Here is a 57,671-nt window from a genome sequence, read left to right as displayed (position 1 = left end):
TTTGAAAAATTATAGATCTTGATGCTCGCACAGGCCGCGAGCCCCTCGATGCCAAATTCCACCCCCATGCTCGAATAGCGCGCGACGCCGAAGGGAATATGCGGCGCCACTTCGCCATGCTTGTTGAGGTAGACCGTCCCGGCGACCAGTCGCTCGGCAACCGCGCGGCCCTTTCGGCGCCCTTGGTCCAGACCGAAGCCGCAAGATCGACATCGAGGCTGTTCGCCTGCCGGATCGCATCGTCGACATCGGTAAAGCGGATGATCGGCAAGAGCGGGCCGAACTGCTCCTCCTTGACGCAAGCCATGCCTTCCTTCGCATCTGCGACCAGCGTGATCGGGAAGAAGAACCCTGCCCCGCCCCGTGCGGAGCCGCCTGTCAGCACCCGGCCGCCTTCCTCAGGAGCCGACGCCGCGAGCCGTGAAACTTTCTCGAACTGCATCGCGTTCTGCACCGGGCCGAGCACGTTGGTCTCATCAAGGCCCTCGCCCATCGGGACCGCATTGGCGAGTTCGGTCAGCGCCGCGCAAACCTCGTCGTAGACATCGTCGTGGACGTAAAGCCGCTTGAGGGCGGCGCAGGTCTGGCCGTTGTTGAGGAAAGCGCCCCAAAAGATTCCCTCCGCCACGGCCTTGGCATCGACATCTGGCAGAACGATACCAGCGTCGTTGCCGCCCATTTCGAGCGTCAGCTTCTTCAGCGTGGGGGCTGCTGCGGCCATGATCTTCTTGCCGGTCGCGGTGGAGCCGGTGAACATGATCTTGTCGATATCGGGGTGGGTCGTCATCGCTTCGCCAACGCCCGCGCCATCGGCCACCACGCTGAGCAAACCGTCCGGCAATTCGCGCGCCAGCAGCTCTACCATCCGCAGCGTGGAGAGCGTGGTATAGGGCGAAGGCTTGATGACCACGGCATTGCCCGCCCGGATCGCGGGGGCGATGTACCAGATCGCGATCAGGAGAGGCTAGTTCCACGGAGTGATGGAGCCAACCACACCGACTGGCACATAGTGCTGCTCCACACGTGCTGCTTCGTCATCCTGAATCACCTTCACCGGCAGCGACATGTCGGCGGTCGCACCCATCCATGCCGCGCATCCGCCCAGCTCGAATTCGGAGCCGATACCCTTCAGCGGCTTGCCCTGCTCACGGGTCAACAGACGGGCAAGTTCGCCACTGTTCTGGGTGATGACGGCGGCCAGCTTGCGGCACGCTTCGGCATGCACCTCATCGGGCTGGCTGCCCCAATCAGCTTGTGCCCGTTTTGCAGCGGCGACGGCGCGATCCACATCGGCTGCCGTGCCCACCGGCGCCAAGCCGATCAGATCGCCGGTTGCGGGATTTCCCGTCTACTGTATCGTCAATTCAATCTGGTCAATCTGGGCCATCTGGCAGCATGGCAGACACCTAAGGGTATCTATCGCCGCATCGGAAGGATGGCAGAACAGCTCAATCATTCCTCTGCCAAAAGATCCATGGCTTCGATCTTACGCAGGAGTCCGAGCAACTCCTCAACTCTATCGCTCCCTATTTCGCGGATAATCGCCGCGTTGTGACGCTCGGCGCGCGCGCTCAACTCCGCCAGGATCTCCTCGCCCTCAACCGTCAGCTGAAGGGCTTTGCGCCGACGATCCACTTTATCGCCGTCCCGTGTCAGCCAGCCGCGCACGACCAGTTTCTGCACCGCACGCGAGACCTTGCTCTTATCGAGCACAGTGCGCTCCACGATCTCCTGCGAGTTGATCGGCCCATAGAGCCCGACATTGAACAGGACGCGCCATTCCACCCGCGTGATATCATATTTGGCAGTATAGATTTCAGGGAACTTCTGGGAACTTCGCTCTGTCGCTTGGTAGAGGCGATAGGGCAGGAACTCTTCGAGATTGAACATGGTAGCGTCCTCATTGATCTGGCTGATCCGCTCTGGCTTTCCGGCAAGGAAGTCGAGAGGGTGACGCTCTTGGCGTAGTTCCTCTTGCAACTCTGCTTGCCATCTCGTCAACACGATCAGCCTACTCCTGCGGCCCATTTCTACACTCTGAATATACAGACTGGGACAGACCTCAGCGCAACCATGGCAGCACCTGTAGAACATCCCGCAAGCGCATTCCTGAGCGGCGCTAAATTTTCCGTGATGCATCGCTCAAGAGTCGATTAATCTAATCTATTCTCTTCTCTTCTGTAACTGTTGCAATCGCGACTATTGCAAGATGCGGTAGTTTTCGCAAAGCAGCTGATGAGCTGAATATTAGCGAAGCGCCGGTCAGCAAGCAGATGAAGGCATTGGAAACCGCTTGCGGTTATCTCTTATTCGAGAGGAAACGGGGCCGATCTGTCGAACCTTCAGCTCAGGGAAACAGCATCCTGAACGTGGCGAAACAGACGTTGTCATTGCAGGAAAAGTTGCAGGCTGACCTTGAATCCGCCGCCCTGCCCCGCCGCCAAAATTGGTCATTCGCTCTTTCCTGATGGAATCTTTCATCCGCCCCAATCTGGCAAGATTGCAAGAAGCGGGCTGGCCCAAGGCAGCATCCTTCACCACCGTCGAAACGGCCAGTGAGATCTTTTCTCTCCTGGAGCGCGATGCCAATACCTTTGCCTTCTTGCGAGGAGGGGCCCAAGAACGCAAAGGCCTGACTTTTTCCTATCTCAAGGAAAGCAACGCTTCGATCTTTGCTCCCAAAGAAGTGGGCCAAAAGATCCGGTTGAGCTTATTGAAAGAGGATGAAATTCCTTTCATCACCCCTCAGTCCAATCTTGAAGTAAACGGATTTTCGATCAAAGCTTTACAGGAAACTGAGAACGACGCGCCACTCATCATCCTAACCCCTGTTTTTATCGACCAGCTCATCGATGAATCGATCAGGCGGCAGGCAAAAATATTTATATTCGATGATCACGTTGCAGAGGCCGTGCCGGAGGGGCGCCTCGAAGTGATCAAACCGAAGGCCAAAGCGTATTGGCTCATCCTTGCCTCTCGCAGCGACGCCGAGCCAGAGCTTCGCGACATGCTGGTCAATGCTTTCAAAGCGGTTATCTGATAAAATGAACAGGCCATCAGCAGCTTGCCAACTTCAGGCTGTTTCTGGCAGGTGCGTTATCCGCGATTGAGCGGAAGCCGCGCGGCTAGCGCTTCGGAATGGATTGGCTCCACTCACCATAGATCGGAGAAAAAGGAAGTTCCGTGGCAAAAACCTCCCATCGCTCACGTGCATCAGACCTGCCAGCGGGCATGATCTGCATTCCTGCGGGTACTTTCACAATGGGTTCAGAGCGCTTCTACCCTGAGGAAAAACCGCTGCGGCGGGTTTCAGTGAGTGCCTTTGCAATCGACGAGACACCGGTCACCAACCGTGCCTTCGCGGCGTTTGTTGAAGCGACCGGTCATATGACCTTTGCTGAGATTGCCCCGGATCCGAGAGATTACCCCGGCATGTCGCCCGATATGGCGATCCCCGGATCGCTTGTGTTCAAGAAAACTGAAACACCAGTCGATACATCGAACCCCTATCTGTGGTGGGAATTCCGCTTCGGGGCGAATTGGCGTTATCCGTTAGGCCCTGAGCAAACAATTGAGGATCTCGACTTGTGGGATCACCCAGTCGTCCACGTGACCTATTCCGATGCTCTCGCCTATGCCAAATGGGTAAAAAAAGACCTCCCCACCGAAGCAGAGTATGAATATGCGGCGCGCGGTGGCCTGGAGGGCGCCGAATATGCTTGGGGCGATGAACTCCAGCCCGACGGCAAGATGCTGGCCAACTACTGGCAGGGCGTGTTCCCTTATTCCAATACGCTGGACGACGGGTGGGAGCGGACCTCTCCGGTCGGCACTTATGACGCCAATGGTTATGGCGTTTATGATATGATCGGCAACACATGGGAGTGGACCAAGGACTGGTGGACAGAAAATCCACGCCCGATGACCAAAAAGAAGGCAGGGGCCTGCTGTACGATCAAAGACCCACGCGGCGGCCTGATGAAGGAAAGCTTCGATTCTGCCCAACCAGAGGTAAAAATCGGCCGCAGGGTTCTCAAAGGCGGCTCGCACCTGTGTGCAGCCAATTATTGCCAACGTTACCGCCCGGCTGCACGCCATGCCCAGATGGTCGACAGCTCAACCTCGCACATCGGTTTCCGCTGCGTGGTGAGATAAGCGAGTGCTGTCAGTCTCACCGCCACTCGTCTCCGACCAACGAATCGTGTCGGCTCTTTCGCAAACCCTTCGAAAATCTGGAAAAACGGCGGCATAACAGGCTGCGAAACACCTACTCTCCTGCTGTTCTCAGAGTATGTCATCTATGGCCGGAACGACGGATTTCCAACACCGAAAACACTACGGCTTTCAATTCACTGGAGGATATGAAGGTCAGAAATCTTAAAGTGGCGGAGCGGGTGGGATTCGAACCCACGATAGGCTTTTGACCTATACACACTTTCCAGGCGTGCGCCTTCGACCACTCGGCCACCGCTCCGCAAACCCTCGGGATGAGGGGTGGCCACTAGCGGGAGCGGAGGAGAACCGCAAGCCATGCTGAACACTTTCTCGCAAGTTTTGTGAAATTTTTATTGGCCGCACTCGGCAATTGCCGCTTTCTCATTCGGATGACATGATGACAGCCATGACTATTCTTAACCCGGCGCGCTTGCGCATTTTTACTTCCGCTGCCATGAGTGCGGCCCTGTGCCTCACCACTGCAGGCCCGGTTTTCGCACAAATCAGCACTGATGTGACCCCGGATGAAATCATAGAAGAAGCGCCGGTCAATGTCTGGCGGCCGATACCAGCCGATCAATTGCTGGTGATGAAATTGGCACCAGATGCCAATGGTGCCAACCGTGACATCATCATTCAGCTTGTTCCTCAGCCTTATTCGGCCGGTTGGGTCCGCAATATTCGCAAGCTCGCCCATGCCCATTGGTGGGATGGCACCAGCGTAAACCGTGTGGTCGATAATTGGGTGACTCAATGGGGTGATGCCTCTGAAGCCAAGCCTCTTCCTGCTACGCTCGAAACCGTGCCGGAAAGCGATTATGCTGCTATGTTGAAGGCGTCAGATGAGCCCAATGCTCCGGCCAATTGCACGGATAGTTCACCGCAAGCCATGTGCGATAATTATGCTCCGGTAGCGCAGATCATTGATGGCTGGCCATTGGCAAGCGATGGCACAACCCGCTGGCCGGTTCATTGCTATGCCTCTGTCGGTGTCGGGCGCGAAAATCTGCCGGATACAGGTTCAGGTGCAGAATTATATGCAGCCATTGGGCACGCCCCTCGCCAGCTTGACCGCAACACTGCGGTTGTCGGGCGCGTGATTGAAGGAATTGAATATCTCTCCGCCCTGCCCCGTGGCACGGGTGAGATGGGGTTTTACGCTGAGGGGCAGAACAAAGTGCCGATTGTGTCGATCCGTCTCGCCTCGGATTTGCCCGCTACTGAACAGCCGCATTTTGAATATATGGCCAGCGATAGCGACAATTTTGCCCGATATTACGCTTCTCGTGCCAACCGAAAGGACAGCTTTTATCGCGCTTCTGCTGGCGGTGTGGATGTGTGCAATGTGAAAGTGCCGATCCGCCACGCGCCACCATCTGGCGCAGGCAAAAAATAGAATAGATATGGAAACGAGCCTGCCTTTGGAATCTGATGATTGGCGCGCCCTTCTGTCCGAAGGGCGTGATCGGAAAGCGCGAGGCGATACGGAAGCAGCACTGGCGCTCTATCACAAGGCTGCCGCCCTCGCCCCGCAAGAGGCCCTGCCCGCACATAGTCTGGCTGCTTTGCTGGGTGACCTGTCGCGCTTTAGCGAGGCCGAGGATTGGGCCGCAAAAGCAGTGACAAAGGGAGGCAAAGCACCTGAAAGCCTGCTAGTTCTGGGCAGGGCGCAGCAAGGCAATGCGCGGTTTGATGCGGCGGAACGAAGCTTCGAACAGGCTATTACGGCACGGCCTGACTACTTTGACGCCCATCACGATTTGGCACAATTGCGCTGGATGCGGACCAATGATGTCGCCGCAGCGTCATCTGCACTGGAGCGGCAAATCAGCGCTGAACCTGCCAATGCGAAACTACTGGAGTTGAAAGCGCGGATATTGCTGTCCGCCGACAAAGTGGACGATGCTGGCCACTTTATCCAACAGGCCATCATCGCCGCACCCGATCAACCAGCACTACATATATTCCATTCACACATTGCCGCGCGGCAAAAAAGACCCGAGGCCCAATTGGCTGCCGCGACACAGGCCTTGCAACTCAACCGATCATCGCAAGAGGCGGCTAAGGCTGCGCTCGAAGCGCTGCTTCATTGTGGGCGTGCAGAGGAAGCCGAACAGCTCGCCATCCGCATTCTGCAAGCTCACCCCGGCGATCAGGGAATTGTGGCATTGCTCACCACCGCATGGCGCATCATGGGCGACACGCGCTATGAAACCTTCTGCACGTCACCGGGGCTGATCTCTGCTCAAATGATGGATGCTCCCGCAAGTGCGCATGATTTGCCGTCCTATCTGGCGGATCTCAAAACTGCTTTGCTGAAGCGCCACCCTTGGAAAAGCCACCCGCTCGATCAATCTCTGCGCCATGGTAGCCAGACGCAGGAGGATTTGACTCAAAGCTCTGATCCAGTGATCGCCACTTTGTTTCAAGGCCTCAAACCGCTGATTGCACAGCATATTGCACAACTTGGAACTGGGCCAGACCCAGTGCGGATGAGGTCGAACGGACGCTTTAGACTGGGGCCAGCATGGTCTGTGGCACTGTCACCCGGTGGTTTTCATACTGACCATGTCCATCCGCAAGGGTGGATGTCCTGCGCTTTTTATGTCGATCTGCCGCAAACCATTCAGCAGGGCCGCGAAGGCTGGCTGGCGTTCGGGCGGCCTGGCATTCCGACCCAACCATCTCTTCAACCGTTCCAGCATATCAAGCCGGAACCAGGAATGCTGGCCATATTTCCAAGCTACATGTGGCATGGGACCGAAGTATTTTCCGGCGATCAGAAACGGCTGACAGTGGCATTTGATATATTGCCGGGCCTTTAATTTTACTTTTATTTCAAAGCAGGGTGAGGTCGTGTGTGTTCAGCACGTCTATTCACCGTGGCCGCAAAATGGCCGGACTGTTTTAAACGTGAGGGGCATCAATGAAACCATTCCTGTTTTGCAGCGCGGCCATGGCGGCCATGGCTCTCCAACCCATCAGCGCTATAGCGCAGGAAGAGCGGATTTCCGGTGGCAATGATCTGGGAATCACCGCCCCTGCCGATGCCTTTCCAGAGGAACCCGGCAGCGATTATTTCCTCGCCAATTACACGCAATATGTCGCCTATCTGAATTTGCTGGAGAAGCAGTCTGATCGGATCAAGCTGGTCAATATCGGCAAGACTGCCGAGGGTCGCGATCAATGGATGGCGATTGTTTCATCGCCAGAAAATCTCGCCCGCCTGGATGAATATCGCGATATTGCCCGGCGGCTTGCCAAAGCTGATGATCTGGATGCAGATGAAGCCAAGGCACTGGCAGCCAAAGGCAAGGCCGTAGTCTGGATTGATGCCGGGCTCCACGCTACCGAAACAGTCACCACGCAGAGCCAGATTCACGTGCTCTATCGCCTGCTCAGCCAGAACGATCCTGAAACCCTGCGCGAGTTGGATGATGTCATTATGCTGTTCCCGCAGGATAATCCTGACGGGCTGGAACTGGTGGCTGACTGGTATATGCGCAAGGCCAAACCGGAAGAGCGCGAGTTTGGCTCCCTTCCCCGGCTTTATCAAAAATATGTCGGCCACGACAATAATCGTGACAGCTTCATGTCACAGATGCCCGAGACGGAAAACGCCAATCGGGTGATGTTCCGCGAATGGTTTCCGCAGATCATCTTCAACCAGCATCAGACCGGGCCTGCGGGCATGGTGGTTTTCGTTCCGCCGTTCCGCGATCCATTCAATTATAATTATAACCCGCTGGTAATGACCACGCTCAGTGAAGTCGGCTCTACCATGCACAGCCGCCTTGTCTCTGAGGATAAGCCGGGATCAGGAATGCGCAGCGTGGCGCCTTATTCCACCTGGCACAACGGCATGTTCCGTTCGATCGCTTACTTCCACAATGCCGTGGGCCTTTTGACGGAAATCATCGGTGGCCCGACGCCGGAACGTATCCCGCTGGTGCCTGAGACGCAGCTTGCCCGCAATGATGAGCCAATGCCCATCGCGCCGCAGGAATGGCACTTGAAAGACAGCCTGGAATATCAGTGGTTCCTCAACCGGGCCGTACTCGATTATGCATCTCGCAATCGGGAGCGGCTGCTGCTCAACATCTATAAGATGGGCGCAACCAATATTGCCAAGGGCGCCAAGGATAGCTGGACGATCACCCCGAAAGATGTCGATGCGCTGGAGGCGGCGGCAGGGGATGCACCGCCTCCACCCGAAGATGGCATCAACCCATGGCGCGCACGGGATCGGGTGGCATCGAGCCTGTATTCGGAGCTGCAAAAGCCTGAAAATCGCGATCCGCGTGGCTATATCATCCCATCAGGGCAAGCCGATATGCCCACCGTGACAGCCTTCATCAACGCACTCATCAAAAATGGCGTAGACGTGGAACAAGCCACGAATGCGTTTAGTGTGGAAGGCAAGAATTACCCTGCCGGTTCTTATGTGGTGAAGACCGGCCAGGCCTATCGCCCGCATGTGCTCGACATGTTTGAACCTCAGGATCATCCGCATGATGTCGAATATCCCGGTGGCCCGCCCAAGGCCCCTTATGACATCACCGGCTACACGCTGGCCTTCCAGATGGGCATCGGTTTTGACCGTATCCTTGAAGGGTTCGATGGCCCCTTCACGGCCGTTGCCGATCTGGTCGAGCCGCCAGCCGGGAAAATCGCCGGAACAGCAAGTGCTGGCTGGCTGGTGCCGCACACCACCAACAACAGCTTTATCCTGACCAATCGCCTGCAAAAAGCCGGCGTGCCTGTATCCTGGGTGATGCAGCCGGTGGAAGCGGCTGGACGCGAATTTCAGGCTGGTGCCATCTGGGTACCCGCTTCTTCCAAGGCACAGGCGATCATGGCGGCAAGCACGGCTGAGCTTGGCGTGGATGCCTTTGGTGTCAGTGCTGCCCCGGCGGCCGAAACACTATCTCTCAAGCGCCCACGCATTGGCCTGATCGACAAATATGGCGGCAATATGCCATCTGGTTGGACCCGCTGGCTGCTGGAACAATACGAATTCCCCTTCTCGGTCGTCTATCCGCAGGAGCTTGATAAGGGGAATCTCAACAACAAATATGATGTGCTGATCTTTGCCGATGGAACGGTGCCTGGCGATGAGGACAGCCTCTATCGTGCACCGCGTGAGGGTGAGCAGCCCGACCCGAAGGATATTCCGGCGCAATATCGTGGCTGGCTGGGAGAGATCACCCAAAGCAAAACCGTGCCCGCGATTGCCCAATTTACCCAGAGCGGCGGCACGCTCATCACCGTGGGCAGTGCCAACCGCCTCGCCGAACTTGTGGGTGCGCCAGTGGAGGCTGCACTTTACAAGCAGGACGGCAATCAGCGCAAAATGCTCGACCGGCGGGAGTTCTTCATTCCCGGCTCTTTGGTGACAGCACGGGTAGATAACACCCAACCACTCGCCTTTGGAATGCCGCAACAGGTCGATCTATTCTTTGCCAACAGCCAGTCATTCAAGGCCAAGGGCAATGGCGCGACACCTGTTTCATGGTTTGACAATGCCACTCCGCTGCACAGTGGCTGGGCCTTGGGTCAGGACAAATTGAAAGATACTGTGGCGGTGTTCGACACTAATCTGGGGGCAGGCAAAATCTTCATGATGGGGCCTGAAGTCACCCAGCGCGCCCAGCCTTACGCAACCTTCAAATTCCTGTTCAACGGCATGTTATACGGGCCGGCAACCGCCAAAAAATAAGCGCACGCCCCTCAAGCGTTGCGATGGGGCCGGGCAGCGATGTCCGGCCCTTTTCTGTTTTGTGAAATAAAAATGTCATTCCGGGGTGAGGTACTTTCGTTACGCTGCGTCATTTCTTTGGATTGCGAAATATTCCTAGCAACAAGGGGGATTTGGGAATGAATCGTTTTAATGGGACACGGCGCACAATGTTGCTTTGTGGGAGCGCCTTTGCTGCGCTCTTTGCACAAGTTGCCCACGCACAGATTGAAGCACCTGACACAGAAGAAATGCCAGATGCAGGCACGCCAAAATCTGAAATCGTCGTAACCGGGTCGCGCATTGTGCGCCCGGATTATCAGGCTAACAGCCCAATCGTTTCTGTGGGGGCAGAAGCTATTGAAAATAGCGGCCAGGTCACGGTGGAGCGAACACTGGCCCAATTGCCGCAGTTCACCGGCTCTTTCGGACAGTCCAACACCCGCAGCACCAGCACCGGCCTTAATGGCGGGCAGGCCTATGCCAGCCTTCGTGGGCTTGGTTCCAAGCGTACGCTGCTGCTGCTGGATGGGCGGCGGATGCAGCCATCCAACCCGGATGGTTCTGTCGATTTGAACATCATTCCCGAAGCTCTGATCGAAAATGTTGAAGTCATCACCGGGGGCGCGTCCACTACCTATGGTTCGGATGCGACCGCCGGGGTGGTGAACTTCCGCCTGAAGCGCGATTTCACCGGTCTCACAACCAATGTCCAATATGGCATCAGCGATTATGGCGATGGTGAAAGCTTCCGCATCAATGGCACGCTGGGCGGAAATTTTGCCGATGGGCGCGGCAATGCGGTTCTGTCGGTCGATTACACCAAGCGCTGGAAAGCGATGGAGCGGGACCGTGACTATTACTATTTCCGCCGCACCACACCCGGCCTTGCCACCATCCCGCAGGGCAACACGATCTTTGGCGCCAACCGTCCAACAATCGACGCGGTGAACTCGGTATTCTCCCAATATGACGTGGGCACACTATCCGGGAGCGACGGGTTTTACACCGGACAAATCGGCTTTAATACTGACCAGACATTGTTCTCGACTTCCGGCGTCCCGGTTCTCAATTTCCGCGATCCTGAAACCGACGAAGCCTATATTGTGGACAGCGGCCCCAACAGCCAGCAGATCAATTTCGGTTATGGCGATGGCGCATTGCAAGGCGACCTTGAACGCTACACCGTGTTTGGTAAGGTCGATTATGAACTGACCGATAGCATCCGCTCTTTCGTGCAGTTCAGCTATGTGAATTATGAAAGTGTTGCGGCAGGCAACCCGACATTGGCATCCAATGTCTATGGATTGCACATCCCTTCCAGCAATCCCTTCATCAGCGATGATTTCGCGACCATTCTGGCGTCACGTCCAAACCCTGATGCTGATTTTACTTTCTACAAGGCCTTCAACATTCTTGGGCCGCGTATCCAGCGTTATAGCTACGATGTTTATCAGATCACGGGCGGGTTTTCCGGCGATCTTGGCATCGGAGACGTGACCTGGGATGTCTACGGTAGTGTCAGCCGTGCCAAGTTTGAGAATGAACAGTTTGGTGGTGCCAGCAGTTCTGCCCTTACCCGCCTGCTCTACAGCCCAACCGGCGGCACAGAATATTGCGATGGCGGCTTCAATCCATTCGGCAATGTCACACCATCAGAAGCATGCATCGATTATATCAGACGCCGCACGCTCAACACCAACGAGCTGAAGCAGCGCATTGTCGAAGGCAGCTTCCAGGGCGGGTTGTTCGACCTGCCGGCCGGTCAGGTGCGCTTCGCGCTGGGCGCAGATTACCGTTACAACAGCTACAATTTTGAACCCGATGCGCAATTGAACCAGCCTGATGGAACCAGCGATGTATTGGGCTTCAGCGTGCTTCGTGCGGCAGGTGGCTCGGTCAACACCAAGGAGTTGTTCGCTGAATTGCTGGTCCCTGTACTTGAAGACCTGCCTTTCATTCAGCGTTTCGATCTGGATCTGGGCTATCGCTATTCGGACTATAGTTCGGTTGGCGGGGTGCATACTTACAAAGCCGATATCGACTGGCAGGCGACTGACTGGCTGCGTTTCCGTGGCGGCTATAACCGCGCCATTCGTGCACCAAGTGTAGGCGAGCTCTACGCACCGGTTTCCACCGGAAGCGTCAGCATTGGCAACCCCACGCCGACAGGTTCACAAGGCGATCCATGCGATGTCCGCTCTTCCTACCGGCTTGGCCCGGATGGCGATAAGGTGGCAGCCCTGTGCCTTGCGCAAGGTGTGCCTGAAGCCCTCATCAATTCCTATCAACTCGGCACAGCACAGGTTTTCGCTCTCACCGGCGGCAACCCCGATCTGCAAGAAGAAAAGGCTGACACCTACTCATTCGGTGGTGTCATCCGGTCACCTTTCTACTCACCTCTCCTCAGCGGATTGTCGCTCTCGGTCGATTGGTACAAGATCAAGGTGAAGGATGCGGTTGGCCCTCTGTCCATCGCACAAGGCTTCCAATTCTGCTTCAACCAGGGTGGCAACAACCCGAACTATGATCCGAACAATTACTATTGCTCGCTGATCGACAGGAACCCGGAAAGTGGCGTGCCGCTCAATCCGCGCCAGCCGCTTCTCAACCTCGGCCAATATACTGTGAGTGGGATCGACATTCAGCTCGACTGGAGGCTCAATCTGGAAGATCTGGGTGTTGGAGCCAACAGCGGGCGGTTCGATATCAATACGGCGGTCAGCTATCTCGACAATTTCGAGATTCAGGATCTGCCGGGTGCGACCACTTATGATTATGCGGGCAGCATCGGCAAAGCGATTGAAAGCAATGCCGGGACCGCCCACCCCCGCTGGAAATCAGCCACCTCCTTTACCTATTCACTGGGTCAAGCGAGCCTTGGTTTGCGCTGGCGCTATATCGACAGCATGAAATCTTCGGCTCAAGTGGTGAACCCCAACAGCAGCACGCGCGGTGTGGAAGCCTACAATATCTTCGACCTCAATGGCCGCGTAATGCTGCCAGCAGAAGTCGAGGCACGGGTTGGCATCACCAATCTGTTCAATCGCAAACCTCCACAGGTGGGCGATAATCAGGGCAATTACGATGCACAGAATTACGACGTCCTTGGCCGCTATTTCTTTGTCGGCCTGAAGAAGTCGTTCTGATCCACCCCCTGGCCCGGCGGCAAATTGTCGCCGGGCCCTTTTTGGTTACACTTTGCCAAAACGCTATGCCCAAGATTTGGAAAAGAGGCAGGAATGAAACGCTTGATCATCGCGGCCCTTGCCGCATCCACCATTTTTAGCCAGCCGGCTTATGCCGAACTGAGCTCATCCGACGAAAGCCAAATTCTCAAAACAGTGAACAGCGACGCCAAGCCCATTGAGGACACAGCGCTTGCTATCTGGGGATTTGCAGAACTCGGTTATAAGGAAACGAAAAGCTCTGGCCTGTTACAGGAAAAACTGAAAGCCGCCGGCTTCACCGTAACGCCTGGTATCGCAGGCGAACCCACCGCATTCCTGGCCAGTTTCAAGAATGGCGATGGCCCGGTCATCGCGCTGCTGGCGGAATTTGACGCCCTGCCCGGCCTTTCTCAAAAAGCCGGTGTTGGAACGCAGGAATCGCTTGGTGGCATTTCCGGCCATGGCTGCGGGCACAATTTGTTTGGCACCGCATCCACCTATGCCGGGATTGCGGTGAAAGAATGGATGAAGGCCAATAATGTCAAAGGCGAAGTCCGCGTCTATGGCACGCCGGCCGAAGAAGGCGGATCGGGCAAAGCCTTCATGGTGCGCGATGGCTATTTTGATGATGTGGACATTGCGGTACATTGGCACCCTGGCAATGTGAACTCAGCATCGCAGGGCCCCACACTCGCCAATATCAGTGGCAAGTTCCGTTTTCACGGGGTCTCCGCCCATGCCGCTGGCAATCCCGATAAGGGCCGTTCTGCGCTCGATGGAGTGGAAGCCATGGATGACATGGTCAACATGCTGCGCGAACATGTCCCTGACAAAACCCGTATCCATTATGTCATCACCGATGGTGGCAAAGCGCCCAATGTCGTGCCCAATTTCGCTGAAGTCTATTATTACGTCCGCCACCAAGACCCGGAGATTGTCCGCAATGTGATGGCCTGGGTAAAACAGGCAGCACAGGGAGCTGCTATGGGCACCCAGACAACAGTGGATTTTGAACAGACCGGCGGGGTCTATTCAATGATGCCGAATGAAACGCTGATGCATGTGATGGACAGTAATCTTCACAAGGTTGGCGGGATCACATGGACCGACGAAGAAAAAGCTTTCGGCGCTGAAATCCAGAAGAGCTTTGGCCGTAGCGCCCCTTCGCTCGACACTGTTGGCGAGGTACAGGAAGCGCAGCTTTATGATGAAGCAGAAGGCGGCTCCACCGATGTTTCGGATATTAGCTGGGTTGTCCCGACAGTGGGTCTTTCTACCGCCACCTTCGTGCCCGGATCACCAGGGCATAGCTGGCAGAATGTCGCTGCGTCCGGCTCCAGTGTGGGGGTCAAGGGGGCCATGATTGCCGCCAAGACTCTAGCCCTCACCACGGCAGAATTGTTCCGCAGCCCCGATGTGATTGCCGAGGCAAAGGAAGAACTGAAAAGCCGCGTCGGACCAGATTTCGAATATAGCGCATTGGTCGGTGATCGTGCCCCGCCGCTCGACTATCGCGACAGCAAATAAGCCCTGAGGGAAGCACAGAAAAGGCTGGTTCGGCAACCCCGAGCCAGCCTTTTCATATTCTTATGTGGTCACGGCACTTAATTCGCTTTGAGCACCAATTTCTGATCGTCCGACATGGCCACATGGGCGATGCCATAAGCGCTCAAGGCCTGCACCAATTCATCGCTACCATTGGAGCGGAAAGTGCCGCTGAAAGGTTTGGTTTGAAGCGCAGTCCCCTGCAATACAATCTTGCGGGCAGAATAACGGTTCATTTCTTCGACAATCTGCCCCAGCGGCATCGCATCAAATGTCAGCCGCCCATCAATCCAATCTGCTGCCTTGTCTGCATATTTATGCCGAATGGCAATTGTTTTCCCGCTCAGCGAAAGCGTATCCCCAGCATTGAGAATGGTATCGCGTGCTCCCGCCATGCCGAGATTCACTTTCACCCGGCCTTCAAGCAAAGCAACATCGTAATTGTCCAAGCCAGCGCGCACAGTGAAGGCTGTCCCCAATGCTTCGACCGATTTGCCCTCACTCTTCACCACAAAGGGATGCAGCTTATCCTTGGCGACTTCGAAATAGGCTTGCCCCTTGGTTAAATAGACAACCCGTTGTTTGCCCCAATGAGGCACTTCAATCGCGCTATTGGTATCGAGAGTGACTTTGGAACCATCAGCCAGTGTGATCGACCGGCTTTCACCAACAGCGGTTGCATAGTGCGCATTCTCGGCAAGCCGGACTTGCTCAGGTGCCTGCTGTTCCATGGATTTCCAAACGGTAGCCGCGCCAAGTCCCATAGTCAGAACAAAAGCCGCAGCCATAGCATAGCGCAGCAACGGCTTGGGCGGTGCAAGACTCTCTTCTTCTTCTTCATTCGAACCACGCTCATCATGTGAATCAAACTGCTGCTCCAAGCTGGAAACAGGCGGCATGGAGTGTGCTTCGCGAATCATTTGGGCAATCACGGAATTGTTCGCCAGATCTTCAAGCCCATCGCTAGCCGAAGCGATGCTTTGCCAGGCGCGATCATTGCGTGGGTCGGTGTTGCGCCACATCATGAAGTCACGACGATCGGCATCCGAACAATCGGAAGCGTTCAGCCGCGCATACCATGATGCAGCCTCATCCATCCTGTCGGACGGCCTAACAGTGTCAACCTTCGTCAATCGCCGCACTCAGCTTCCGGATCGCTCTCATGATATGTTTTTCGACTGCGCTCACAGATATCTCCATCTGCAGAGCGATGTCGCTATAACTTAAATGTTCGAACCTGTGTAGGACAAAGGCTTGGCGCGTTCGAACAGGTAATAACTGCAAGGCGTTAAGGACATGTTGCAATTCATCTGTACCAGCCAGAATGCGCTCCGGGGATAGCTCTTCCACTGGATGATGCCAATCTTCCAGCGTTTCATGCTGCCCGCTCATGCGGCTGACATTCTTTCGGTGATGATCCACCAACACGCTGCGAGCGACCTGAAAAACGTAACGTTCCGGGTTATCAATCCGTTCAGCAGCAAGATGAGTTTGTATACGCAAAGCTACGTTCTGAACCATATCATCGACGTCTGAAGCCTGCACACGCTTCATGAAAAAGCCGCGTACCGCACGCAAGCACTGCTGCAAGATCTGCCCGGATTCCAACCGCTGCCTAGAGCAGGCTGGCTGATCGGCCGTTGCGACACTACCCCTGATCATATTTCCCCCGCCGCATAGTTCAAAAAGAAACATGCGTCAGAGCCTATCGTGCTTCGTTGCCAAACGCGCGTCAAGTATGCATATTGCACTTTAATTGGCTTATCGAGTTTGATTTACGGGAACGGCTCCTGAGCAATCATCAAAACCGTCTTGCTACCTTGATAGTAGATTGGCTGACAGTAAAGGCTATGCCAGCGCGCTGCCTTGCATGCGCTTTGCTGACACTTGCCTGTTGGGTGGGGCCGTTGGCTGTCGAGCCTGCTCTGGCACAATCTACCATAGCAATTCCTGAAGGCTCATTAAGCAAGGCATTACAATTTTATGCCGCCCGGACAGGCCATCAGATTTTGTTCGACCCAGCGCTTGTTCAAGGCAAGCGAGTCTCAGCGATTCAAGTTTCCCGGCAAGAGCGAACCGGCTTGAGGCAGATTTTGCGGGGCACGGGTTTGCAAGCCCGGATCATTGCCGGTGGGGTTATCATTATCAGCCGGTCAAAGAAGACCCGCCGGAAAACCATGCCCTCCCCTGAAACGCCAAACCAAGTCCAGCCCCCGTCGGACCCAACACCGCAAAACATCGTCGTCACGGCGATGAAGCGCCCCAGCCTGGTCCTGCAAACCCCTGGGACAATCAATGTCGTGACACGGGATCAGATTGCCACCCGCAACCTCACCGAACTGCGTGATCTAGCGCGGGTCAGCCCCAGCCTAGCCGTGGTGGACTCCCGCAATGGAGAACAGCGCATCGCCATCCGTGGCATCTATGGCACCGGTGAAGCGACGGTGGGCGTCTATTTCGGGGAAACCCATGTCAGCGGCCCATCGGGCACCACATTAGATCCCAGCGGGACGACACCAGACATTGAACTGGCAGATATTGACCGTGTGGAATTGCTCAGTGGACCGCAAGGCACTTTATATGGCGCAAGCTCCATGGGTGGCACTTTGCGGCTGCTGCTTCATCAGCCGGAAATGTCCGAACCATCCGCCAGCATCACCACAGGCGCCGTCATCGCAAAAGGCGGTGATCCCGGAGGTAACATCACAGGCATCATCAACGCCCCTCTTGTCAGGGATAAGCTTGCCTTACGCACGGTCATCTACCGCCGCGCCTCATCAAGCTATATCGACAAGCCCGCGCTCGGGCTCACCAATGTGGGCCGGGTGGAGCGGAAAGGAGAACGAGCTATCCTGACTTGGTCCCCTTCTGATTTGACCAAGGTTACCGGCACATTCTTCTCTCACCGCCTCGCTCTCAATGATAGCCTCAGTTGGGAAATGGGAAGCAGGCGCTATCAGAATGATGCTCCTGTCAGAACACCCTATTCCAGCAAATTGCGTCTTGGCAATGTGACAGTGGAAAGCCAGCTTGGAAATGTCGATCTGCTGGCCACGGGATCGCACTATCAGTGGGACTTGCTACGGCAGAATAATTTCACCTCAGTCTTGGCCCAGCAACGCGACAATCCGGATGGCTGCGCCAGATTATTTGGCCTGTCCAAAGGGGCCATATGCGACACCCAATCCATGAGCGATTACGCGGCATTCGTCGATAGTCGACTACCCGGTATGCTCTATCAGCCGATGGGCGTGCGCAGCACAAGCGGAGAGGTGCGCTTACAATCAAGTAATGGCAACGCTTCGCAATGGAGCATAGGCGCATTTTTCGAAAACCGGTCTGACAGTGCTGAAAGCTATACCGTCCGCGCAGATAAAGACACCGGCCGACCCGTTTTCCCACTCGACATTACCGGTCTGCGCTTCATCCGGACGAGCCTCGAGCAACGCGCGTTGTTTGGCGAATATCAGCTATCCCTGTCGGACAGGTTGAAGTTTTCAGCCGGAATGCGGCATTTCTTCTACAAACGTACCGCCTTTGGCAATGTCGCCGAACCCAATGTGATCACCGGAACTGGCGATATTGCCGAAGGTGTATTTTCCACCCATCAGAACGGCACATCACTGAAATTCGAACTCACCTGGGATAATGATCGCAATCTGTTTACCTATCTGCGCGCATCGCAGGGGTTTAGACCAGGCGGGGTCAATATAACCCCGGGGTTGCCACCCGGCGAGCAGGTTTATCATTCCGATAGTCTGTGGAGCTACGAAGCAGGAGCCAAACTTCGGACATCCAACGGTAGTGATGTGGAGGCCGCGATATATCACGTCGATTGGGCTAATATGATTTATTATACAGGCAGCCCCAATCGCGCCTTTTTCTATAATGCCAATGTCGGCAGTGTGGACGTCAACGGGTTTGAGACACGTTTTCACCTCGTTGTGGCCCCTTTGTGGTCCTTTCAAGGTCGTTTGAGTTACACATCCGCCCGACTGACCGATTCAGGCGCGACAGCGCTTGGTGCGCAGCCGGGGGATCGTTTACCCGACGTCACCCCCTTCAGCTTTTCACTGGGAACTGTCTGGAAAAATCAAATAAGCAACGGAATTTACGGTATTTTCCAGCTTAACGCCAATGGCATCACCGGCAGCCGCTCGCAGTTCAACAGCAGTTTTGATTATTACGAGAAGCTCAGAGGGCATGTGCTTTTCGATGCTTCTGCCACATTCGAACATCGCCATTGGAATCTGGGTATTGGCGTACAAAATATCTTCAACGCCATCGGTGCAACGCGGATCAGTTCCACACCATCATCAAGCCGCCAAGTCTATGGTGGAAGGCCGCGTTCATATTACCTGCAAGTCACCCGAAACTTCTGATTATAAGGGCATTAACCCCTTAAATTCGTTCAGCTTCTGCCACAGCATCGCTCGCTCGGATAGCGCTGATAATCCGTGTCAGATGGGCCAGATCCTGCACTTCAAGATCGACATCATAGGTATGGAAAGGGCCATCCCTATCCGACATTCCAAGGTTCAGCACATTGGCATTATTATTGGCAAAAATGCCCGCCATCTCAGCCAAAGTGCCCGGCCGGTTATACAGTACAACCTTGAGCCGCCCAACAGCCCCTTGCGATTGCTCACCCCATGACAAATCCAGCCAATCCGCATCTGCATCATTAGCCAGTTCAAGACAGTCAATCGCGTGAACTTCGACACCCTGCCCCAAATGGCGCAGACCTACGATCCTGTCTCCTGGAACCGGATGGCAACAGTTTGCCAACTGATACCCCATTCCCGGAGTAAGCCCCTTGATGGAAATAGTTTTTTCCTGCCTCGGAGGTTCAGGAAGGTCCGCCGTACTTCCCGGAACCAACGCCTCCATAACGGCTCTGTCAGAGAGCTTGGCCGCCCCCATTTCGAACATCATCTCATCCTGATCTTCCAGCTCAAGCCGCTCCAGCGCAGCAGCTATGGCCTTCTTACCGATCTTGGTCGGAAGCCGTTCGCAAATATCATCAAACAGCATTTTGCCAATCGCGGACACTTCCGAACGTTCTTTCAAGCGAACCGACCGCCGTATCGCCGCTCGTGCTTTGCCAGTGACCACGAAACCAAGCCATGAGAGCTGCGGTTCAGCATTAGCTCCTTTAATAATTTCGACCACATCGCCATTTTGGAGCGGCGTCCGCAATGGCATGTGCCGCGCGTTTATCTTGGCTCCTACAGCATGGGCACCGATATCTGTGTGCACTGCAAAGGCAAAATCCACCGGTGTTGCACCTTTAGGAAGCTGAAAGAGTGCACCTTTTGGCGTAAAGGCGAAAATACGATCCTGATAAATCGCCATTTTGGTATGCTCGAGCATTTCCTCGGCATCCTGACTGGAATCGATAATCTCGATCAGATCCCGCAGCCAGCCAACCTGACCATCCGGGCTTTTTCCACCCTGTTTGTAAGCCCAATGCGCTGCCAGACCAAATTCGTTCAGGCGGTGCATTTCGCGTGTCCGGATTTGCACTTCCACCCGCATAGAGCCTGAATAAATCAAGGATGTATGGAGGCTACGATAGCCATTGGCCTTGGGTGTAGAGATGTAATCCTTGAAACGCCCTGGTACCATTTGCCAGTTGGTATGAAGAATACCCAGCGCACGGTAACAGTCTTCAATATTATCGGTCAGTACACGGAACGCCATGATATCAGTGATCTGTTCGAAATTCACATGGCGCTCAGCCATTTTCTTCCAGATCGAATAAGGATGCTTTTCACGGCCCTTAATTTCAACACTGACATCCCCTTCAGCCAAGGCCTGCTTGATTTTCAGAGCGATGTCATCAACCTGCCCACCAGCCTGACTGCGGATCTGTTCCAGCCGGCCGGTAATCGTCGCATAGCCTTCCGGTTCCAATTGCTCAAATGCCAGCAATTGCATCTCGCGCATATATTCATACATCCCCACCCGCTGTGCGAGGGGGGCATAGATATCCATGGTTTCGCGGGCGATACGGCGGCGCTTTTCCGGCTTCCTGATAAAGTGCAGCGTCCGCATGTTATGCAGCCTATCGGCAAGCTTTACGAGCAGGACGCGTAAGTCCTCACTCATAGCCAGTAAAAACTTACGCAGATTTTCGGCCGCGCGCTCATTCTCCGGCATTTGTTCGATTTTGGAAAGCTTGGTCACGCCATCGACCAGCCGTGCCACGTCAGGTCCGAAATTCTTCTCAATATCCTCGATCGTCGCCAGCGTATCCTCCACAGTGTCGTGGAGCAAAGCAGTTATGATGGTTTCCTGATCGAGCTTGAGGTCGGTCATCAATCCAGCCACTTCAACCGGATGGCTGAAATAGGGATCGCCGCTCGCACGCTTTTGCGAGCCGTGTTTCTGCACCGTGTACACATAGGCACGGTTAAGCAGCGCCTCATCGGCATCCGGGTCGTATTCCTTGACCCTCTCTACAAGTTCATATTGGCGCAGCATGTCAGTGCCGATAATTTGGGGATTTCTGGGACTTTGGCAATGCCATAGCGAAGTTAATGAGGTCTAACTCGAAAAATGCGGGTTGCCGCAGAGTTAGCTCCACGTGACATCGGGCGGCAAGCTCATCAAAATCGCGTCAATGTTTCCGCCGGTTTTAAGACCAAACAAAGTGCCTCGGTCATAAACGAGATTAAACTCAACATAGCGCCCGCGCCATTCGCGCTGCTGAGTTTTTTCCGCCTCACTGAACGGCATATGCATCCGCTTGCGCACCAGCTTGGGGAAAATATCGAGAAAAGTTGAACCAACATCCTGCGTGAATGCAAAATTGCGATCCCAGGCATCCTCATCATCGCATTCCAGGTGATCGTAAAAAATCCCTCCCACACCGCGTGCGACATTGCGATGCGGAATGAAAAAATACTCGTCCGCCCATTTGCTGAATCGATCATAATATGTCGGATTATGCTTAGAGCAGGTTGCTCTGAAAGCTGCATGAAATGCTTGAGTATCTTCCTCATAGGGAAGCGGGGGGTTGAGATCAGCGCCGCCGCCAAACCACGCCTTGCCAGTCGTTAGGAATCGCGTGTTCATATGGACCGCTGGCACATGAGGATTGGCCATATGTGCAACAAGACTGATCCCAGTAGCGGTAAATGTCGGATCTTCATCCGCACCATGGATCGTTTTGGCAAATTCGGGAGAGAAAGCCCCTGAGACAGTGGAGACATTCACCCCCACCTTTTCAAACACTTTACCCTTCATCGCGCCACGAACACCACCTCCTCCATCAGAAGCGTCATCCGTATCACGATCCCATTCGATATAATCGAAACGGGCATTGCTGCCGGCTTCAGCTTCAATAGCCTCAAACTCTGCACAAATATTGTCACGCAGGGTTTCAAACCAATTGCGAGCACGGGCGGTATGGGAGGTCCAGTCGGTCATCGTTATGATGGCTTGCCATTTGCTGAGACCTTGGGCAAGAGAATGAAATGGTTCCCTTTTCGTTCTCTGGTAAGGAATTCGCGCTGGCTAGCAGCAATGCTATTTACTGGCCACGAGAATCCGCCTTGCTGGTCGCTGACCTTCACCTCGAGAAAGCAAGCTTTTATGCCAAACACGGCCAGATGCTGCCGCCTTACGATAGTCGGGAAACATTAGAGCGCATCGCCTTTGCAATACGTCAAACCGGCGCAAGACGCGTTTATAGTTTGGGAGATAATTTCCACGACAATGCTGGTGCGTCCAGATTGGAGCCATATGCCGCAGGAATGCTCAGAACGCTGACGAAAGTCGTCGATTGGGTCTGGATCACCGGGAATCACGACTCGGAACTAAGCTCGGTCGAAGGCGGATCAGTGGTCCCGGAACTTGACATTGCAGACGTAATTTTGCGGCATGAAGCCAAAACAGGGGAAACACGGCCAGAATTGTCCGGCCATTTTCATCCCCGCATTCAACTCACGATCAACGCTCGACGCATTCGTCGGCCATGTGCAGTTATCGCTCAACTGAAAGATGGGGCTAATCGCATGATTCTCCCGGCTTTTGGCGCATTTACAGGCGGTATGAACGCTGCTGACCCAATTATCCGCGATGCTCTGCAACCTTCACATAGCATCAATGCAGTCTTAGCGGCCGGGACGAAATTGTTGCAATTTCCCCTCTGGCAAGAGGCTGCGTAAGGTTCATTGCGCGGAACCCCTTTTACTATTCAACGATTGCCCTTAAATATCAAAAAGCATTCAAGGCAATTACAGGAGACCACACAATAGCTCGTCCACCCCGGCGCTCATTAGCGCCCCCAACCAAAAGCGGCCCCCGGTTTGACCGCTTCATCCAAGTTGACAAAGTTCGCGTCATTGATGGCGAGGGCGAAAATCTCGGCGTCATGTATACGCGCGAGGCGATTGAACAAGCGGCTGAAGTCGGCCTCAATCTGGTAGAAGTTTCTCCCAACGCTGATCCGCCGGTCTGCAAATTTCTCGATGTCGGTAAGTATCGCTACGAGGCGCAGAAGAAAGCAAACGCAGCGCGTAAGACGCAAAAGACCCAAGATATCAAAGAGGTCAAGATGCGCCCGAATATCGACACGCATGATTATGACGTAAAGATGCGCAATGTGGTCAAGTTCATCGAGAACGGCGATAAGGTTAAAGTCACGCTGCGTTTCCGCGGCCGTGAAATGGCTCATCAGCAACTCGGTATGGATCTCTTGCGGCGCGTTCAGGAAGAAGCGTCCGAGATCGCCAAGGTCGAAGCATTCCCACGGCTCGAAGGCCGTCAGATGCTGATGGTTCTGTCACCAAAATAAGCCTCACTTTCCAGTGAAACTGCTCCGAATCAGTCGGATATAAATTCGGGTATCTGAGGCTCTGGAATTCCTCTCCCCAGCGGGGAGAGGAATGGTCCTCTTGTGCTTTACAGCACTACAATGTCAGCCGTGCCAAACGCGGCGCTCTTCAGCCTGACGCAGGACATCATAGGCAAGCTGATAGGCTTGAAAACGCTTGGCAGCCTCTTCATCTCCTGGCCTCACATCGGGATGAACTTCTTTAGCACGATTACGCCACGCCTTCTTCACACTTTCGAAATCTGCATCCGGGTCCAACCCAAGCAAATCAAGCGCGCGCAATTCATCCTGCGTCCGTGAACCGTCTCCAGAGCCAGACCACCCATAAAACGCCGTTTCAGCGTAGCCGGCGTTTTCGCTGGACTCACTTTGAGCGCGTTGCTCTGCCTCTTCTTTTTCCAACCCCGCGAAGTAATCCCATTTAGAATTATATTCTGCCGCGTGCTTCTGGCAGAAATACCAGCGTTCAGGACTATTGGGAGCCTTGGGGGCAGGACAATCGCCTGGCTCGTCGCAATTATGACGATCACAGAGGCGCACATTGGTTGCTTCACGAGACGAACCGTAGGCTCGCCAACGCGGAAACCCCCAATCATTTGATCGGCGCACCCGAGCCATCACATACTCCTAATCAACAATTCAAATTCCAGGCGACCTAAACCAGTCTCACCTATTCTTCCCTCCATTATGGGGCGCAGAAAGGCGAGGTGCAACTCACCTGCCCCAGATATGAAAAACGAGCGCACCGAAAAGCGGCACGCTCCTTTTAAACTACCATAAAAATGCCTGCGGCATCGCAGTTGATAGCTATTAGTTCATCACAATTGTGACAGCGCGGCGGTTCTTTGCCCAAGCTTCAGGATTTGATCCCATAGCGACTGGACGTTCCTTACCGTAACTGATGGTCGAAAGGCGCGATGCGGGCACACCAAGGCTCACCAAGTAGTTTTTGGCTGCGTTAGCACGACGCTCCCCAAGTGCCAGGTTATAATCGCGGGTTCCCCGTTCGTCGCAATGCCCTTCAAGCGTCGCGGAGATGTTTGGGAATTGCATCAAATACTGCGCTTGCTTGCGCAATGCAGCCATGCTTTCGCTATCGATATCGTATTTATCGGTACCGAAGTAGATGACGTCCTGCCCCATCATGGCTTGACGGAAGTGCTGCTCCGAACCGGGTATCGGACCCGTTGGCGTTGGGGTTGGCGTCGATGTTGTTGGCGGGGCTTCCGTAGGAGCCGGTGGTAGTGATTCCGGCGCTTTCTTGGAACAGCCCGCCAGTGCGATCGCGCTGGCTACAGTTACACACGTGACGAGATACTTCATGCCTTGCTCCTTTCAGGCATCAACACATCCGGGCAAGCCCGGTACTCCTCTACTAACGCTCTTATGGCAGAACCGGTCCCCAGGCGGGATCAGATGCCCCCACAGGGGTGGGCAAACGCCGTTCGTTACGTCCGGTCAAATCGACCTGCCACAAAGACGAATCCCCTGAATTTGGCTGGGTACGGAAGAACTGGATAATGCGCCCGTTAGGCGACCAAGTTGGTGCCTCATCCTGCCAACCGTTGGTCAGATCACGCATTCCTCCACCCGACGGGGTCATAACTGCAATGCGGAAATTCCCGGCAATATGGGTAAAAGCGATTAAATCACCGCGCGGGCTCCATTCAGGTGTTGCGGCAGCGCCATTAAAAAAGCTGATCCTGCGCTGATTGGAGCCATCGGCGTTCATGACGTAAACCTGTTGGCGGCCTGAACGATCGCTCTCAAACACGATTTTAGAACCATCAGGGGAATAAGAGCCACCAACATCAATCGCCGGACTATCCGTCAGCCTGACGCTCGGTCCGCCGGTTGCAGGAACACGATAGATGTCAGTATTGCCACCAACGGCCATGGAATAAAGAATATACTTCCCATCAGGCGACCAGCGCGGCGCGAATGTTGCGTTCTTGCTCTCAGTTACCAGATGCTGTTTGCCGGTTCCGACATCGTAAATATAGATCTTTGGATTGCCGTTCACATAACTGAGATAAACAATTTTTTGATAATCGGGCGAATAACGCGGCGTCAGCGCAGTCGATTGACCATTCGTAATGAACCGATGGTTTGCCCCGTCTGAATCCATGATCGCCAGCCGTTTAACTCGCTTACCCTTGGGGCCGGTTTCCGCAATATACGCTATCTTGCTGTCGAAAAATGGATCTTCACCCGAAAGGCGTGAATAAACCATGTCAGCGCATTTGTGGGCCGCACGCCGCCAGTCGGAGGGCTGAACGACCCAGCCGCCCTTGGCGAGCTGCGTTTCAAGCGAAACGTCATAAAGATAACAGCCTACAGTAAGCTCATTATTGCTTGAAGCGCGTACATACCCATGCACCAGCATATCCGCTGACCGACCGCTCCAGATACTCCAGACAGGAGAGGTAATATGACTATATTCAGGGCGTGGCAGGCTGTCTGGACCAACCGGGCGGAACAAGCCGTTATTCTTCAAATCGGATGTAATAACCCGCGCCAACTCTAGGCCCAGCGCTCGTGTACCATCGGAATTAGCAGGGGTCGGGACATCGCGATCGGTGGCGAACGCTGGGATGGCAATGCCTAAGTCCTGCCATGCATTGTCATCAGAAACGACGACAGACAGACCCGTATCATCGCCTTGCGCAGTTTGCGTTGTCTGCGGATTCATCGGCGCAGAGGCCGCAGTCTGCTGCGCAGGTGCAGGCGATGAAGTTTGAGCCATAGCCGGTGTTGCCAACACCGCGAGGGACAGGGCAGCAGAGATACGAAGAATCATTGCGACAACCTTCTGTCGAATTGAGAAGTGACGACCTTCCAGCCATCATAGAAGCGTTCCGGCAAATCGAAAGGGGCGGCGAGCCGCACGGCACGAATTGCCTGTTCAGCATGCCGTGCTTTCTGCGCCTGATTACTGGGAGTTACGCCTGATTGGCTTACCACTTCAGGGTTTCCAGCAAGGCTGCCATCACGATTCAGGCGAAAACGAATAATGGTGACCAACTTCTCCGCATCAGCGCCTTGCGGGGCTGACCAGTGCGGCTTGAGCTGGCGCGTAATAGCTTGGCCCAGAGATGCTTGAACCTGTGGCCCGATCTTCGATGCAGCCGGTCCGCTATCCTTGCCGTCAGCATTTGCGCTTGAACCGGTGAGAAAATCACTCCCGATACGGCTACCGGTGCTCTTAGGCTTACTCGGCGCTTCCACCTTCTTGGGCTTTTGGGCAGGCTTCGCAGCAGGTTTTGTTTCAGCCTTTTGCCGTGGTTTGGGTTCTGGCTTTGGTTTGGGCTCTGGTTTTGGTTGAGGCGCAGGCTTCGGCGTGGGTTTCGCAGGTTTTACTGACTCAGGTTGCGCAACCGGCCGAGCGACAGGCGGCACCTCCGCTTGCGATTCAGCTTCTGGTTGAGGGTCCGCGCTTGGCTCGTCCGACAATGTTGGTGAAATTGACGCCCGCGGCTGCGTTGCAGGGTCTGGCGCGGTGTCTTCCATTCCGACATCTTGCGCCAGGCTAACCGTCATACGGTCGGGCATCGGAATCGTCGGCTGTTCCCGGTTTCCCATCACCAAAAGTGCAACAAGCAGCGCGGCATGAGCCCCGGCAGCCACGCCGAGCCCAACGCGCTCTTCTTTTCTCAAGTGGACCATTGCAGCCATAGTTAAGAGTTATGGGGCCTTTTCTGAACTATTGGTGACCAATGAAATGCTGTTGAAACCAGCATTATTGAGTTCACCCATGACGGCCATCACGCGAGCATATTCAAGGCTGCGATCCGCACGCAATGTCACCAGCGGCTTTTTCTCTGCTGTAGGAGCAATCGCAGCAAGGCGCTCAGCAAAAGCACCCAGCGGCACAGGCTCATCGTCAATATGGATATAGCCAGCAGAATCAATCGACACGGTGATCTGATCCTGCTGCTGTTCCAGCGCTTCTGCCCGGCTATCTGGCAATTCAATCGGAACGCCTGCCGTGAGAAGTGGTGCCGTGACCATGAAAATGATCAGAAGCACCAGCATCACATCAACCATTGGCGTGATATTAATCTCGGCGATTGGCGTCCGGCGAGACCCCCGTCCTCGACGGGGCGGTCTGCCTGAAGACATGGCACCCATGGCCATCAGGCGCCCTCCAACTCGCGGCTAATCTGTGCCTGAACACGGTCTGCGAAGCGCTGGAGGCGAGATTCAAAACTGTTCACACGGTGCCCGAAGCGGTTGTAGGCAATAACCGCAGGAATAGCTGCGAACAGGCCAATAGCGGTTGCGAACAGGGCTTCCGAAATCCCGGGCGCCACCACTGCAAGAGAGCTATTCTGCTGTGATCCGATCTGGAAAAAGCTGTTCATGATACCCCAAACGGTACCGAACAGACCCACAAAGGGGGCTACGGAGCCTGTAGTGGCCAGGAAATTCAACCTATCGGCCAAGCGGTCAGCTTCTTCTGCAACCTGCCCTTCCATTGCCAAAGCTACACGCTGACGAATTCCATCGCGATCGATCGGCTGGGCTTTGGCTTCTGTTGATTTGCGCAGTTCGTTTAACCCCGCCACCGCGACGCGCGCAGAGGGGTTATCCTTTTTACGCTTGCCGACGAGCAATTGCTCGGGATTTTCACTGTCCCAGAACTCTTCTTCAAAATGGCTGCTGCGCCGTTTTACACCGGCGATGCGCATCGAGAAGCTGACGATGATCGTCCAGCACCAGATGCTGGCAAGCAGCAATCCCGCCATTACCAACTGAACAACGATATCCGCGTCTATAAAAAGCTGGATCGGGTCAAGCCGTGTGGGAACGGAGAGAGACGAGGCAGAAAGTAACGAAAGCGAAGTCATTCAGGGGTTCCCTGGGAAATAATCGTTTTAAAAGCCGCTCGCCAAATATCTGGTTGGCGGCGCGGGCGACCATCGAGTGAAACGAAACCAACACGTACAGTAGCGTCTACTAAAAGACGGTCCTTCCTGAACGCACGCTGGATCAAACGCACGCTGGCGCCGCGAAGTTCCGATACGACGCTTTCGATCACCACAGCATCTTCCAGCTTTGCGGGTGAACGGTAACGAAGGTTCAATTCAGAAACGGCATATGCCCCTTCGCCTGCCTCGATCGCGGCACGCTGATCGATATCCAGAAGGCGCAGCATATCGGAACGGGCACGTTCAAACCATCTCAGATAGTTTGCGTGGTACACGATACCGGAAAGGTCTGTATCTTCATAATAGACCCGCACGGGGAACAGATGCCTGTGCCCGTCGAATCGTCCGCCTTGAGGTTCCAGTGCGATGTCCATCGCTCCATCGCTTAGCTGCGACGGGAGCTGCGCATCAAGCTCCATCGACAGGTTGCGCCACTAAAGCGATAAAATGCTTGCGTTTTCCAGAAAGGAGGCCGTCTTCAGGCGGAAATCATCCGCCCAAGCGGCTTGCCGCCAAACAAATGAACATGAAGATGGGGCACTTCCTGCCCGCCATCAGCGCCCACATTGCCAAGCAATCGATAGCCCGGCTCGACCAGATCATGGTCCCGTGCAATTGTGCCCACAGCCCTGACAAAGCCTGCAATCTCATCTGCGCTGGCCTTGGCGCTGAAGTCATCCCAACTGACGTATCGTCCCTTGGGGATCACCAGAATATGCAAAGGGGCCTGAGGAGCTATGTCATGGAAGGCATAAGCCCACTCATCCTCATAGACCTTCTTTGAGGGGATTTCCCCACGGAGGATTTTGGCGAAGATGTTTTCATCATCGTAAGGCAGCGTTGCATCAATCGGCATCAGGCACTCCTCGACGCTTTTTCAACAATCCCGGATGTACCTTCACGCCGTTCCAGTTCTGCCATCACATCTGAGAGCGTCACATCCCTCGCACCAAGCATCACGAGCAGGTGAAACAGAACGTCCGCTGCTTCACCAACCAGTTCCTGACGGTCTTCCGACAGGGCCGCGACAACGGCTTCCACCGCCTCCTCCCCGAACTTACGCGCAATAACAGGGAGCCCGCGATCATGCAGCTTGGCGACATAGCTTGCATCGGGGGACGCTTTGCGTCGTTCGGCAATAGTCTCTTCGAGGCGATTCAGCATATCCATAGCTGTTGCAATGGAAGCAAAGCGCAGGGATCGTCAAGCACTGAGAGCCAAGCGCGACCCTACTCGTCAGGCTTATCATCATGCGGGTCTTTCTGCTTCGGCCGCCGTGACAGGCGTCGACCGATGACCACACCAAAAACCCCCAGCGCAAAGATCAAAAGGTTAGACGCTTCTGGCACTTGCGCGCCACTGGCCCATGCGGGACTGGCTACGAACAACATGCTACAGACAACCAGAAAGGCAGGGATATTCTTGATGGAAACGTTCCACATATTCAGATCAAACAAAGCGAATTTTGCTCAGCAAACTTTTGTTGCTTAGCGCAATTCGTTAGCAACACCTAGTATTTTACCTAGGTTTTAGGAACCACGCGCCGGTATGCCCGCCGCCCGTAAGGCTCCATGGGCATCAGCGATACTGTAAGTACCGAAATGGAAGATCGACGCCGCGAGAACCGCGCTGGCATGGCCTTCCTTCACCCCGTCAACCAGATGCTGAAGATTGCCAACACCGCCACTGGCCACAACCGGAATGCCCACATTGTCAGCAATGGCCCGAGTTAATGCAAGGTCGTAACCTTTCTGGGTGCCGTCTCCATCCATCGATGTAACCAACAATTCGCCTGCCCCCAGAGCAGCCAGTTTCTTCGCATGTTCGATCGCATCAATGCCGGTCGCACGGCGGCCGCCATGAGTGAAGATTTCCCAGCCCTCCCCTGCACGGCGTGCATCGACAGATGCCACCACACATTGGTTGCCCATCTTTTCAGCGATATCTTTGACAACTTCGGGACGATCAACCGCGGCAGAATTCACCGCCACCTTGTCTGCCCCGGCCAATAGGAGCGCCCTTGCATCCTCGACCGAACGCACGCCCCCACCCACCGTCAGCGGCATGAAGCATACTTTCGCGGTTCGCTGCACGATGTCGAGCAGAGTGCCACGACCTTCATGAGTGGCGGAAATGTCGAGAAAGCACAGCTCATCCGCCCCAGCCTTGTCATAGGCCTGCGCCTGCTCAACCGGATCACCCGCATCTTTGAGATCAACGAAATTGACGCCCTTCACCACGCGGCCATCGGCCACATCAAGGCATGGAATGACGCGGACCCGAACTGTCATGCCCGTTCTGCCATTTGCAAAGCAGCCGCCAGATCGAGACGGCCATCATATAATGCACGGCCAGTAATGACGCCCTCGATGCCATCTTCTGCGTGAAGTGCGAGGAGTCTGATGTCGTCCAGCCCCTTTACTCCTCCACTCGCAATCACAGGCATGTTGGTCTGCCGAGCAAGTTCGACCGTTGCATCGATGTTGCAGCCTTTCAGCAATCCATCGCGGCCAATGTCGGTAAACAGGAGACTGGCAACACCGGCATCTTCAAAGCGGCGTGCCATATCGGCTGCGGGAATATCGGAAATCTTGGCCCAGCCTTCGGTTGCGACCATGCCATCGCGGGCATCAACAGCCACGACAATGCCATTTTCCCATTCACGCGCCATGTCTTTGACAAATTGCGGATCGGTCAGCGCTGCGCTGCCAATAACGATGCGGCTGACGCCTAGGTTGAACCAGCCTTCCACCGCTTCAGGCGAACGGATACCACCGCCCAATTGCACATGGCCAGGGAAGCTCTCCACAATGGCTTCAACCGCTTCGCGATTACGGCTTTCACCCGCAAAGGCACCATCAAGATCGACCACATGCAGATGCATAGAGCCTGCATCGGCGAACAATTGCGCTTGCGCTGCAGGGTTGTCACCATAGACAGTGGCGCGATCCATATCGCCTTCGGCCAGGCGAACCACCTGCCCCCCTTTGAGATCAATGGCGGGAAAGACGATCATGGCATCCACTCCAGAAAACGGCCAAGCAATGACAGGCCAAACGCCTGGCTCTTTTCGGGGTGGAATTGCACCCCAAGCATATTGTCACGTGCGATAGCAGCCACGAGGCCGCCGCCATGATCAGTCATGGCGGCAATATCCTGGCCACTTTCAGGTTCAAAATGATAGGAATGGAGAAAGTAAGCCTCCCCTCCCTCCAACAATTCAGCGCCATCATGGTGTGGCATGAGCGACACATCATTCCAGCCCATATGCGGCACCTTGATTGCAGGGTCGGTGCGTTCAATTGGCACTACATCCCCGGCAATCCAGCCAAGGCCTGGCGTTACACCGTGTTCCAGCCCGCGTGTCGCCAGCAATTGCATGCCCACGCAGATACCGAGGAACGGCACACCATCGCGCACCACGCGCTCAGTCAACGCCTCTTCCATACCCGGAATGGCGCGCAGGCCTTCCGCACAGGCCTTGAAAGAGCCAACACCCGGTAACACAATTCGCCGCGCACCGCGCACCAGATCAGGGTCCGCCGTTACCGCAACATGCTGTGCCCCGGCAGCAATCAGCGCATTATTAACCGAGTGAAGGTTTCCGGCCCCGTAATCAATGAGGGCGAGTGCTTCAGCCATAATGTTTCCTCAGCCCCCGAGTTGGCCCTTGGTGGAAGGAATTGCCCCTTGCTTGCGCGAGTCGGCCTCCACCGCCATGCGCATGGCACGGGCAAAGCCTTTAAAAATGGCTTCGCAGATATGATGGTTATTCTGACCATATAGCCGTTCGATATGCAGCGTGATGCCAGCCGTCTGCGAGATCGAATGGAACCAGTGATCGATCAACTCGGTATCGAGTTCACCCAGCTTTTCCTGTGTGAATTTTGCATTCCACACCAGATAGGGGCGGCCAGAAATATCAAGCGCCACGCGTGCCAGCGTCTCATCCATCGGTGAATAGGCAGTGCCATAACGGCCAATTCCGGCTTTATCACCCAGCGCCTGCGTAATCGCCTGACCCAGTGCCAGCGCGCTATCTTCAGTCGTATGGTGCTGGTCTACATGGAGATCACCGTTCACTTTGAGAGTGACGTCAATCAGAGAGTGCCGGGAAAACTGCTCGATCATATGATCGAGGAAACCGATCCCGGTCTCAATGTCATATTTTCCCGTGCCGTCGAGGTTGATCTCGACGAGGATGTCGGTTTCGCTGGTTGTGCGAGCTATTCTGGCAGTACGCATAATGTGGCCTATAGGGACGATACTGTGGGAATCAATCGCTCACAGCATCTGTTTACGCTTGACCGGGTCGCTCGTCATCGCCACTCATGCGCCCATGAGCGACAATACGCCAGACAGCCAGATCCCCTATGACGAGATCGTACAGGAAGCCCTGCGCGCCGTAGTTGGCCGCGTTCTGGGAGAAGTCCAGAAGAACGGCAGCCAGCTTCCCGGCAATCACCACTTCTATATTACTTTCAAGACGCAGGCTCCCGGCGTCTCGATCCCTCGGCATTTGCAGGAGCGTTTTCCTGATGAAATGACGATTGTTCTGCAGAACAAGTTCTGGGATCTGCTCGTCGATGACGATGGGTTCTCGGTTGGACTCAGCTTCAATCAGATACCCTCTGCCCTGACAGTCCCCTTCTCTGCGATCACCGCTTTTGTTGATCCTGCCGTCGACTTTGGCCTGCAATTTCAAGCAGAAGTGCCAGACGACACACTTGATCAACATGACGATGCCGAAAATGACGGATCGTATGACGGCGCGGAACAGGCAGACGGCCCAGACATTACTTCCGATGATGGCTCTAATGTCGTCACGGTCGATTTTGGCCGCAAGAAGTAACCAGACGTTCCTGCCCCGGATGCAGGCACGTCGCTGCAACGGGGCAAGGATCACATGGGGAAATCGCCAATTTCGCGCATAACAGCGCAAGGCAAAGCCGAACTGAAGAAGCGCAAACGCCCGATGGGTATGCGCAAACGGCTGGCGATGGATGGCTCCAACGAAAAAACGGTCCCCGGCCCCAGCACTAACCCTGCAACAAATATACTCATTGCAGATATAGCCACCCGCGCAGGTGCGCGCCTATTAAGGCTGGGAATTGAAAAAAATCTGCTCAAAACCCGTTACTCCAAGGAGGAGCGCCGGGCGATCATGGATGAACGCTCGCTAGGGGAAACCATTTCATCCGCCCTCATCGCGCGTATCGCGACTCGCTCCCTCCCAGGCATGCTGATTGTTGGTGGCGGCCTCACAGCCAAAGCTCTGCTCGACCGTTCACTCAGCCGCCGCAAAGCTTTGCGCGAGGGGGACAAGTCTTTGCTGGATGACAAGAAGAAGAGCTGATTGGCGTTACAGGGCTTGATTTTGGGCCATGTCATGCGCCAACAGCGCACATGGCCCATACAGAACCACACTATCGCAGAGGTTTGCTGCTGATCCTCTCCTCACCTTCGGGTGCAGGCAAGACGACAATCGCACGCAAGCTCCTTGAATCGCATCACAATCTGCAAATGTCAGTTTCTGTAACCACGCGAGAGATGCGGCCGGGAGAAGTGGACGGGAAAGACTATCACTTCGTTGACCGCGCCACATTCGATCAACTCGAAGAACAAGATGCCTTTCTCGAATATGCCGAAGTCTTCGGCAATTGTTACGGCACTCCGCGTTCCGACATTATGGAAGGTCTGGAAAAGGGCCGCGACTTTCTATTCGATGTGGACTGGCAGGGGGCACAGCAGCTCTATCAGCGCGCCGGGGCAGATGTGGTTCGTATCTTCCTCCTACCCCCCGCCATCGACATCTTAGAGAATCGCCTGCGCTCACGCGGGACCGATAGCGAAGACGTCATCACCAAGCGCATGGACCGTGCCCGTGCGGAAATCAGCCATTGGGATGGCTATGATTACGTGGTCATCAATGACGATATTGAAGCGTGCTTCGAAAAGGTTCGCACGATTCTCGATGCTGAGCGGATGCGTCGGTCCCGGCAGACCGGGCTGGTCAATTTTGTTCGCACACTGACCGCTCCGGATGCAGTTTAGCTTTTAGAAGTCAGTGCTCCAGCGAAAAGCGATACCTTTATCGGCGGGTAGGTTGGCATAATGACCAGGCTCATGCCGGTAATATACACTTGCTGCGGCATAGCCTCTCATAAAGGCACCGCGCCAAGCCATCTCTCCCATAATTTCACGCCCTTCAGGGGCCAGTGAGATTTCACGAATGCCATATACGGGGCTTAAAGTATCGTAATCATAGGATACTGGTAATTCCAGTTTCAGCCCGCCACTGCTAACCCTCAATGGCTGCGCAATGCGGAAGGCAAGCCGGTCATCACGACCGAAAACACCCCAACGCTCGATATCCATTGACCAAGCCTGACTCCGCAATTGCGAGCCCGCACTAACGGAATCACCGGCCGACGCTTTGCTCCAACCGTTGCGAATGGATGCACCAAAACGCCAATTGCGTGCAAAACTCCAAGCCGCTTCTGCATCAAGAAAGGCTGTATTGGTGCCCCTAATACCAAAGGAATCGTGGAATCTGCCGCCAAGAAACGTTCTTTCTTCCTGAAGCCATTCCGCGCCTACAGAGATTGTCCAATTATCAATCGCCCGATCTACCGCCAAACCCAAAGTTTGCGCCTTGCTGCGATCCTGATCACGGCCCCATATTCCGTTAACCTTCTCGCGCGAACGGCTCACCACATGGCCACTTTCTGCTTTCGCGGTCAAACCCCAGCCTTTGAATTGACGACGAAATGCAAAGGACATGTCCTTACGTTGCAATCCCGCTTCACCCGCATCTGCCGAAGTTGCAATCATAAAGGCTGGGCGGCTCTGCCCCTGCAATTGTGCAACCAGACCGTCGGCACCTTGAGCAAAAGCGAAGCCAAACTGTGTATTGGGTGAAATGCGGTATGCCACACGTGCGGCCAAAATCCGTGCCCGCTCAGCATCTTCATTCGGCAAACGCAGCGCCGCCAGCCGAGGCAATTCGCCATAAGCCCCTCGCGCATCAATTGTGAACGCGACAGACGCCACATCAGAAGACATTGCCGCTTGCCGCTGCTCGCCAACCAGTGCGCCATAGAGCCTTTCTGCGACCCCTGCCCCACGCAGATTACTACCCAATTCGACGTTATAAGCCCGCTGATACTTATCAAGTACTATGGCGCTTAATGATGTTGCCCCCAGAGCATCGCCCATCGCCGGTGAACCAACACCTACAATATCGGTGAGCGCCAGCGCCTGGCCGCTTCCAGCAAGGCTTGTGGTGCCAGCCGGCTCGAATGCTTTGGTGAGATTCAATATGCCTTCGCCATAGACATTATCGCGTCCTGTAGCGCCTGCATCTGTCGCTGATTCGATCAGGATTTCAGCAATCTGCCGTCCCGTGAGCGAAGGGAAAGCTTGTGCCAACAATGCTGCCGCCCCCGCAACTTGCGGCGCGGCAAAGCTTGTTCCGTTCAACAGGAACACACTCCCCAAAGACTGATAGATCGCACCATTTTCGTAGACGCAGCAGACATTCTCGCCTCGCGCCGTCAAAAAGTTTTCGCCATTAGCGCCGGCCTTATTGCTAAAGTCAGAAATTTGACCGTTTTCATCTACAGAACCGACAACCAGCACACCGCCAGCGGCGGCATTGTCAAGTGACGTTGCATAGCCTGAAGGTTGGGCCGCACCGTCATTGCCTGAAGCCACAACTACCAGAACACCGGAATTGACAGCATTTTGAACAGCACTGCGAAGAGCTGTACCTGCCGCCCCACCGCTGAGTGAAATGTTGATGACTTTAGCACCATTATTGGTGGCATAATTGACAGCCTCTGCGACTTTGCCGTCTTCAAAGGCACAACCACTGGACAGGCTCGCAGGCCCGCTTTCTGTGCAGCTTCCGGGACGGTCTGAACGGATCGCCATCACCGTGGCGTTCCACGCCATGCCCAAAATACCATAATCGTCTCGCGCTGCCGCCGCGATCATCGATACATGCGTGCCATGGCCATCCTCATCATTGAAACCTCGATTGGTCTGGTCCTGATAAATATCGACAGATTTGGAGGAAATGCGACCAGCGAATTCACGGCTATCAACATCAATCCCGCTATCGATGACTGCAACCGTCACCCCGGCTCCTGTAGCTCCAACGGACCATGCTGCCGGAGCGTTGTGCTGCCCAGGCCCATCGGAACGACGAAATTCTGCTGTGTCATAATTCACAGGGGCCGGTGATGGTGTGGGAGTTGGGCTGGGTGTTGGTGTTGGGCTGGGGGTAGGCGTTGGCGTGGGAGATGGAACTGGTGTTGGGCTTGGCGTCGGTGTGGGGGTAGGCGTTGGCCCAGGTGTAGGTGTCGGAGGAGGGACTGAAGTCGGCGGAGGGGTCGACGATATATCACCTCCACCACCGCCGCCACAAGCGGAAAGCAAAGTTACTGCGGCTATTGCCGCCCCTCCGTGGATGAGCTTCTTTTTGAGCATGATTACACCTGCGACCTTTATTATTTTTATTAACAATCACTTGAGACAGCATCTTAACGTGCGACTGCGACGAGATTACCTTTCACTTAAAAGGCAAACATAGCGTTAACGATAATCCAGCTCCATTACGCAATGGCCGCGAGAGGCATAAAACCAAGGTTCATTTGAGCTATGTTTTAGCTCACCGTTAGGCACTGCTCCGTCAGGGTAGTGACTTGCCGCAGGGAAGTGTTGCGGCTAGTCGCGCAGGCAATTGTGGATCAATCCAATAAAACGCGCCGGAGAATCGCATCATCATGTCTTCAGAACTACAAAGCTCAATCGAATCTGCTTGGGAACGCCGTGCAGAGATTACACCGGCCGACAAGAATGTTCACAAAATCGTCGAGGAGACTCTTACACTTCTCGATAGCGGTAAAGCGCGTGTCGCAGAGCCAGACGGAAATGGCGGATGGACCGTTAATCAGTGGCTAAAAAAAGCTGTTCTGCTGTCTTTTCGCCTGAACGACAATGTCGTGATGGGTTCTGCGGCAGACGATTCGACACCCGGCCCCTGGTTTGACAAAGTTCCAACCAAGTTTGCCGATTGGGACGATGCCCGCTTCCGTGAAGCTGGATTCCGCGCCGTTCCGGGCGCTGTAGTTCGCCGTGGCAGCCACGTTGCCAAGGGCGTTGTGTTGATGCCAAGCTTCACAAACATTGGCGCTTTCATCGATGAAGGCACTATGATCGACACTTGGGCAACCGTCGGCAGTTGCGCGCAGATCGGCAAAAATGTGCATATTTCCGGTGGCGCAGGAATCGGCGGCGTACTTGAACCGCTTCAGGCTGACCCGGTCATCATCGGTGACGGCGCCTTCATCGGTGCACGTTCGGAAGTGGCTGAGGGCGTCCGTATTGGCGAAGGCGCTGTGCTTTCCATGGGTGTCTATCTTGGGGCCTCAACCAAAATCGTCGATCGTAAAACCGGTGAAGTGCATATCGGTGAAGTCCCACCATATGCCGTGGTTGTCCCCGGCGCACTGCCAGGCAAGCCACTGGCAGATGGCACGCCTGGCCCGTCGCTCTATTGTGCGGTCATCGTCAAGACAGTGGATGCGCAAACGCGTTCCAAAACGGGCATCAATGAATTGCTCCGCGACTAAACTCTTTTCTTCGCCCCTTTTTACAGGCACACCCTAGTTCAATGCAGAGCTAATAATAGCCGCATAGAACTAGGGGAATGTCTGAAAATGGATCGTAATGGAGATGAAGTTCACGTCAGTACGGATGAAGCACGCGGCGGCTCAACGCCCAATGTAATGCGCTGGGTACTGATCATCAGCGTTGTGTTGGCAGTGGTGCTGCTATCAGCAAGCTGGATGCTTCCAGCGGCCACCGATGATGAAGATTCTCAAGGGCTGACTTCTGGCGCAATGATGTCACAGCCAAACGCTTCTACTGAGGCAAAGGCTATCGAATCAGGAGAAATTCCCAAATCAAAAGCCGCTACCGAAACGGAAAGCGTACTCTTCAATGATGATACGCCTAAGCCCGACCCGCTGGCAGAAAAAAAGCGTGATGATGACGGGTTGGATGTGATCGAGAATTAACCTCACACCCGCGCTTGAAACATTTTCTATGCCAGCGCGGGTGAGCTTTCTCCCGGCACCATTGCACTGCAAGTAAGTTCGCTCGTTGGAAATAAACGGGCCGCCTTCTGCAATGCCTTTCGCCTTTCATCACACTGGTCTATAGATCGCCCATGTCTTCCATACGCCCATGGCGCGATATTGAGCGCCGCAAGAGCCGCCAGATAATGGTCGGTAGAGTGCCTGTCGGCGGTGATGCGCCGATTACGGTGCAAACCATGACCAACACGCCGACGCCTGACGTCAAGGCGACCATTGATCAGATTCGCCGGTGTGAAGAAGCGGGCGCTGATATTATCCGCGTTTCCTGCCCGGATACGGACAGTACAGCAGCATTCCGGGAAATTGCGAGAGCAGCAGAAGTGCCGCTCGTGGCCGATATCCATTTCCATTATAAGCGCGCACTGGAAGCAGCCGATGCCGGTGCTGCCTGTCTCCGGATCAATCCCGGCAATATTGGTGGGAGCGACCGCGTTGCCGAAGTGGTCCGTGCTGCCAAAGCCAATGGCTGCGCGATCCGTATTGGCGTCAATGGCGGAAGCCTTGAACGTCACCTGCTGGAAAAATATGGCGAGCCTTGCCCGGAAGCCCTCGTCGAGAGTGCGATGGATCACATCAAACTTTTGCAGGATCATGATTTTCACGAATTTAAAGTCGCGGTAAAAGCCAGCGACGTATTTCTGGCCGTTGCCGCCTATATGGGTCTGGCAGAAGCTGTGGACTGCCCGCTTCATCTCGGCATTACTGAAGCAGGTGGCTTGATCGGCGGGACGGTTAAGAGTTCCATCGGCATGGGTAACCTGCTGTGGTCCGGCATTGGCGACACTTTGCGCGTTTCACTTTCGGCCGAGCCTGAACAGGAAGTTCGCGTCGGCTTTGAAATGCTCAAAGCCTTGGGGCTTCGCACACGCGGTGTCCGGGTTGTGTCCTGTCCATCATGTTCGCGGCAGGGTTTTGACGTCATCAAGACAGTCACCCTGCTTGAAGAACGCTTGCAACATATCAAGACCCCGCTCTCGCTTTCGATTTTGGGCTGCGTGGTCAATGGCCCCGGCGAAGCGCGTGAAACCGACATTGGAATCACCGGCGGCGGGAATGGCAAACACATGGTGTACCTGTCAGGCGTCACCGATCATCATGTGCAAAGCGATGATATGCTCGATCACATCGTAGAGCTTGTCGAAACCAAAGCCGCAGAGATCGAAGCTGCTACATCGGATGAAGGCAAAAGCGACCCTGTACCTGCCGGAATCGTTGCCTGAACAAACTTCAGCATTCTGGGACGCAAGGATTAATTGGGGCATATCCAGTCAAGCATCGGTTCAGCTATAGGCTGAGAAGGTGTTCAGCTTCGGCAAATGGTCGCCGGGCGATGGTATTTAACCCGATTACCACCTAGAAGAGTGAGTATGGTCGCACAGTTCAACAGGCGAAAATTTATCGGTGGTGCTGCACTTGCTGCTGGCACCATCGCTTTACCTCTTCGTGTCGCTGCGCAGGCCTCCCTGCTCGATGCTCGCGAAACCCGGATTATGGAAATCGCCAAGCGAGAAATCGAAAAGGCAGGCCCTGTCTTGTGGCGCCGGGACATCGCCGGAATTGCAGATTTTAGCGCACACTCTTCCCGCCCGCGTTTCCATTTCGCCAATCTTGAACAAGGAACGGTCCGCTCCTTCCTGGTGGCCCATGGTACCGGCTCTGACCCAGAACATGATGGCTACCTCAACACATTTTCCAATGTGGAAGGCTCCAACAGCACCAGCCGGGGCGCTTATGTGACTTGGGAATGGTATAAGGGCCGCTATGGCACTTCAATCAGGCTGGGCGGGCTGGATGATAGCAATTCCAACGCCCTCCCCCGTGCGATTGTCATGCATCCGGCAAGCTATGCCACGCCGGAACATGTTGCCCGTTGGGGGCGGCTTGGCCGCTCCAATGGATGCTTTGCCATGAGCCCGGACGATTTCCGTGAAGCTCTGTGGCATTTGTCTGGCGGCAGACTTCTGTTTGCCGATCAGCTCAATCTCGAAGGAGATGGCTCCGTACCGCCATCTCCCCCGATAGAAACCTGAGATCACCTGCCATTAGAGGCCGGGATCTTCGATCGGCACAACTTCTTCATCCGTCACCCGCGTCCGATTCCGTTCGCGCGGTTGGTCAAAACTAGCCAGCACGGGCGCATCGCGATCATAAATGTCATCGAAGGTGCGAAGCTTTCCGTCGATGTCGGTCGCCATGGTGAAATAGGTGATATAAACAGGCATCGTCTTTTTCAGCGCGACCTTCGTATATTCACCCGATTTTGAAATGGCCACCGCGTCATCTTTACTGACACCATCGCCCAAAATCGCCATCGTGATCGCCAGTTCCAGCGCCCGCTCCGTACGGATGCAACCATGGCTCAGCGCGCGCTGATCACGATTGAAATAATTCTTCGCCGGCGTGTCATGGAGGAAAATGGCATGTTCATTCGGCATGTCGAGCTTCATCATACCAAGCGAATTGCCCGGCCCCGGCTGCTGCACGACATTAATGAAGCCATTTTCGCTTTTCGTGGCCTTATACCCCGCATTGGCGGCCCATGTGGGGTTGTTGAGAACTTTTTGCCCCAGCCCCTCACCTTTCACAATGCTCTGCGGGACGGTCCAGGTGGGATTAAAGACAACGCCTTCCACCACTTCAGCCAGTTGCGGTGTGGCCGTTCGTCCAGGCTTTCCGACCACAGTTTTATAGGTTCGAATGATCTTGTTATTCACTGTCAGACGAAGCTGATATTCCGGAACATTGGTAATCAGATATTGCGTCCCAAGATCGCGCGGCAGCCAACGCCACCGGTCCATATTCGCGCGGATCAGTTTACGTTTCTTGGTTTCTGTCTTGGGCGTATTGGCCAGCGCCTGCTTGAGCACTGCATAATCGGGATGCGTCGGATTGAGAGATTTCAGAACTCCAGCCACATCATGTTGCTGGAGAGCTTCAGTCATCAAGTCACTGGTAGGGTAGAAGTCTGGATCAGAATCGATGACAAACCACTGTTTGCGATCTTCCATAGGGGTGCGACCATCGCGCAGATCTTCGACCAGCCATGTGAAGCTTTGACTGGCCACTTCGCTAAGGCTCAGCTCTTCACCAGTCGCATCCAGGTCAGACCAATCATCGACATTCTGACTAACATTGACCGTACCGTCTGCTAGCGCCTGACGAAGATCGTCAGGCCGATATTCTGCTGGATCAAGACCGTCCGCTCCGACCCCTTCAATAAAAGTCAGTAAAGCTTTTGCATCTTTCTTGCTCCATTCCTCAATCACCGGCTTTGGCTGTTCAAAGGTAATTCCGGGCACCGCCTGAATCACAGGATTAGACACAGTTGCAGGAGGCGCAGTCTGCGGAACCTGCCGGGTCAAATCCTCTTGCGCGACGGCAGAAACCGGAATCGACAGCGTTGCGACTGTCAGGAGTGAAAACTTTACAGAAAAATTCATTTATCAAATGCCCTGTTCACATTCAGGAGAGGCAGTGCTGGCAGAAAAGCGCTCCATTCCATTATGTCATACAATACGCTTCCTGATCTGCTTCTATATTCACTATCGGGGCTGACTGTCCGCTGAATCACCAGCGGCCGATGACCTTGCGTCGCTATCGATTCTCGCTTGCTGTACCTTCAGCGCCGTCCTCAGAAGAATCATTTTTACCTTCTGATTCAAGGGTTTTCGATGATTCCACTGTCGCAGAGTTCCAGATCAACCCAAGTCCACCTCCTGCAAATGCAGCCAGAATAAGCGCTAGCGCGATTGGGATGACATGGAGCGGCTCCTGTTTGCGTAGCCCGCCAATCTCCGCCCCACTGAGATTCATTTATGTCACCCCAACCCATTCACAGAAATGAAACCACGCGCCGCGCCGTGTGTTCCATGTAGTGAGCCCCTTGACCTTGCGCGTTTGAGCGCGCAACTGCCGGGACAAAATTCAAGCCCTTTCCCCGAGGGCGATCAGCGGCTTCATTCAGGAAGGATAGCGCATAGATGACTCAGGTCGGCAAAAACTCGCTTGATACGCGTAGCACCATGGAGGTGGGCGGCAAGTCCATCGCATATTATTCGCTCAAGAAAGCAGCGGAAAAAATCGGCGATGTCAGCCGTTTGCCTTTCTCCATGAAAGTGCTCCTCGAAAACCTGCTGCGGTTTGAAGATGATGGTTTCACCGTTTCGCGTGAAGATATCCAGGCTCTCGCAGATTGGCAGAAGAACCCCAAAACCGGCAACGAAATTCAATATCGCCCAGCCCGGGTTTTGCTTCAGGATTTCACCGGCGTGCCTTGCGTTGTCGATCTGGCCGCCATGCGCGATGCCATTTCCAAGCTTGGCGGCGACACGGCCAAGATCAACCCGCAGGTTCCTGTGAACCTTGTGATCGATCACTCGGTCATGGTGGACGAATTCGGCCACCCCAAGGCTTTCGAACACAATATGGAAATGGAATATGAGCGCAATGCAGAGCGCTATGACTTCCTGAAATGGGGCGCCAAGAGCCTTGAAAACTTCAAGGCTGTTCCTCCGGGCACAGGCATTTGCCATCAGGTGAACCTCGAGCACATCGCGCAGGGCATCTGGTCCAGCGAAGATGCCAATGGTGAAACCGTTGCCTATCCTGACACTTGCGTCGGTACGGATAGCCATACAACGATGGTTAATGGCCTCGGTGTTTTGGGCTGGGGCGTTGGCGGTATTGAAGCTGAAGCGGCCATGCTGGGTCAGCCAATTTCGATGCTGGTTCCCGAAGTCGTTGGCTTCAAGCTGACTGGCGAATTAGCTGAAGGCGTCACCGCAACCGATCTCGTGCTCACCTGCGTGCAAATGCTGCGCGAAGTTGGCGTGGTTGGCAGTTTCGTTGAATTCTATGGCCCTGGCGTTTCGGCACTCAGCCTTGCTGACCGTGCCACCATCGCCAATATGGCACCGGAATATGGCGCGACTTGCGGCTTCTTCGGCATTGATGAAAAAACCATCGAATATCTGCGTCTCACCGGCCGCAGCGAAGACAGCATCGCTTTGGTGGAAGCCTATGCCAAGGAACAGGGCATGTGGTTCACACCAGACAATGAACCGGTCTTTACAAAAACCCTCGACCTCGACATGGCCAGTGTGGTGCCATCGCTCGCAGGCCCCAAGCGCCCGCAGGACAAGGTTATTCTGCCGGAAGTGGATGAGCTGTTCAATTCAGACCTCAAGACGCTTTACGGCAAGGACAAGCCCCAGCGCGTTGCTGTAGACGGCAAGAGCCATGATGTAGGTGATGGCGATGTTGTGATCGCAGCTATCACTTCTTGCACAAACACATCCAACCCTGACGTTCTCATTGCTGCCGGGCTCGTGGCCAAAAAGGCGCATGAAAAGGGCCTGATGCCAAAGCCATGGGTCAAGACATCGCTTGCGCCCGGCTCCAAGGTTGTGACTGACTACCTCATCAAGTCCGGCCTGCAAGACGATCTGAACGCCATCGGCTTCGATCTGGTAGGCTATGGCTGCACGACCTGCATCGGTAACTCCGGCCCGCTTGCTGAACCGATCAGTCAGGCAATCAACAATAACGACATCGTTGCGGCGTCTGTTTTGTCGGGCAACCGCAACTTTGAAGGCCGGGTATCGCCAGACGTTCGCGCCAACTTTCTCGCATCGCCGCCGCTTGTCGTCGCCTATGCGCTAAAGGGTACGGTGACAGAAGACATCACCACTACCCCGATCGGTCAGGACAAGGAAGGCAAGGACGTTTTCCTCAAGGACATCTGGCCTACGAACCTCGAAGTGAACGATCTGCGTAACAGCTCGATCAATCGCAGCATGTTCGAAAGCCGTTATGCTGACGTCTATAAGGGCGATGAACATTGGCAGGCCATCAATGTTACCGGGTCTGACACCTATCAGTGGCAGGCTGGCTCTACCTACGTAGCCAACCCGCCTTACTTTGAAGGCATGGGCATGACGCCAGCCGCCATCGAAGATATTGAAGGTGCTAAGCCGCTCGCAATTTTGGGCGATTCGGTCACCACCGACCACATTTCGCCTGCCGGTTCGATCAAGGAAGATTCGCCCGCTGGCCGTTACCTTCTCGAACACGGTGTCGAAAAGAAGGACTTCAACTCCTACGGCTCACGCCGCGGCAACCATGAAGTGATGATGCGCGGCACCTTCGCCAACATTCGTATCAAGAACGAAATGGTCCCCGGCGTCGAAGGTGGCTTCACCCAGTATAAGGGCGAAACCATGGCGATTTACGACGCTGCTATGAAGCATAAAGCTGATGGCAATCCACTCGTCGTTATCGCTGGTAAGGAATATGGCACAGGTTCCAGCCGTGACTGGGCTGCCAAAGGTACCATCCTACTGGGCGTGCGCGCAGTCATCACCGAAAGCTACGAGCGTATTCACCGATCCAACCTCGTCGGTATGGGTGTTCTTCCACTGCAATTCGCAGCTGGTGACACACGCGAAACGCTGGGCCTGACAGGTGACGATCAGTTTACCATCAAGGGCCTTGCAACGCTGACCCCGTCACAGGATGTCGAAGTTGAAGTTACCCGCGCCAATGGTGAGACCTTCAGCTTCACTGCCAAGTGCCGGATCGATACGGCCAACGAAATGGAATATTACCGCAATGGCGGTATCCTCCAATATGTGCTCCGCAACCTCGCTGCCTGAGGCCTGCTGAAAACATGCTAAAAGTTGAGGGCTCTGCCGAAAGGTAGAGCCCTTTTCTTTGAGCATCCGGCACGAGCAACGAAGATGCAGACAAAGAAAAGGCGACCTCTTTCGAGGCCGCCTTGCATCACCTGAGGGAAGTGATTTGTTGTATCGCGACTAAAATTACGCGGAAACCTGTTGCTGCTCAGGCACCTTACGTCGGCGCGCAAAAATGAGTGCCGCACCGGCACCAAATAGCAACATAACAGGAGGAGCGGGTACAGGCGTACCGGGATCGCCAGGATCACCGGATGTCGTTGAGCCCGAAGAGCCGCCCGACGATGTGCTGGTGCTAGATGATGAACTGCTGCTGGAGCTTGAAGAAGAACTACTACTGGAGCTGCTCGAACTGCTGGAGCTGGAAGATGTAGAGCTACTCGTGCTGGTCGAAGTGCTCACGCCTCCAGTTGAAGTAGAAACACCACCAGTGGACGTTGATACGCCACCGGTGGACGTTGATACGCCACCGGTTGATGTTGATACACCACCGGTCGAGGTGGAAACACCGCCAGTAGAGGTCGAGACACCGCTGGAACTTGATGTCGAAGTAGAGACGCCGCCTGTAGTGGTCGATGTCACAACAACATTACCGCCGCTTGAGCCACTGCTACCGAAATAACCACCGAAAAACCCGCCAGAAGATCCGGTATAGCCACCACTGCTACTGGAGCCACCTATGACTGCTGGAATGCCGCCACTTGAGCTGGTGATAGCCGGTTGCGGAGGCAGAGGCGGCAATGGAATGACTTCCGGCCTGCGGGCAATCGCACGCCGAATCCGCGGTTCTTCAGGCAAAGCAGGAACGATACGCGGGGGAACCGCACGCCTTGCACGTTTCACAGTCTTGTTCGGGGCACGCATGCTCTTGGCTGATTTGAGATGTTTGGTTGAAGTCAGCGTGGCCGCTTGAGGTTCTGCAACATGTACAGCCCCACCGCCAATCAAAGCGCCACCTGCCGCAACAGCAGCCAGTTTTGCTAGGGCCATACGTACAGACATTCGACTATCTCACTCCCCAAGTGCAAACTGCAGATGCAATCAGGCACTTAACATCGCAAGATCGTCCATTCCGTGATCAATGCAACGCCGTTAACCAATTCGACTTTACAAAATAATAGCAAAATTCCATCTTCACATAGGTTTACGGCCACCTGTCCCAGTCCGGCACTAATATGGAAAGAATCAATTAACCTTATCAGGTCATCAAACTAGTTAAAATCTCAGTTTCCCGGGGTATCAAACAAGCTGACCTGTTCTCCGCTTGGTGGGGTCAGCCCGATGTGTCGCCACCCTCTGTCATTCAGGCACCGCCCACGTGCTGTGCGAGCAACCAAGCCGAGTTGAATAAGAAAAGGTTCAACAACATCCTCGACCGTATCGCGCGGTTCAGCAAGGCCAGCAGCCAGCGTTTCCACCCCCACTGGCCCGCCTTTGTAAATATCGGCGATCATCATCAGATAGCGCCTATCCATGGCATCAAGGCCCAGCCCGTCCACTTCCAGCCGGTTGAGTGCATGGTCGGCAATCTCTGCGGTCACCTTTTTTCCACCCGCTACATGGGCAAAGTCTCTCACCCGGCGTAGCAATCGGCCTGCGACGCGCGGCGTGCCTCGGGCGCGGCGGGCGATTTCCCGAGCGCCTGCATCATCAATCTGCATCCCCAGCAGCCGCGCACCGCGCGTCACCACCAGTGTCAGTTCGTCTTCTGTATAAAAGATCAGCCGCACGGGAATACCGAATCGGTCACGCAGAGGCGTGGTCAGCAGGCCTTGCCGCGTAGTCGCGCCGATCAGTGTGAATGGCGGCAAATCGATCCGGACCGAACGGGCAGATGGCCCCTCCCCGATAATCAGATCGAGCGCGCGATCCTCCATCGCGGGGTAAAGCACTTCTTCAACCACGGGGTTGAGGCGATGAATTTCATCAATGAACAATACATCGCCGGATTCAAGATTAGTCAGCAAAGCGGCCAGGTCGCCAGCCTTAGCGATGACCGGGCCAGAGGTGGCGCGAAAGCCAACACCCAGTTCCTTGGCAACAATCTGTGCAAGCGTCGTCTTACCAAGGCCAGGAGGACCAAAAAACAATGTGTGGTCCATCGCTTCACCGCGCGAACGGGCGCTTTCGATAAACACTTGCAGATTGCCGCGTGCCGCTTCCTGCCCGATAAATTCGCGCAGGCTTTTTGGACGCAGTGCAGCATCCTGATCTTCCGGCTGCCGTTCTGATGTGAGGTTTACCCTGTCAGTCATCCAGCAGCTTTCTTCAATGCCAGACGGACAAGCGCGTTCAGATCAGCCCCCTCACCGAGATCGGCTTGTGCCTTGGCCACGGCATTTGCGGCAATGGCAGGCTTGAAGCCAAGATTCTGCAAAGCAGACACGGCATCTGCGCTTACGCCACTTGTTGGAGACATGCCGCCGCTGGGAAGTGTTACCCCGGAAACGGTCGGCAATGCGCCAGCCTTATCCTTCAATTCATTCACGATCCTGGTGGCAAGCTTCGGCCCGACACCATTCGCCCGCGCAATTTGAGCCGCATCCTGATTGGCGCAAGCGGTCTGTAATTCTTCTGTCGACAAGGCAGAGAGAATCGCCAGTGCGACCTTGCTCCCCACCCCTTGAACATTGGTGAGCAACTTGAACCAGTCCCGCTCAGCGGCGCTGCCAAAACCGATCAGGCGCATATCAGTCTCGCTCACCTGAAGATGCGTAAAAACCGTGCAGGCTTCGCCCTTCTCACCCAGTGCAGATAATGTTCGGTTCGAGCAATGGACCAGATAGCCAACACCCTGAACGTCTATCACCGCCCAATCGATACCGGTATCGTCCAGCCGCCCTTTCAGCTTCGCAATCATGTTTTGTTCCTGCCTGATTGCTTGCCTTTTGGCCAGTGCAATATGGACACAGCTCCACTCTTGCAGCATGAGCAGCTTCCATGAGCATGAACTCCTTTGGCCGCATTTTTCGATTCACCACCTGGGGCGAAAGCCACGGGCCAGCCATTGGCGCTGTGGTGGATGGGTGCCCCCCGGGCCTTGCGATCAGTGAAGAAGCTCTCCAGCCCTTTCTCGATGCCAGAAAGCCGGGCCAGAACAAGTTCACCACGCAAAGGCGCGAAGCCGATCTGGTCAAAATCCTGAGCGGCGTATTCGAAGGCAAAACCACCGGAACACCGATCAGCCTGATGATCGAAAACACCGATCAGCGCTCAAAGGACTATTCCGAAGTCGCCAAAGCATATCGCCCTGGGCATGCTGATTACGCCTATGACGCCAAATATGGCTTTCGAGATTATCGTGGTGGCGGGCGCAGTTCTGCCCGTGAAACTGCATCACGTGTGGCCGCTGGCGCCGTGGCACGGCTCGTTATTCCAGAAGTCACGATCATGGCCTATGTTTCGGAGATTGGCGGTGACGCTATCGATCCGGCCAATTTCGACGCTGGCGAGATCGCCAATAATCCATTCTTTTGCCCTGATGCAGCCGCTGCCCGGCGCTGGGAAGCGCTCGTCGACAATGCCCGCAAGGATGGCTCCTCTTTGGGCGCAGTGGTGGAATGCGTTGCCACGGGCGTTCCTGCTGGGTGGGGTGCGCCGCTTTATGCCAAACTGGACGCTGATCTGGCAGCGGGCATGATGGGCATCAATGCGGTCAAGGGTGTTGAAATCGGTGAAGGCTTCAATGCAGCGCGCTTGCGCGGCGAAGAAAATGCCGACCCGATGCGACCCGGCGCTGATGGCACGGAATTTCTCGCCAACCATGCAGGCGGTATTGCAGGCGGTATCTCCACCGGACAGCCAGTTGTGGTGCGAATCGCCTTCAAGCCAACCAGTTCGATTCTGATTCCACAACCCACTATTACCCGCTCAGGCGAAGCGACTGAGCTGGCCACCAAAGGCCGGCATGACCCTTGTGTTGGCATTCGCGGCGTTCCGGTCGTGGAAGCAATGATGGCCCTTGTACTGGCAGACCATAAAATGCTCCACCGCGCACAATGCAGTTAAACATTCCAACGCTGCGATTTACCAGCATTTTGCACCCGTTTCCTGAGCTTTTCCCAGCTTCTCAGGCGCTTGCGACTGTCATCAAGCTGTAATCGGTGATTTCGATCAAAATCGACTGATTGATTTACTCAATCAAACCAATCGATACTCCTCATTGGCAGGAACCATGCACCTGCCCTATCTGTTGCTCAGACGAGTTCAATACCAAACGGAGCATTATAGATGGGTATCATCGGAAGCACGATTAAGCCGTTCAAAGCCACTGCATATCAGGTTGGCAAAGATTTCTTCGACGTTACTGACGAAGACGTGAAGGGCAAATGGTCCATCTTCTTTTTCTATCCTGCCGATTTCACCTTTGTCTGCCCGACAGAGCTCGAAGATATGGCTGAGCAATATGAAACGCTCAAGGGTATGGACGTCGAAGTTTACAGCATCTCCACCGACACGCATTTCAGCCACAAGGCATGGCATGACACATCGGACAAGATCTCCAAGATCCAGTTCCCGATGCTTGGCGACCAGCTTCACACCATTTCGAACAATTTCGGCGTTCTGCGTGAAGAAATGGGTCTCGCTGACCGCGCAACTTTCCTGGTCGATCCAGAAGGTGTGATCCAGGTGATGGAAATCACCAGCGAAGGCGTTGGTCGTAACGCCAAGGAACTGGTCCGCAAGGTGAAGGCTGCGCAATATATCCGCGCCAATCCTGGTCAGGTCTGCCCAGCCAAATGGGAAGAAGGCAGCGACACGCTTGCCCCTTCGCTTGACCTCGTTGGCAAGATCTAAGCCCCGTTTAACCCGCCCTTAGCGGGTCGCAGGACGGCTCGGGGCACCCCCTTTGCCCCGGGCCGTTTTTGTTTCTAAATTCAAGGAATTTGCCATGCTCGACGCCAATATGAAGCAACAGCTCCAGCAATATCTCGGTAATCTGCGCGAGCCGATCGAGCTCGTCGCCTCACTTGGCGACGATGCGAAATCGGCTGAAACCCGCGAATTACTGAACGAAATTGCCGAGTTGAATGACAAGGTCACCGCCCGGTTTGATGGCGATGATGCCCGCAAGCCCAGCTTTCTGATCCGCCGCGCGTCAGACCATGACGCTGCTGTGCGCTTTGCTGGCTTGCCACTGGGTCATGAATTTACCTCACTGGTTCTCGCTCTCCTATGGGCTGGCGGACATCCACCGAAAGTCCCGGACGAGGTGATTGAGCAGATCCGCGCGCTGGAGGGTTCCTATGATTTTGAGATGTATTTCTCACTTTCATGCCAGAACTGCCCCGATGTTGTGCAGGCCCTCACGCTGATGGCGCTGAACAACAAGGAGGTAACAGCAACCCTGATTGAAGGCGGTGCTTTCCAGGAGGAAGTGGAAAGCCGCAAGGTGATGGCTGTGCCCGCTGTCTTCATGAATGGCGCCAGCTTCGCCAATGGCCGGATGAATGCCGAAGAAATTATCGCCAAGCTCGACAGCAATGCGGGCGCTCGTGCGGCTGAAAAATTGAACGGCAAAGCGCCCGTTGAAGTGCTGATTGTTGGCGGTGGGCCAGCCGGTGCGGGCGCGGCGATCTATACAGCGCGCAAGGGGTTTTCGACCACAATTGCAGCGCAGCGTTTTGGCGGGCAGGTTCTGGACACTATGGCGATCGAAAATCTGATCTCCGTACCCTATACCGAAGGCCCCAAACTGGCTGCGGCACTGGAAGCCCATGTGGGCGAATATGACATTGACGTGATCAACCTCCAAACTGCCGAAAAGCTCATTCCGGCTTCTAAAACAGGCGGTTATCATGAAGTCGTGTTCGAAAATGGCGGCACGCTCAAGGCCCGTAGCGTGATCCTCACCACCGGTGCACGCTGGCGCCAACTGGGTGTTCCTGGCGAAGCCGAATATGCCAATAAGGGCGTCGCTTATTGCCCGCATTGCGATGGCCCATTGTATAAAGGCAAGCGTGTTGCGGTGATTGGCGGCGGCAATTCCGGTGTTGAAGCGGCAATCGATCTCGCAAACATCGTGGCGCATGTCACGGTGATCGAATTTGGCGACGAATTGCGCGCTGATGAGGTGCTTCAAAAGAAGCTGCGGTCAATGAAGAATGTCGATGTCTTCACCTCTGCGGCGACGACGGAAATTACCGGCGACGGCGAGAAGGTTAACGGTCTGGTTTATAAGGACCGCAACACCAATGAGCTGAAAACCGTTGATCTTGAAGGTGTTTTTGTTCAGATCGGCCTTGTCCCCAACACCGAATGGCTGCGCGATTCCGGGATCGATCTCACCAAATTTGGCGAGATTGAAATCGATCATAAGGCTGCAACCAATATTCCGGGCATCTTTGCCGCAGGTGACGCGACCACGGTTCCTTACAAGCAGATCGTGATTGCGATGGGCGAAGGGGCCAAGGCTGGCTTGTCGGCATTCGACTTCCTGATCCGCAATGAAGCGCCTGAAGACATCGCGCAGGCGGCCCAGAAGGCTGCCAGAGAAGCACTGAGCGTGGCCTGAAGGCACCCAAAAGGAACCTAAGATGATCTGAAGGCGGCCTAACGCCGCCTTCGCAGGATGACATAAAGCGCACCGGAGCCACCATGGCGCCGGTGCGCATTTCGTATGGCAGCAATGTCGGAGGCATGGGTCCCTGATGCCAGCCAATCGAGAATTTTTGCCCGGATTGCTCCGCGACGATCAGCGCGGTCGGCCGCTTCTGCATTGCGGGGCTTGCCGGTGACGACGAGCACCACCCGCGCGCCCATCGCTTTTGCTTGTGCAAGCCCCCATTCGAGACGCTGATGCGCTGCATCGAGAGTATGACCATGAAGGTCGAGCGTGAAATCGGGAGCAACGCCGGTGCGGGACAATTTCTTTTCCCAAGTCGAATCCAACCCTTCCCCGAATTTGGGTGGCGGTGGGCTGACGACTTTGACTGCCGGTGTGGATGATTTCCTGGGCTGGAAATCTTGCCCCGGAGCAGGTGGCCATATTGGCCGGGAGGCTGGCGCGGTTTGGCTCTTTACCGGCCGCGTCGGGCTGGTGGCTTTGGGCATGGCAACCGCTTTGCCTTTAGGCGGCGCAGCACGGTGCATGGGCTCAACGCTGGCCGTGACACGCGCCCACAGCGCTGCTTCCTCTTCGCTCAGGCCGCGCGGTGGTTTCATCGGGCTTGCAATTTGGCCAGTGTTCCCACGGGCACAAGCACCAGAGCTTCACCCCGCGCGCTCATCCCGCCGGCGATTTCCCGCGCATAATCACCTGCTCCCCAGAAGGAATCGAGCCGGTTTGGCCCCTTGATCGCACCGCCTGTATCCTGAGCAATCCACAGGTGATTGACTTCTTTCCGGTCGGTCTTGAGGAAAACCGGCGCGCCCAATGGCACATATTTCGGGTCTGCTGCGACAGAAGCCTGCGGGCGAACCGGGACACCAAGTGCACCGAGCGGGCCATCGCCCGTCAATTCGCGAAAGAAAACCCAACTGGCATTCATCCGCATCAGCGCATCGCCTTCACGCGGGTGTTCGCGTAAATATTGCATGATGCCCTGCATGGAGGCGGGATATTGGCCCGGACCCGTGCCAAACAACCCTCTCTCACGCATCACCGAACCGATACCAGTATAGGGCCAGCCATTCTGCCCGGCATAGCCGATGCGAATGATCGCGCCATCCGGTGTCCGAATGCGGCCCGAACCTTGAATCTGGAGGAAGAAAAATTCAACCGGGTCGGCCACCCAAGCGATTTCCAACCCGCGATTGGCCAAAGCCCCATCTTCAATTTCGGCGCGCGTATAATAGGGGACGACTTTCCCGCTCTCATCAATCCGCGCCAGCGGCGGCCGCCCGACCCGTTCGCTCTGCGGAACGTCGTCACTCCAACGCCGTACAAGATCATCTGGCAGAGCATAGACGGGCACATCAAAACCCGGCTGGCGCTGTCGGACACCCGCTATTTCCGGCTCGTAATAGCCAGTAACATAGGCTGCGCCATCATAGACGCGGACAGTTTCAAAATAGGTCTGGAAGAACCCCACAGCACCGTCTGGCGAAACAGATGGGGCCGCATCACAGGCAGGTTGCCAGTCAGCAGCTTGGGTCAGACCACTGGCATCCTGCCGGCGCAAAAGCACCGGGCAGCTCTCAACAAAAGACCGCAATGCGCTTGCGGCCTTTTCTTTCGTCAGTTTGAGAGAAGCAATCGGCGGCCCTGCCGCCACACCAGCCTCAACCGCAGTAGGCGGGATAGGTGGCTTGGGCGGCACCTGCTGTGAGGGTGGGACCACTTGCCCGCACCCAAAGAGAAACAGCGCACCTGCAAGAGTGGCCAGACAGCCTTTTACGCCTCCGGCCCTCATGCGAATCAGCCTTCGTCAGTTTCAACCAATTGCCAGTCCGGGCCAGCAGAGTTGAGATTGCGAGCGAAGGTCCAGATGTCACGGCTTTCAATCGCATCATCAAGCGAACCGGCGACAACCACGCCATCCTTGTCCCGCGTGACGGTTGAAATATCCGCCACAAAGCGAACAGCGATTCGCGCAGTGCGACCATCAAGTTCGGCGGCATCAACGCTTGTGTCTTCAATCCGCACCAGGCGGTTTTCCAGTGTTTCACCAGCGGCTTCACGTGCTTCAATCGCAGCGACGAAGCTATCATAAACATCGTCGTCGCAAAGCTGGCGAAGGTCATCACGGTCTCCGCGCCAGAAAGCTTCAAGCACCATCCCATAAGCGGCCTTGGCACCGCTCATGAAGGCGAGAAGATCAAAACTGCGATCTGCCGCAGAAATCTCGCGCAAGCCCTTCTCAATCGCGGGCGGGAAACCAATAATGTCGCTTCCCATTCCCTGATCCGTCTTGACCGGTGTATCAGGGGCAGAAACAGGGCGCGCAACATTGCTCCCGCTTTTACCCTCAAACCGGGTCGGGATCGATTCTTCTTCGTGCTCGGCCCTTCGTCCCAAAACGGAATAAAGGCGCAAGCCCAGAAACGCTGCGATCATTGCGAGGATGACGATTTCGACGATCACGTGACTTCCCGAATATCCTGGCCGACACATCACTGATGATGTGCCGCTCACTTTTTTAGGCGATCAGACAGATACGCCTCTTTCAATTCTTCATTGGTGCCTGAAATAGGCGTTAATTACAAATCAACAACGCCTGAGGAGCCAATTTGAGCCGAAAAATCCTGCTCATACGCTCAATTACATGATTTTTGTCACCAAACCCCTACCGGCGAGTGGACAATCACCGCAATCAACAGGCCGGTTGCAGGCTCAGCTCGCACCCCTCTACCCATTTTGGGCCGTTGCGGCGCGCGGGGCACAATGCTACTCGCGCGACCAATCCTGTTTTTCGCACACATTTGAAAGTATTTCATCATGGCCGACGAAGGCGACGTTCTTTCCGATCTCAACACAGGCGCTGCAAATGGTGCAGACAATCAGCCGATCGCTGGCCTGATTTCACAATATGTGAAGGACCTTTCGGTCGAAAACCCGAATGCTCCGGAAAGCTTCCAGTGGCAGGACCAGCCGGAACTGGACGTGCAATTCAACATTGGCGCCAAGAAGATCAATGACGAAATCACCGAAGTCGAGCTGAAGATTTCCGTTACAGCCAAGGCACAGGCTGGCACCGCCTATCTGATCGAACTGTCCTATTGCGGCCTCGTCGGGATGCGCAACATGGTGGACGAGCAAGTGCACGCCTTCACCTATGCTGAAGCACCGCGCATTCTGTTCCCCTTCGCCCGCCGCGTGATTGCTGACGCTGTGCGTGATGCTGGCTATGCGCCGCTGCTGCTCGACCCGATCGATTTTCAGGGTCTCTACATTCAGCAGCTTCAGGCCCGTCAGCAGGAAGGTGCAAACCCCTTCGCCGCTGGGAACGCCTGATTTTACAGGCTTGATTGATTTCGGGCCTGATAGAATTTCGAGGCCGATTTATTTTCAGGCCTGATTGCAGCTCCGGGCGGACAGGTTCATATCGCGCTTTCCTTTCAATGTGTGATGTGAGCCTGACCGCCCGTGAGCCTTGTTAAAAACGTCGGAACGATAGGCGGGCTGACAGCTTTCAGCCGAATCTTCGGCTTCGCACGTGACATATTGCTAGCCCGCGTTCTGGGTGCCGGCCTTGCCGCTGATGCCTTTCAGCTAGCCTTTATTCTTCCCAACACATTCCGCCGTCTCTTTGCTGAAGGGGCCTTCTCGGTCGCCTTTGTGCCGATGTATACCCGCGCCCTTGCCAGTGACGGCGGGGAAGCGGCAGCTGAGAAATTCGCCAATGACGTGCTGGCCGTGTTTATCTGGGTGTTGCTGGGCTTTTCAGCGATTGCGATGATCGCGATGCCGGGCATTGTCTGGCTGCTGGCGTCTGAATTCAAGGACATTCCCGGCAAATTCGAATTGTCGGTCACGCTGGCGCAGATCACCTTTCCTTATCTGATGCTGGTCAGTCTGGTGGCGATGCTGTCGGGCGTGCTCAATGCACGCTCACGCTTTGCGCCGGGGGCCTTTGTGCCGGTGCTGCTCAATGTAGTTCTGATCAGCGGGATCGCGATTGGCTGGACCTTGCGCAACAATGGCGGGAATGACGTCACCGTTGCCTATGTCATGGCGATGGCCGTCACCGCGTCCGGCGTTGCGCAGCTGGCCTATATGGTCTGGGCGACCCGCAAAGCGGGTGTAAAACTGAAGTTCCATGTCCCCAAATTCACGCCTGAAGTGAAGCGTCTGGTGATCCTTATCGTGCCCGCTACTTTTGGGGCGGGCGTTTATCAGGTGAGCCAGTTCGTTGATACTTTCTTCGCCACATCGCTGAAGCAAGGCTCTCTGACCCTGCTGAAATATGCAGACCGGCTGAACCAGATGCCGCTCGGCATTGTCGGCATTGCACTGGGCACGGCGATACTGCCCATGCTGTCGCGCCATATTCAGGCTGATGACAATGTGCAGGCACAGCGCTTGCAGAACAATGCGGTGGAAATCGGCCTGCTGCTGACCTTGCCAGCCGCAGCGGCCCTTGCGGTATGTGCACCGGCCTTTGTCACCGCTTTCTTCGTCGGCGGCAAGATGACCGTGGGTGATGGCGCAGTGATGTCCAGCATCGTCATGGCGCTGGTGGCGGGGCTACCTTCTTATGTGTTGGTCAAAGTGTTCCAGCCAGCTTTCTTCAGCCGCGAAGATACGCGCACGCCGGTATGGATCGCCATGGCCGCACTGATCATCAATATCGCCATCAATTTCTACGTGGTGCCGCGCTATGGCATTGTGGGCCTTGCTGCGGCGACAGCCTTCACCTCCACGCTTAATGTGGCGATGCTCTACACGATCCTACACCGCCGGGGCTGGTATAATGCGAGCCCGCGCCTGCTGGGTAAAATTGTCCGCCAACTGATCGCCACGGCCGCCATGGCAGCGGTGCTTTATGCACTGATGCCGCTGATGGTGGCGCGTTATGGCGGCAATGTGATCGAACGTGTCTGGTCGCTCGGCCTGTTGGTTGGTGCCGGTATGGTGACCTTCTTCGTCATTGCTTATGCGGTCGGCGCACTCGACAAGGACCTTCTTAGCCAGCTACGGCGGCGTAAGCCCGCTGCTCCCAAAGAACAGCCGGGCGATTCCGAATAGTCATTAAGGTATATTTCAATGCGTGTCGTTTCCGGTATTCAGCCCACAGGTTCCCTCCATCTTGGTAACTATCTGGGCGCTATCCGGAACTGGGTAGCGATGCAGGATTCGCTGGAAGAGGGGGCGGAATGCCTTTTCTTTCTGGCCGATCTGCACGCCATTTCGATGCCGCATAATCCAGCCGAGCTTCATGCCGCGACGCTGGAAATGACCGCAGCGCTGGTCGCTTGTGGTATCGATCCTGCCCGTTCCATTCTGTTCAATCAGGCCCAGGTTCCAGCGCATTCGGAACTCCAGTGGCTGCTGAATGGAACGGCGCGCATGGGTTGGCTCAACCGGATGACGCAGTTCAAGGACAAGTCCGGCAAGAACCGCGAAGGTGCCAGCGTCGCCTTGTTCACCTATCCGGTGCTGCAGGCCGCTGACGTGTTGCTCTATCAGGCAACCCATGTTCCTGTGGGTGAAGATCAGAAGCAGCATCTCGAACTGGCCCGCGATGTGGCGCAGAAGTTCAATAATGATTTCGGCAATGGTGAAGAAATCTTCACCCTGCCCGAACCCATTATCCCGCCCGGCGCAGCGCGGATCATGTCCCTGCGCGATGGCACCAAGAAGATGAGCAAGTCGGACCCGTCCGATATGAGCCGCATCAACCTGTCTGACGATATCGAAACGATCTCCAAGAAGGTGAAGAAGGCCAAGACCGATCCTGAGCCCTTGCCTTCAGAAGAAGCAGGGCTGGAA

At 55.2% G+C, this 57,671-nt stretch carries 52 protein-coding genes, 1 tRNA gene and 1 pseudogene (2 of these 54 cut by a window edge); 26 read left to right on the top strand and 28 right to left on the bottom strand.

Annotation, left to right across the window (positions count from 1 at the left end; translation table 11 throughout):
• Positions 1-1,330 (bottom strand): annotated as a pseudogene (locus GRI39_RS11655) (aldehyde dehydrogenase family protein) (its annotated part extends 89 nt beyond the left edge of the window); the annotation flags it as partial.
• Positions 1,331-1,452: 122 nt separating this feature from the next.
• Complete coding sequence (locus GRI39_RS11650; RefSeq protein WP_160739896.1) at positions 1,453-2,001, bottom strand: MarR family winged helix-turn-helix transcriptional regulator; 549 nt, start codon at positions 1,999-2,001, stop codon at positions 1,453-1,455.
• A 164-nt stretch (positions 2,002-2,165) separates the two neighbouring features.
• Between GRI39_RS11650 and GRI39_RS14835 the strand changes: the two genes are divergently transcribed.
• From GRI39_RS14835 to GRI39_RS11635, 3 genes are all read left to right on the top strand, one after another.
• Entirely contained in the window at positions 2,166-2,468 is a 303-nt protein-coding gene (locus GRI39_RS14835; protein ID WP_160740006.1) for a LysR family transcriptional regulator, read from the top strand.
• A gap of 32 nt (positions 2,469-2,500) precedes the next feature.
• Complete coding sequence (locus GRI39_RS11640; RefSeq protein ID WP_160739895.1) at positions 2,501-3,040, top strand: hypothetical protein; 540 nt, start codon at positions 2,501-2,503, stop codon at positions 3,038-3,040.
• 191 nt (positions 3,041-3,231) lie between these two features.
• A complete protein-coding gene (locus GRI39_RS11635) occupies positions 3,232-4,155 on the top strand; it encodes a formylglycine-generating enzyme family protein (RefSeq protein ID WP_160740005.1) in 924 nt (307 codons plus the stop codon).
• Between the two features lie 228 nt (positions 4,156-4,383).
• On the opposite strand, the gene GRI39_RS11630 is transcribed toward GRI39_RS11635, so the two are convergent.
• Positions 4,384-4,474 (bottom strand) — tRNA-Ser (locus GRI39_RS11630).
• A gap of 147 nt (positions 4,475-4,621) precedes the next feature.
• On the opposite strand from GRI39_RS11630, the gene GRI39_RS11625 reads away from it, so the two are divergent.
• From GRI39_RS11625 to GRI39_RS11605, 5 genes are all read left to right on the top strand, one after another.
• Entirely contained in the window at positions 4,622-5,611 is a 990-nt protein-coding gene (locus tag GRI39_RS11625; RefSeq protein ID WP_160739894.1) for a peptidylprolyl isomerase, read from the top strand.
• A 7-nt stretch (positions 5,612-5,618) separates the two neighbouring features.
• Positions 5,619-7,040: a 2OG-Fe(II) oxygenase family protein gene (locus tag GRI39_RS11620; protein ID WP_160739893.1), complete on the top strand. Its 1,422-nt coding sequence runs from the start codon at positions 5,619-5,621 to the stop codon at positions 7,038-7,040.
• A 101-nt stretch (positions 7,041-7,141) separates the two neighbouring features.
• A complete protein-coding gene (locus tag GRI39_RS11615; protein WP_160739892.1) occupies positions 7,142-9,934 on the top strand; it encodes a M14 family metallopeptidase in 2,793 nt (930 codons plus the stop codon).
• Between the two features lie 158 nt (positions 9,935-10,092).
• Entirely contained in the window at positions 10,093-13,101 is a 3,009-nt protein-coding gene (locus GRI39_RS11610) for a TonB-dependent receptor domain-containing protein (protein WP_160739891.1), read from the top strand.
• Between the two features lie 93 nt (positions 13,102-13,194).
• Positions 13,195-14,649, top strand: coding sequence for an amidohydrolase (locus GRI39_RS11605; RefSeq protein WP_160739890.1), 1,455 nt, complete (start codon positions 13,195-13,197; stop codon positions 14,647-14,649).
• 77 nt (positions 14,650-14,726) lie between these two features.
• Here the strand turns inward: GRI39_RS11605 and GRI39_RS11600 are convergent, their stop codons facing one another.
• Together GRI39_RS11600 and GRI39_RS11595 are read right to left on the bottom strand one after the other, a co-directional pair.
• Complete coding sequence (locus GRI39_RS11600; protein ID WP_160739889.1) at positions 14,727-15,764, bottom strand: FecR family protein; 1,038 nt, start codon at positions 15,762-15,764, stop codon at positions 14,727-14,729.
• A gap of 22 nt (positions 15,765-15,786) precedes the next feature.
• Positions 15,787-16,362, bottom strand: coding sequence for an RNA polymerase sigma factor (locus tag GRI39_RS11595; RefSeq protein WP_160739888.1), 576 nt, complete (start codon positions 16,360-16,362; stop codon positions 15,787-15,789).
• Between the two features lie 155 nt (positions 16,363-16,517).
• On the opposite strand from GRI39_RS11595, the gene GRI39_RS11590 reads away from it, so the two are divergent.
• Entirely contained in the window at positions 16,518-19,049 is a 2,532-nt protein-coding gene (locus GRI39_RS11590; protein WP_246205060.1) for a TonB-dependent receptor, read from the top strand.
• A gap of 19 nt (positions 19,050-19,068) precedes the next feature.
• Here the strand turns inward: GRI39_RS11590 and GRI39_RS11585 are convergent, their stop codons facing one another.
• Positions 19,069-21,153 (bottom strand): RelA/SpoT family protein, encoded by a 2,085-nt coding sequence (locus GRI39_RS11585; protein WP_160739886.1) that lies wholly within the window; start codon positions 21,151-21,153, stop codon positions 19,069-19,071.
• Between the two features lie 93 nt (positions 21,154-21,246).
• Complete coding sequence (hemF, locus tag GRI39_RS11580) at positions 21,247-22,101, bottom strand: oxygen-dependent coproporphyrinogen oxidase (protein WP_160739885.1); 855 nt, start codon at positions 22,099-22,101, stop codon at positions 21,247-21,249.
• A gap of 47 nt (positions 22,102-22,148) precedes the next feature.
• Here hemF and pdeM point away from each other — a divergent pair, with 47 nt between their 5' ends.
• Positions 22,149-22,841: a ligase-associated DNA damage response endonuclease PdeM gene (gene pdeM / locus GRI39_RS11575; RefSeq protein ID WP_160739884.1), complete on the top strand. Its 693-nt coding sequence runs from the start codon at positions 22,149-22,151 to the stop codon at positions 22,839-22,841.
• Between the two features lie 86 nt (positions 22,842-22,927).
• Positions 22,928-23,470: a translation initiation factor IF-3 gene (gene infC / locus GRI39_RS11570; protein ID WP_160740004.1), complete on the top strand. Its 543-nt coding sequence runs from the start codon at positions 22,928-22,930 to the stop codon at positions 23,468-23,470.
• A 123-nt stretch (positions 23,471-23,593) separates the two neighbouring features.
• Here infC and GRI39_RS11565 read toward each other — a convergent pair whose 3' ends face one another.
• From GRI39_RS11565 to hisB, 14 genes are all read right to left on the bottom strand, one after another.
• Entirely contained in the window at positions 23,594-24,127 is a 534-nt protein-coding gene (locus tag GRI39_RS11565; protein ID WP_160739883.1) for a J domain-containing protein, read from the bottom strand.
• A 192-nt stretch (positions 24,128-24,319) separates the two neighbouring features.
• A complete protein-coding gene (gene pal / locus GRI39_RS11560) occupies positions 24,320-24,832 on the bottom strand; it encodes a peptidoglycan-associated lipoprotein Pal (RefSeq protein ID WP_160739882.1) in 513 nt (170 codons plus the stop codon).
• Positions 24,833-24,893: 61 nt separating this feature from the next.
• The gene (tolB, locus tag GRI39_RS11555) at positions 24,894-26,309 is read right to left on the bottom strand and encodes a Tol-Pal system beta propeller repeat protein TolB (RefSeq protein ID WP_160739881.1); all 1,416 of its coding nucleotides are present in this window, start codon (positions 26,307-26,309) and stop codon (positions 24,894-24,896) included.
• Positions 26,306-27,175, bottom strand: a complete 870-nt coding sequence (locus GRI39_RS11550) for a TonB C-terminal domain-containing protein (protein WP_246205059.1) — start codon at positions 27,173-27,175, stop codon at positions 26,306-26,308. The genes tolB and GRI39_RS11550 overlap by 4 nt, the downstream gene beginning before the upstream one ends.
• Before the next feature lie 18 nt (positions 27,176-27,193).
• Entirely contained in the window at positions 27,194-27,646 is a 453-nt protein-coding gene (locus tag GRI39_RS11545; RefSeq protein ID WP_160739879.1) for an ExbD/TolR family protein, read from the bottom strand.
• Positions 27,646-28,359 (bottom strand): protein TolQ, encoded by a 714-nt coding sequence (gene tolQ, locus GRI39_RS11540; protein WP_160739878.1) that lies wholly within the window; start codon positions 28,357-28,359, stop codon positions 27,646-27,648. The genes GRI39_RS11545 and tolQ overlap by 1 nt, the downstream gene beginning before the upstream one ends.
• Complete coding sequence (locus tag GRI39_RS11535) at positions 28,356-28,814, bottom strand: YbgC/FadM family acyl-CoA thioesterase (protein ID WP_160739877.1); 459 nt, start codon at positions 28,812-28,814, stop codon at positions 28,356-28,358. The genes tolQ and GRI39_RS11535 overlap by 4 nt, the downstream gene beginning before the upstream one ends.
• A 104-nt stretch (positions 28,815-28,918) precedes the next feature.
• The gene (locus GRI39_RS11530; RefSeq protein WP_160739876.1) at positions 28,919-29,296 is read right to left on the bottom strand and encodes a histidine triad nucleotide-binding protein; all 378 of its coding nucleotides are present in this window, start codon (positions 29,294-29,296) and stop codon (positions 28,919-28,921) included.
• Positions 29,296-29,610, bottom strand: a complete 315-nt coding sequence (locus GRI39_RS11525) for a phosphoribosyl-ATP diphosphatase (RefSeq protein ID WP_160739875.1) — start codon at positions 29,608-29,610, stop codon at positions 29,296-29,298. Before GRI39_RS11525 ends, GRI39_RS11530 begins: the two co-directional genes overlap by 1 nt.
• Positions 29,611-29,669: 59 nt before the next feature.
• On the bottom strand, positions 29,670-29,897 hold the full coding sequence (locus GRI39_RS11520; protein WP_160739874.1) for a PEP-CTERM sorting domain-containing protein: 228 nt from the start codon (positions 29,895-29,897) through the stop codon (positions 29,670-29,672).
• Positions 29,898-29,969: 72 nt separating this feature from the next.
• The gene (gene hisF, locus GRI39_RS11515; protein ID WP_160739873.1) at positions 29,970-30,731 is read right to left on the bottom strand and encodes an imidazole glycerol phosphate synthase subunit HisF; all 762 of its coding nucleotides are present in this window, start codon (positions 30,729-30,731) and stop codon (positions 29,970-29,972) included.
• Positions 30,728-31,456 carry a 1-(5-phosphoribosyl)-5-[(5-phosphoribosylamino)methylideneamino]imidazole-4-carboxamide isomerase gene (gene hisA / locus GRI39_RS11510; RefSeq protein WP_160739872.1) on the bottom strand — a complete coding sequence of 243 codons (729 nt, stop codon included), beginning with the start codon at positions 31,454-31,456 and terminating at the stop codon, positions 30,728-30,730. Before hisA ends, hisF begins: the two co-directional genes overlap by 4 nt.
• The gene (gene hisH, locus GRI39_RS11505; protein WP_160739871.1) at positions 31,453-32,082 is read right to left on the bottom strand and encodes an imidazole glycerol phosphate synthase subunit HisH; all 630 of its coding nucleotides are present in this window, start codon (positions 32,080-32,082) and stop codon (positions 31,453-31,455) included. The genes hisA and hisH overlap by 4 nt, the downstream gene beginning before the upstream one ends.
• A 9-nt stretch (positions 32,083-32,091) precedes the next feature.
• Entirely contained in the window at positions 32,092-32,685 is a 594-nt protein-coding gene (hisB, locus tag GRI39_RS11500; protein WP_160739870.1) for an imidazoleglycerol-phosphate dehydratase HisB, read from the bottom strand.
• Between the two features lie 94 nt (positions 32,686-32,779).
• On the opposite strand from hisB, the gene GRI39_RS11495 reads away from it, so the two are divergent.
• The 3 genes from GRI39_RS11495 to gmk are packed head-to-tail and all read left to right on the top strand — an operon-like array spanning position 32,780 to position 34,494.
• Positions 32,780-33,292: an SspB family protein gene (locus tag GRI39_RS11495; protein ID WP_160740003.1), complete on the top strand. Its 513-nt coding sequence runs from the start codon at positions 32,780-32,782 to the stop codon at positions 33,290-33,292.
• A 54-nt stretch (positions 33,293-33,346) separates the two neighbouring features.
• Entirely contained in the window at positions 33,347-33,796 is a 450-nt protein-coding gene (locus GRI39_RS11490) for a hypothetical protein (RefSeq protein WP_160739869.1), read from the top strand.
• Positions 33,797-33,846: 50 nt separating this feature from the next.
• A complete protein-coding gene (gene gmk, locus GRI39_RS11485) occupies positions 33,847-34,494 on the top strand; it encodes a guanylate kinase (protein ID WP_160739868.1) in 648 nt (215 codons plus the stop codon).
• A gap of 3 nt (positions 34,495-34,497) precedes the next feature.
• On the opposite strand, the gene GRI39_RS11480 is transcribed toward gmk, so the two are convergent.
• Complete coding sequence (locus tag GRI39_RS11480; RefSeq protein WP_160739867.1) at positions 34,498-36,582, bottom strand: S8 family serine peptidase; 2,085 nt, start codon at positions 36,580-36,582, stop codon at positions 34,498-34,500.
• Between the two features lie 647 nt (positions 36,583-37,229).
• Between GRI39_RS11480 and dapD the strand changes: the two genes are divergently transcribed.
• The 4 genes from dapD (at position 37,230) to GRI39_RS11465 (ending at position 40,636) form a co-directional block, all read left to right on the top strand.
• The gene (dapD, locus tag GRI39_RS11475; RefSeq protein ID WP_160739866.1) at positions 37,230-38,078 is read left to right on the top strand and encodes a 2,3,4,5-tetrahydropyridine-2,6-dicarboxylate N-succinyltransferase; all 849 of its coding nucleotides are present in this window, start codon (positions 37,230-37,232) and stop codon (positions 38,076-38,078) included.
• A gap of 87 nt (positions 38,079-38,165) precedes the next feature.
• Complete coding sequence (locus GRI39_RS14400; RefSeq protein WP_170324289.1) at positions 38,166-38,525, top strand: hypothetical protein; 360 nt, start codon at positions 38,166-38,168, stop codon at positions 38,523-38,525.
• A gap of 152 nt (positions 38,526-38,677) precedes the next feature.
• Complete coding sequence (ispG, locus tag GRI39_RS11470; protein ID WP_160739865.1) at positions 38,678-39,826, top strand: flavodoxin-dependent (E)-4-hydroxy-3-methylbut-2-enyl-diphosphate synthase; 1,149 nt, start codon at positions 38,678-38,680, stop codon at positions 39,824-39,826.
• Between the two features lie 147 nt (positions 39,827-39,973).
• A complete protein-coding gene (locus tag GRI39_RS11465; protein ID WP_160739864.1) occupies positions 39,974-40,636 on the top strand; it encodes a murein L,D-transpeptidase catalytic domain-containing protein in 663 nt (220 codons plus the stop codon).
• A 12-nt stretch (positions 40,637-40,648) separates the two neighbouring features.
• Here GRI39_RS11465 and GRI39_RS11460 read toward each other — a convergent pair whose 3' ends face one another.
• A complete protein-coding gene (locus GRI39_RS11460; RefSeq protein WP_160739863.1) occupies positions 40,649-42,046 on the bottom strand; it encodes a L,D-transpeptidase family protein in 1,398 nt (465 codons plus the stop codon).
• A gap of 540 nt (positions 42,047-42,586) precedes the next feature.
• Here GRI39_RS11460 and acnA point away from each other — a divergent pair.
• Both acnA and GRI39_RS11450 read left to right on the top strand, forming a co-directional pair.
• Complete coding sequence (gene acnA / locus GRI39_RS11455) at positions 42,587-45,259, top strand: aconitate hydratase AcnA (protein ID WP_160739862.1); 2,673 nt, start codon at positions 42,587-42,589, stop codon at positions 45,257-45,259.
• Between the two features lie 214 nt (positions 45,260-45,473).
• The gene (locus tag GRI39_RS11450; protein ID WP_160739861.1) at positions 45,474-45,920 is read left to right on the top strand and encodes a hypothetical protein; all 447 of its coding nucleotides are present in this window, start codon (positions 45,474-45,476) and stop codon (positions 45,918-45,920) included.
• Between the two features lie 601 nt (positions 45,921-46,521).
• On the opposite strand, the gene ruvB is transcribed toward GRI39_RS11450, so the two are convergent.
• Together ruvB and ruvA are read right to left on the bottom strand one after the other, a co-directional pair.
• Complete coding sequence (ruvB, locus tag GRI39_RS11445) at positions 46,522-47,553, bottom strand: Holliday junction branch migration DNA helicase RuvB (RefSeq protein ID WP_160739860.1); 1,032 nt, start codon at positions 47,551-47,553, stop codon at positions 46,522-46,524.
• Positions 47,550-48,158 (bottom strand): Holliday junction branch migration protein RuvA, encoded by a 609-nt coding sequence (ruvA, locus tag GRI39_RS11440; protein ID WP_160739859.1) that lies wholly within the window; start codon positions 48,156-48,158, stop codon positions 47,550-47,552. Before ruvA ends, ruvB begins: the two co-directional genes overlap by 4 nt.
• 80 nt (positions 48,159-48,238) lie before the next feature.
• Between ruvA and aroC the strand changes: the two genes are divergently transcribed.
• The 3 genes from aroC (at position 48,239) to ahpF (ending at position 51,812) form a co-directional block, all read left to right on the top strand.
• Positions 48,239-49,306 (top strand): chorismate synthase, encoded by a 1,068-nt coding sequence (gene aroC, locus GRI39_RS11435; protein WP_160739858.1) that lies wholly within the window; start codon positions 48,239-48,241, stop codon positions 49,304-49,306.
• 222 nt (positions 49,307-49,528) lie between these two features.
• Complete coding sequence (gene ahpC / locus GRI39_RS11430; protein ID WP_160739857.1) at positions 49,529-50,095, top strand: alkyl hydroperoxide reductase subunit C; 567 nt, start codon at positions 49,529-49,531, stop codon at positions 50,093-50,095.
• A gap of 94 nt (positions 50,096-50,189) precedes the next feature.
• A complete protein-coding gene (gene ahpF, locus GRI39_RS11425; protein ID WP_160739856.1) occupies positions 50,190-51,812 on the top strand; it encodes an alkyl hydroperoxide reductase subunit F in 1,623 nt (540 codons plus the stop codon).
• 38 nt (positions 51,813-51,850) lie between these two features.
• On the opposite strand, the gene GRI39_RS11420 is transcribed toward ahpF, so the two are convergent.
• Genes GRI39_RS11420 through GRI39_RS11410 form a run of 3 tightly spaced genes read right to left on the bottom strand, consistent with a single transcriptional unit; the run spans position 51,851 to position 54,323 of the window.
• On the bottom strand, positions 51,851-52,462 hold the full coding sequence (locus GRI39_RS11420; protein WP_160739855.1) for a Smr/MutS family protein: 612 nt from the start codon (positions 52,460-52,462) through the stop codon (positions 51,851-51,853).
• Positions 52,459-53,652, bottom strand: a complete 1,194-nt coding sequence (gene mltA, locus GRI39_RS11415) for a murein transglycosylase A (protein ID WP_211371574.1) — start codon at positions 53,650-53,652, stop codon at positions 52,459-52,461. The genes GRI39_RS11420 and mltA overlap by 4 nt, the downstream gene beginning before the upstream one ends.
• A 5-nt stretch (positions 53,653-53,657) precedes the next feature.
• The gene (locus tag GRI39_RS11410; protein WP_160739854.1) at positions 53,658-54,323 is read right to left on the bottom strand and encodes a Tim44/TimA family putative adaptor protein; all 666 of its coding nucleotides are present in this window, start codon (positions 54,321-54,323) and stop codon (positions 53,658-53,660) included.
• Between the two features lie 354 nt (positions 54,324-54,677).
• On the opposite strand from GRI39_RS11410, the gene secB reads away from it, so the two are divergent.
• From secB to trpS, 3 genes are all read left to right on the top strand, one after another.
• Complete coding sequence (secB, locus tag GRI39_RS11405; RefSeq protein ID WP_160739853.1) at positions 54,678-55,193, top strand: protein-export chaperone SecB; 516 nt, start codon at positions 54,678-54,680, stop codon at positions 55,191-55,193.
• Between the two features lie 132 nt (positions 55,194-55,325).
• On the top strand, positions 55,326-56,927 hold the full coding sequence (murJ, locus tag GRI39_RS11400) for a murein biosynthesis integral membrane protein MurJ (protein ID WP_160739852.1): 1,602 nt from the start codon (positions 55,326-55,328) through the stop codon (positions 56,925-56,927).
• An 18-nt stretch (positions 56,928-56,945) separates the two neighbouring features.
• On the top strand, positions 56,946-57,671 hold the 5' portion of the coding sequence (gene trpS / locus GRI39_RS11395; protein WP_160739851.1) for a tryptophan--tRNA ligase. Its footprint extends 291 nt past the window's final position; the window shows 726 of its 1,017 coding nt (coding positions 1-726); the start codon lies at positions 56,946-56,948; its stop codon lies off the right edge, out of view.

The organism is Altericroceibacterium indicum (assembly GCF_009828105.1).
Lineage (GTDB): Bacteria > Pseudomonadota > Alphaproteobacteria > Sphingomonadales > Sphingomonadaceae > Altericroceibacterium > Altericroceibacterium indicum.
This window is presented reverse-complemented; position numbering and strand designations above follow the sequence as displayed.

What these genes read in the sequence shown, in the direction of transcription:
- GRI39_RS11635 (WP_160740005.1), top strand. Translation starts at nt 3,232, where the DNA reads ATGATCTGCATTCCTGCGGGTACTTTCACAATGGGTTCAGAGCGCTTC.
- GRI39_RS11625 (WP_160739894.1), top strand. Translation starts at nt 4,622, where the DNA reads ATGACTATTCTTAACCCGGCGCGCTTGCGCATTTTTACTTCCGCTGCC.
- GRI39_RS11620 (WP_160739893.1), top strand. Translation starts at nt 5,619, where the DNA reads ATGGAAACGAGCCTGCCTTTGGAATCTGATGATTGGCGCGCCCTTCTG.
- GRI39_RS11615 (WP_160739892.1), top strand. Translation starts at nt 7,142, where the DNA reads ATGAAACCATTCCTGTTTTGCAGCGCGGCCATGGCGGCCATGGCTCTC.
- GRI39_RS11610 (WP_160739891.1), top strand. Translation starts at nt 10,093, where the DNA reads ATGAATCGTTTTAATGGGACACGGCGCACAATGTTGCTTTGTGGGAGC.
- GRI39_RS11605 (WP_160739890.1), top strand. Translation starts at nt 13,195, where the DNA reads ATGAAACGCTTGATCATCGCGGCCCTTGCCGCATCCACCATTTTTAGC.
- GRI39_RS11600 (WP_160739889.1), bottom strand. Translation starts at nt 15,764, where the DNA reads ATGGATGAGGCTGCATCATGGTATGCGCGGCTGAACGCTTCCGATTGT.
- GRI39_RS11595 (WP_160739888.1), bottom strand. Translation starts at nt 16,362, where the DNA reads ATGTTTCTTTTTGAACTATGCGGCGGGGGAAATATGATCAGGGGTAGT.
- GRI39_RS11590 (WP_246205060.1), top strand. Translation starts at nt 16,518, where the DNA reads ATGCCAGCGCGCTGCCTTGCATGCGCTTTGCTGACACTTGCCTGTTGG.
- GRI39_RS11585 (WP_160739886.1), bottom strand. Translation starts at nt 21,153, where the DNA reads ATGCTGCGCCAATATGAACTTGTAGAGAGGGTCAAGGAATACGACCCG.
- hemF (WP_160739885.1), bottom strand. Translation starts at nt 22,101, where the DNA reads ATGACCGACTGGACCTCCCATACCGCCCGTGCTCGCAATTGGTTTGAA.
- pdeM (WP_160739884.1), top strand. Translation starts at nt 22,149, where the DNA reads ATGGTTCCCTTTTCGTTCTCTGGTAAGGAATTCGCGCTGGCTAGCAGC.
- GRI39_RS11565 (WP_160739883.1), bottom strand. Translation starts at nt 24,127, where the DNA reads ATGGCTCGGGTGCGCCGATCAAATGATTGGGGGTTTCCGCGTTGGCGA.
- pal (WP_160739882.1), bottom strand. Translation starts at nt 24,832, where the DNA reads ATGAAGTATCTCGTCACGTGTGTAACTGTAGCCAGCGCGATCGCACTG.
- tolB (WP_160739881.1), bottom strand. Translation starts at nt 26,309, where the DNA reads ATGATTCTTCGTATCTCTGCTGCCCTGTCCCTCGCGGTGTTGGCAACA.
- GRI39_RS11550 (WP_246205059.1), bottom strand. Translation starts at nt 27,175, where the DNA reads ATGGTCCACTTGAGAAAAGAAGAGCGCGTTGGGCTCGGCGTGGCTGCC.
- GRI39_RS11545 (WP_160739879.1), bottom strand. Translation starts at nt 27,646, where the DNA reads ATGGCCATGGGTGCCATGTCTTCAGGCAGACCGCCCCGTCGAGGACGG.
- tolQ (WP_160739878.1), bottom strand. Translation starts at nt 28,359, where the DNA reads ATGACTTCGCTTTCGTTACTTTCTGCCTCGTCTCTCTCCGTTCCCACA.
- GRI39_RS11535 (WP_160739877.1), bottom strand. Translation starts at nt 28,814, where the DNA reads ATGGACATCGCACTGGAACCTCAAGGCGGACGATTCGACGGGCACAGG.
- GRI39_RS11530 (WP_160739876.1), bottom strand. Translation starts at nt 29,296, where the DNA reads ATGCCGATTGATGCAACGCTGCCTTACGATGATGAAAACATCTTCGCC.
- GRI39_RS11525 (WP_160739875.1), bottom strand. Translation starts at nt 29,610, where the DNA reads ATGGATATGCTGAATCGCCTCGAAGAGACTATTGCCGAACGACGCAAA.
- hisF (WP_160739873.1), bottom strand. Translation starts at nt 30,731, where the DNA reads ATGACAGTTCGGGTCCGCGTCATTCCATGCCTTGATGTGGCCGATGGC.
- hisA (WP_160739872.1), bottom strand. Translation starts at nt 31,456, where the DNA reads ATGATCGTCTTTCCCGCCATTGATCTCAAAGGGGGGCAGGTGGTTCGC.
- hisH (WP_160739871.1), bottom strand. Translation starts at nt 32,082, where the DNA reads ATGGCTGAAGCACTCGCCCTCATTGATTACGGGGCCGGAAACCTTCAC.
- hisB (WP_160739870.1), bottom strand. Translation starts at nt 32,685, where the DNA reads ATGCGTACTGCCAGAATAGCTCGCACAACCAGCGAAACCGACATCCTC.
- GRI39_RS11495 (WP_160740003.1), top strand. Translation starts at nt 32,780, where the DNA reads ATGAGCGACAATACGCCAGACAGCCAGATCCCCTATGACGAGATCGTA.
- GRI39_RS11490 (WP_160739869.1), top strand. Translation starts at nt 33,347, where the DNA reads ATGGGGAAATCGCCAATTTCGCGCATAACAGCGCAAGGCAAAGCCGAA.
- gmk (WP_160739868.1), top strand. Translation starts at nt 33,847, where the DNA reads ATGGCCCATACAGAACCACACTATCGCAGAGGTTTGCTGCTGATCCTC.
- dapD (WP_160739866.1), top strand. Translation starts at nt 37,230, where the DNA reads ATGTCTTCAGAACTACAAAGCTCAATCGAATCTGCTTGGGAACGCCGT.
- GRI39_RS14400 (WP_170324289.1), top strand. Translation starts at nt 38,166, where the DNA reads ATGGATCGTAATGGAGATGAAGTTCACGTCAGTACGGATGAAGCACGC.
- ispG (WP_160739865.1), top strand. Translation starts at nt 38,678, where the DNA reads ATGTCTTCCATACGCCCATGGCGCGATATTGAGCGCCGCAAGAGCCGC.
- GRI39_RS11465 (WP_160739864.1), top strand. Translation starts at nt 39,974, where the DNA reads ATGGTCGCACAGTTCAACAGGCGAAAATTTATCGGTGGTGCTGCACTT.
- GRI39_RS11460 (WP_160739863.1), bottom strand. Translation starts at nt 42,046, where the DNA reads ATGAATTTTTCTGTAAAGTTTTCACTCCTGACAGTCGCAACGCTGTCG.
- acnA (WP_160739862.1), top strand. Translation starts at nt 42,587, where the DNA reads ATGACTCAGGTCGGCAAAAACTCGCTTGATACGCGTAGCACCATGGAG.
- GRI39_RS11450 (WP_160739861.1), top strand. Translation starts at nt 45,474, where the DNA reads ATGAGTGCCGCACCGGCACCAAATAGCAACATAACAGGAGGAGCGGGT.
- ruvB (WP_160739860.1), bottom strand. Translation starts at nt 47,553, where the DNA reads ATGACTGACAGGGTAAACCTCACATCAGAACGGCAGCCGGAAGATCAG.
- ruvA (WP_160739859.1), bottom strand. Translation starts at nt 48,158, where the DNA reads ATGATTGCGAAGCTGAAAGGGCGGCTGGACGATACCGGTATCGATTGG.
- aroC (WP_160739858.1), top strand. Translation starts at nt 48,239, where the DNA reads ATGAGCATGAACTCCTTTGGCCGCATTTTTCGATTCACCACCTGGGGC.
- ahpC (WP_160739857.1), top strand. Translation starts at nt 49,529, where the DNA reads ATGGGTATCATCGGAAGCACGATTAAGCCGTTCAAAGCCACTGCATAT.
- ahpF (WP_160739856.1), top strand. Translation starts at nt 50,190, where the DNA reads ATGCTCGACGCCAATATGAAGCAACAGCTCCAGCAATATCTCGGTAAT.
- GRI39_RS11420 (WP_160739855.1), bottom strand. Translation starts at nt 52,462, where the DNA reads ATGAAACCACCGCGCGGCCTGAGCGAAGAGGAAGCAGCGCTGTGGGCG.
- mltA (WP_211371574.1), bottom strand. Translation starts at nt 53,652, where the DNA reads ATGAGGGCCGGAGGCGTAAAAGGCTGTCTGGCCACTCTTGCAGGTGCG.
- secB (WP_160739853.1), top strand. Translation starts at nt 54,678, where the DNA reads ATGGCCGACGAAGGCGACGTTCTTTCCGATCTCAACACAGGCGCTGCA.